Origin of the sequence: Methylobacterium sp. BE186 (assembly GCF_031457035.1) — a bacterium.
GTDB lineage: Bacteria > Pseudomonadota > Alphaproteobacteria > Rhizobiales > Beijerinckiaceae > Methylobacterium > Methylobacterium segetis.
The window spans coordinates 1-55,253 of record NZ_JAVDVV010000025.1 but is presented as its reverse complement, the minus strand read 5'-3'; the positions used below and the strand labels follow the sequence as shown (position 1 = coordinate 55,253).

Below are 55,253 nucleotides of genomic sequence, written 5' to 3'. Positions count from 1 at the left end.
GATGTCGGGCACGCGGCTGAGGTCGAGGACGACGACGCGCGGCTTGTGCTCGGCGATCAGAGCCCGGATCCGCTCGCCGACGTTCTGGGCGTTGGCGAAGTACAGCCGTCCCTCGGGCCGGAGGATCAGGAGACCCTCGAACGTCTCGTCGTCGGGGTGCTCGGGCGACAGGGGGCGCAGGACGTCGGCCCCGCGCTTGCGCGCGACGACGGAGACCGGCGGGTGAGCGGTCTGAAGGGCGAGGCCGACCAGGGAGAGAACGATGGCGACGACGATGCCCTGGAGCGTCCCGAAGACCAGAACCCCGACGGCTGCCACGGCCGCCCAGTGGAACTCCATGCGGCGCACCCGGTAGATGGCCTGGAATTCCGCCGGCCGGATGAGGCCCGCCGAGTAGACGATGACCACCGCCGCGAGGGTCGCCTGCGGCAGGAGGCTCAAGAGGGGGGCCAGGAGCAGCATCGTGGCAAGCGATGCCGCTGCCGTCACGAGCGAGGCTGCCTGCGTCCGGCCGCCGGCTGCCCGTACAACGCCGGTCTGCGATGTCCCGCCGCCCGCCGGCATGGCCCCGAGGAGGGCGCCGCCTAGGTTCGCCGCTCCGGTCGCGATCAACTCGCGGTTGGCGTCGACCGGTGGATCACCGGGTTTCACGAAAGCCCGCCCCGCGGCGATGCTCTCGGTAAAGCTCATCAGCGCGATGCCCATGGCGCCTGGCAGGAGCGCCTGGATCAGGGCGAGATCCGGCAGGGTCAGGGAGGGAAGGCCCTGCGGGATCGTCCCGACGGTCGATACGCCGACGGCGCCAAGGCCCAGCAGCCACGAGGCGGCGATGGCGGCCGCCACCGTGACGAGAGGGGCCGGCGAGTGCGGCTTGAGCCACTCCATGCCGACGAGCAGGACTAGCGTGGTCCCCGCGACGGTCAGCGTCGACAGGGAAGTTTCGGGCAGGTGCTGCACGAGGCTCGCCAAGTCCGCGAAGAAGGATTGCTTCGTGACGTGCAGGCCGAGCAGCTTGGGAGCTTGGTCCAGCAGGATGACGACCCCGATCCCGGCCTTGAAGCCCGTCATTACGGGCACGGAGATGAAGCTCGCCACGAAGCCGAGCTTCATCAGCCTCGCCGCGAGGAGCAGAGCGCCGACGAGGGCCGTCAGGGTTGCCGTCGCGGCAGCGAGCTTCGCCGGGTCGCCGTCGGATGCCACGCTGCCGAGTTCAGCCCCCGTCAGGATGGCCAAGGTCGTCGTCGAGCTGACGCTGAGGACGCGCGACGAGCCCAGAAGCCCGTAGATGACCGCCGGAACGAAGGCGGTGTAGAGGCCGACCGCCACCGGCAATCCGGCTACGGTGGCGAAGGCCATCGCCTTGGGCAGGACGACGGCGGCGGCGGTGAGGCCCGCCACGACGTCGAAGCGTAGCTCTGACGGCGCGCCGTGCCGGAGGGCCTGCACCGTCGATCCGAGGCCCGTCATGTGCGTTACTCCGCAACCGGCCTGGGTAGAGGGGACGACCATACCACGGTGAGCGTGGAGAATGCCCACTGCGTCAGACCCTTGTCCTACCACGACGTCCGCTATAGTCCGGATTCACCCCTCGCGAACTTCCCTGATGGCCCCTTCCCCGCTGAGAAGAAGCGTGCGCAGGCGGCCTCGGCCGAGCACCCGGCCGAGTTCCCGGAACGCGAAATAGGGGATCAAGGCCACGGCCATGATGACGCTCGCCGACGCGAGCCCGCTGATCCCGCCCCCGCCGATAGCCGGTACGCTGTTGGCCAAGGTCTCGCCCCGCCAGAGCCCGAGCGCCACCTCTTCTACGGTGTAGGCGCCCACGAGAAGGGCTGCGAAGGCACAGGATCTGGCGAGGATCGGGTAGATGAGAGGGCGGCCCTGAAAATGCGGGCGAACGTCCAGGCTCTCGGCGACAAGCATGATCTTCGCGAGGATCCAGGCATTGATGAAGGCCAGACCGTAGAAGCTATATGTCACGCCATGGCGCGACAGAACGATGTGCTCGTGCAGAATCAGGAGTCCGAAGACGACCCAGAGATAGGCGAAGATGCCGAGGATGCGCTTGGCCTCCTCAAGGAGCCGATGTCCGATCCGCCGCATCCGGCTGTCGACTTCAGTCGTCGTTGCCGAAGTCGCGATGGACGAAGACGGGGGCGATTGCATTCGTGGATTGCTCATCGTCGCTATCCACTGCCGGTACACCCCGACGCAGCGCCGTCGCCCGACGTGACGATGCACATTGCTCTGGCGGGTGTCACTAGGGACAATCCAGTCTACCAGCTCACAAGGCTCAGAGCCTAGTGCACCGACGCGGACGAACGCGCCACGCGCCAGTCGGCTAACCTTCTGCGATTGCGGGAAGAATTTTTCTGCCCACTGTACGTTGTGTCGGCGTCAGTGCCCTAGGCACTGAACAGTCTACACCATCGAGACCGAGGCACAGGGATGCTGCATGTGCCTTCATCTTGCGCCTCAGGCGTCTCAAGCCCAACGCGACCGGTAGACGCTTACTGCTGGACGTTTCTCCCAAGCTTCAACGAGCGTCCCGGGACCAATCCTAAGGCGGACCACGACGTCTGCTTCGCCTAGTTGCCCGCCCACAAGTCGCCGTTCGGTTTTCGGCCAGCTTTGGACGACCGCTTCCCGCCCATCGCCGCCCTTCAGCCGCTCCAGACTACTTTTCCAAAGTGGCCGTTCGCCGGCTGGGCGTTAGGGAAGCCTCAGACCCGAAGGCGGACTCACCGCGCGTCTGGAAATTCCGCCGTGGAATGCCGAGGCACCGCAATGTCGCGGGGCTCGCCCACGCACCGGAGCAAATCCAGTGCAGGAAGCACAATCACGGAGTAAGACCATCAAGCCCCTGCCCGCTGGCGACCGGGTTCTGCTTCAGCCATCCGACGAGCAGCCCATGGTCGGTGGCCGGATGTACCGGTCCCGCGAACTGACCCAGAGTGACCAACTCTCTGAAATCGTCAAACGCACTGCTCGCGGTCGTGCACCTCTCCGCCGGCAAGGGGTCTTGGCGACCAGGCAAACATCGCCGGAGGTCTCCACTCGACGTCGATCCCTAATTTGGTGGCCGGAAGCCTGAAGAGCTCGGACCTCCGTAGAGCTGGCCATCCGGAGCGACGGCTCCCGCGAACGCTCTGCCGGCAGGCGCGTCGACGCAGGCAAGGCGTCCGTCCGCTGCCTCGCTCACGAGACAGGCGGACGTCGCGGCCGCAGCCCCCCGCACAAGGGTGAAGTCACCACGTTCGGGCGCTCGGAAGCCCGGATCGGCCATGCGCCCATGGCGCTCGAAATCGGCAATCTGCGCGAATGCCTGCGGGAACCCGTTGTTGCTGACGTCGTGATCGAACGCACTGCGAAGAGACGGGATATCCTGCCCGTTTTCGTCCATGGGCAGCCAGCGAAAGCAGTCGAAGAACGGGATATTCCCCTCGGCGCCAAAGTACCGACCGAGATCGTCGGACCTGACGAACTCTCGGCCGCAACGCGCCGCGTTGAACACCTCCGGCGTGGCCTTGCAGAGGCTTGGCTGATAGCCCGGCGTATCCGGTTCGCAAAACAGGATGGCATTGTTCCAATGGCGCAGGTTGGCGGCGGCGCCGATGCCGGTCACCGGCGAGCGCAGGTACCAGCTGTTGTTGAAGACGTAGATCGGCGCATGCGTCGCGTAGCGGAACGTATCCGGGGGCGCTCCTCTCGGCGACAGGGCCAGCTTGATCACACGCCCTGCAATGCTCGCGTCGCAGGCTAGCTCCAGCGGGTCCATCCACACGACGCGCCCCGAGGCTTCCACCTGTTCGACACCGACCGGGAGCCAGCGAGCCTTGAGATAGTCGAAGCGCCGGTCGAGCCTGGGATCGAACCCTTCCTCGGTTCCATTCCGTGGCACCGGTCTCCGCAGACAGGGCGCGTCACCGGGCGCCGACGGCGAACGGGCGACGGCCGGGATGTCGTCGAACCAGCCGCGGTTGCCATAGACGAAAACTGGGCCGCCCCCCATGTTGTCGAACGAGAACCACGCATGGGCGTTGTGAATGCGGTTCCCGAAGATGTGCACCTTCGTCGACCAAATCTCCAGCTCCACGGGATTGTCGCGCACGTAGGAGAACAGGTTCTCGTAGATCCACAGATTCGCGTTGTATGGACAAGTGGTCGGAGAAAGCTCGGATGCCGGCAGAGCATCGCAGCTGGCCGCCTTCAGGCGGATGCCGTTGAAGGCCGCGAGGATCGTGTTGCGGCGGAAGATGATCCCGCCCTTGAGATCGGTGCCACCGAGAAGCGCTCCGTTGAAGTGCTCGTAAGCGCCATGGTGGCTGGCGCCCCAGGGTATGCTCCGCCACATCACGCCCGGGCAGCCACGCTCCGTTGCGCGGCCATCTCGGCACCGGAATGGTCCATCACGGGTCAGCTTCGCCCGATCGAAGCCACTCGCGTCCTGCACCCAGGTCACGTCCTCCACGATGACTTGATCGGAGGGATGGTCGGCCTGCCCCCGCGCCGCCAATCCGTAACTGCCGCCAATGATGAGCGAGCGGCGAAACGCGATGCGCCGGCTGCCGATGGCGCGAATTGCCGTCATCCAGCAATCCTCGAATGTCAGATCCTCGACCACTACGCTGTCGACCCGGTCGAGATCGAGGCAGGCTGCGTCGGCGAGGCGGCCCGCCCTTCCGATGGGGATCGCGAGACGTGATCGCGCCGATCGCGGTCCCTCTTCTATCTCGGAGTCGGGCGAGGCCACCAAGGCCGTGAGCAGGTCGGGCTTCCGCGGCGAAGACAGGAAGGCGTACAGGTCACCGCATGATCGCTCGGCGTCGTCCTCCGGCATCGGGCAGTCGCGGACCTGATCGACGCTCTTGCCGACGATCCGGGTCCGTGCTCCGAGCCCTCTGATCACAACAGGTGCTCGTTCTCCGCTCCGCTTCTGGGATAGGACCACGCGTTCGCGATAGAGCGTGGCGGCGGCATCCGGAGTGTCCAGCAGCAATTGCACGATGTCGCCGGGCAGGACGGCTCGCATCGTTGCTGACGAAAATGCCTCGGTCTGCGCGGCAGCCAGACTGCCGTCGGCGGCGTAGCCGGGCCCTCCTCCATTCGGCGTCACGAAGATCGTCTTCGCAGTCGCACTTTGCGCAGACAGGACGGCGAGGAGGAGGATGATCGGGAGACGGCGCACGATCCCGCTCAGGGGGGCGCTGCACCGGTTGGTCGGTGCGGTCTTGAGCCGGACATGCAGTCGCTTATCCGCAGATGCGTTGCTCGCAGGTAGGCGCGTGTGCCTCAGCCCGAGCAATTCCTGACTCGGACAGCCAAGCCAAAGCGAATTCCACAGCATCGTCCTATTCGCGCTTACGCGCGCCCGTCGTATTTGCAAATGCCCGGCGCAGAGCTTCTCCATTCCGCGGTCGTGCCCGCAGATGTGGCGAGATCAGTGCCGCAAATGCAAAACGAATCTGGTTGTATTCTTCCTCGCATTCCTTGGCCCGGTCGGCCGGGAGGTATCCTTTGTCGACGATGTAGGCGTAGCGTTGCTTGTCCGAACCATAAGCTAGGCAGGCCAGATTATAGAAGCGCTGCCAGGACAAGCCGTGCGCTCCGGCGAAGCTCTCCTTGTCGGTCGGCTCCCGCTGTCCCAGCGTTGCGAAGAAGTAGCCGCTGCCATTCACCACAATGCGCGCATCGGCTGGGGCGAGGTGCAGCAACACCAGTGCGGCCACCTGATCGGCCGCGTCTTCCTCGCGGCCGAGGATCGGGATGAGCAGGAGATGAAACAGAGCGTGGCTGCTCTCGTGGAAGAGGATCTGAAGGACGGGTCCGCGGATCGCATCCTGGCGAGAAACGCCGGCCGGCGAAGTCGTCGCCGGCGCCAGCCGCAAGATGCTGGCGACGAGTTCGTAGCAGACGGCGATGGTCCTCGTGCGCGGGTTATACCAAGCGTTCGGCTCGCCCGAACATTCCTTCAGGCGGTAGCTCAGGCGCTCTGGAAGGCGCACGAGATCGAGGGTGGCCGCAACCCGCTCCAGGACGCGCCGCGCCCGCATCGTATCGTAGATCTCTCGGTGAGCCTGTTCCTTCGGGACCTCATACCGGACGTCGGTGCGTCGTCTGCCCGAAAGTTCCATCTCGCGAGCTGCGGCTCTGTCCGGAGACGAGAGCGCCAACAGCGATGCCGAGAGTCCAGCAAGTGCTCCGACGCATCGGACAGGATTTCCCATTGCAGCAGACCCGATCGGAACCCGTTGGCGGCGTTGGTTCGGTACGCGGCGCCTTCTGGATCGAGCGCGCCACGTCGAACACTCTCCGCGGCCCCTGGCTGATCTCGCCGGCAACCCCGCGCATCCATTCATCGGCGGCGCGCCGGCTGGCTCCGCGGCCGTGCTCACCGACCTCTCGAGCTACAGCCAGACGTTTCCAGCCTGGATCGTGCAGGCCGAGTTTCCGGCATATACGCGCACAGCACCAGCATCCCGGGATTTGGGCCATGCGTGTGCTCGGCTCCGAGAGCCATCAGGTGGCTTAGCGCAGCGAACGGTGCGAAATCCCTGCGCAACCTTCCGGTGGATGAAGCCGGAAGGCAATGGCTGCGCCGGCCTGGGATCTGGGGCTGTGTCAGATGGCATCGGGCGCTCCAGCACGAGCAATTCGCTAGACGAGGACATGCGCGAATCCTCCCCTGGTTCGGGCGGTCTGGCACCCCTAATCCAGATAAATCAAGCAGAGCAATGCCATGTCTAGACCGTACGGTGTCTTACTTTTCTGCATGAAGCACATTGGTACGACAAGGAGCGAGCGACGCAGGCGCCTGCGCTTCCACGAGATGCCTTCCTCAAAGTCGGTGGGAGGCGATCGTTACTTCCAGCTGTCGGCGTCACTTCGTTTGAGATAAGCTTTTCCGCCCAACACCCATCGCAACGAGAGAAGTCACCCTGGCGGCATAGGCAACTCAAAGCGTGCTCAACATTCAGTGATTGGAGAAAGTCGAATGACCAGCTTCGACGATCCAGTGCGGATGTTCGTCCGCAACAAGCTCCTCGGCAAATGGGCCGCTGATAAAATAGGAATCCTAGGTCGGGAAGCCGATGAGTATTCAGATGCCCTGGCTCAGACGGTTTTCAATCCTGAGGGGAGCGACGTATTGAGCAAAATCCGCAAGGACTTCGATGCTGCCGGTGTCGCCCAAAGCGACGAGCAGATCCTGGAGGTCATGACCGAGTTCCTGATTAAAGCCGGAAAGGCCATGTCAGAAGCGCAAGGAGATAGTCTCCGCGGCGCAGAGGTGATGCTCGCGCGCAAACTCATGCTGCGATAGCCGCTCTGAATTCATTCTGATCATTAAGCGCAGGTGTCATCACGACGCGGTCCCCGGCTCGCCGCGGCAACAGCGCGCGAGGCCCTCGTCCAGCCAACGCCGGAAGGCATGGCTGAACGTGCCAACCTTTTGGAAGCGGAGCAGTAACCCGCTACGTGGGATCGATGCACGCTGTCTTCGAGATCACCGAATGAGGTGCAGCATAGCGAACGCTCAGGCATGCTTGCGGCGCCGCTTCCGCGGCTTGATCTCCTGCACTCCTATTGCGGCCCGGCAGGCTGGGCTTAACCTCTGTCCCTGGCTTAAGAGGCAAGCTTTCACTCGGCCAGCGTCGGGGATGTAGTCACCGCACAAACTCATGGCGTCCGGCGTGCAAGCCTGTCGCTGCTCCGGCGTTCCCTGGCCAAACGCGGAGGTCGAGGCTGCGAGCGCGGAAAGCCCCAAGTAGGCAAAGAAGGTCCTCACGCCCATGGATCGTCTCTCCCTCGCGACGCCGAAACCAGCTTAGCAGTGAGCACAGAGAGTTGAAGCGAGAGTTCTGAAACATTTGCGAAGACTCGCGTGGGTATGGAGGAGGTAGCTCACCTCGCTGACGCCGATACCACGGACTACCTTTGCCACGCTGTGGCCCTGCGAGATCAGCACGTCGGCCTGCCGTGGCTTCGCAACTTTCTCCTAAGGCCTGGGCCACTTCGCCATCTCGTCCGTCCTTCTGGCTTAGATCCATACACGGCTACAGGTACGGCTAGGGGTACGCCCGACCGCCTATTCCAACTACGATTCCCCTATGGGTATTACGGCTGCGGCTGGTGAACCAGAATGCCCGGCTGTGCGGGGAACCGGCGCCCGATCGACGAGCCCCTTAGGCTGAGCTGCAACTCTTCAGACGGACGGTGTCCCTGCCGATCAAGCACCACAGTGAGACGCCGTTAGGATGAGGCTGCTGGCTTCCGGGCTGCGGAAGGGCGCCCATGAGTGGCCGCCGGTATTGCCACTGTAAGTGTGGCGATGGTGACCTCAGACCTCGCAAATTCCGAAGGTCGGCCGAGGCCAGCAAACCGCGAAGCAGTTGAGCCGATCTTTCCTAAACTGACGGCTTAACTGAGTTCTCTCTCGCGTCGTGATCGGAGACCGGAACTGTTACCTCGCCGAACTCAGGCAGCGTCCATGGACATCCGCAAATGCTCCGCCGAGGCGATCGGCACCTTCTGGCTCACTTTCGCGGGCTGCGGCAGCGCCGTGGTCGCGGCCGCCTTCCCGCAGATCGGTATCGGCTTGCTCGGCGTCTCGCTCGCCTTCGGCCTCACCGTGGTCACCATGGCCTACGCGGTCGGTCACATCTCGGGCTGTCACCTCAACCCGGCCGTGACTTGCGGCCTCGCGGCCGGCGGGCGCTTCCCGACGAAGGATATCGCGCCCTACGTGATCTCACAGGTCATCGGCGGCATCATCGCCGCGGCGCTGCTCTACGCGATCGCGAGCGGATCGCCGAACTTCGATCCCGCCAACGGCTTTGCGGCCAATGGCTACGGCGCGCACTCGCCGGGCCATTATGGCCTCGTCTCATGCCTCGTCGCCGAGGTGGTGCTCACGATGATGTTCCTGTTCGTCATCATGGGAGCAACGCACGGCAAGGCGCCGGCCGGGTTCGCACCGCTGGCGATCGGACTCTGCCTGACACTCGTGCACCTCGTCGGCATCCCGATCACGAACCTGTCGGTCAACCCGGCCCGCAGCACCGGGCCAGCCTTGTTCGCGGGCGGTTGGGCTCTGGCGCAGCTCTGGCTGTTCTGGATCGCGCCGCTGCTCGGCGGCGTGCTGGGCGGGATCCTGTACCACTGGATCAGCGCGGAGCCGTCGGCACAGGTCACCGGCATCGCGCCGGCCACTCCAGCCGAGTGAAGTTGCGCGGAGTTGCCCGGGGCGGGGGGAAAGGAACGAGCTCGGTGTTTGCGAAGCCGGGCCGGCGACGGGGTGTTACATCCAGCGCGGATCTTTGGGGCGGGATTTCCCTGAAGCGGCCCGCCTGAGCGGGCGCTTCTCAGGAGGCGGTCATGGAGGTCACCAGACGGATCTTCGCCGCAGCCACCGCCGCGATCCCGTTCATCGGCCCGGGTCGGCCCTCTGCTTGGGCGCAGAGCATGGCCCAGGGCACGCCGGTCGTCGGCAACCATGCGGCCGCGGTTCGCCCGGAGATGGCGGTGGACGCCAGCTTCTACGGCTGTCCGCTCGTCACTTTGGAGAGGTGCAGCCCATATCGACAGGCATATGGCTCCGGCGAATGCGGCCTCTGCGCGATTGTCGCCGTCGTGGACTCGGTCTGTCACTTCATCGATGAAGAGACCGCGGGTCCGTTCCTATCGGCCCTTGCGCAGGCGCTTCCGGCTGAGACGGCGGCCGATTTGGCGCACACCTTGTACGAGCAAGGGACAGACCGGCGTGAGATCGAACTCATGCTCGTGGCGGCTCAGGCGTGGACGCGCGCACGCGGCTGGTGTGCTTGGACGTGGGAAGGCGCGCATCCACAAGCGGGCGAGACCGCGGAGCACTTTTGGGATCGTCTGAGCGACGTTCTTGAGCGCCGCCATACGGCTGCCATGGTCGGCCTGGGTGAGGACACGCAACCTGACAGCCGCTACGGCGGTCATTGGACCTGCCCTGAACACGTCACCGCGCACGAGGTCTATCTGCGCGACAGCGACGTGTATCGCCGTATCCCACGTGCTGACACAGGGATCCGGCCCGAGCCCCGCTGGGCCATTGAGGACTGCTACGTTCTCAGCCGCATGAGCTGATTGCGGCCTGCTTTGAGCGGGGCTCAGTCCGCCCGGCGCAGCTCGGGCACGTCGCCGGACACTGGGTGCCCAACAAGGAAAGAAGGCCGGGGTTTCTTCTGCTTGGGACGCAGGCACGCTGTTGCCGATACCGGGCTTGGTAGATGACGTAGCGGGCGTACAGGGAAAGCAGGACAGCGGGAGGTGAGGCCAGTTGCATCGCCTACAGTCTGCCCGCCACTGGTTGGAACGTGCGCTCCTCGGATGGGCGCACACGTCGATAGATCGTGCAGGAAGCAGCCTTCCAGCCTGAACAATGGTCAAGGTTGGAGCGTTGTCTTAGTGGGCCTATCCTGAGGTCTCAGCCATGCTCCGCCTTGTTCTGCTTCTCGCGCTCCTTGCTGTGCCAGGAGCGGTCGCTGCACGTCCTGCTCAGGCTCCGAAGGTGGCTACAGCAGCAACCAAGGTCGCGCCGGCACCTGTCTGTGAGCGCGTGCGGAAGAAGTCCTTCCGTCAAACAGAGGGTTGGTCAGTCAAGACAGTCTCGCTCGCCTGCAAGACGGTCACAGCTGTCGTCAGCCGGCCTGGAGGCAAAAGCTTCACGAGCATGCGCGAGAAGGTCAGCACAAAAGTCAAACAGTGATTCTGTGCAAGTTAAAGCAACGGCCACAGGCTAGATGCCGGCGGTCGAGATGCCGCACCCGCTCAACTCTACTGATAGAAGCGCATCCGGATAGTGCCTCTGGACATGAACGTCAGCGCTCGTGCGGGCTCCTCCGTCTGCCCACGTCTCAATCATGGGGCAGGACCGACACGTAGTGAACTGCCGTTCGGAACTCACCGACTGTGAAGGAGACAGCACCCAGCGTACGGGCGAGCCCCAGCACTCCACGGGTGCTGGTCGGACGATCAAGCCATCGACAAGCTACAGGGTCGTAGCGAGAGATTGCTTGGGGTCACCTCGAGGCGTTCGCCCAGCCCGCAGCGAACGTCCACTTCCGCGATTCAGCTGCGGGAGGCGGACCGGCCGCTTAAGGCCAGACACGGAGAGAGGCGTGCCTGCCAAGAGCCATGAGGTGGATTTCGGGCGCTCGCCTGTGCGTCACTGACCTTTGCTCTTCACAAATTCGGGTGGCAGTGCGAGGAATCCTCAGGATCGGAAACGATGTCTTTCTTTTGTTTCCATTCTCACGCCATCTGCGTGGTGACAGAGTGCTCCCGCTCGGTGCGTCGCTTGCGAGGCAGGTAGCTCGCTCGCGATGGCCGCGACCGAAGTACAGGGAGGAACAGACATGAGCTGGCACAGCGCGGATGACCCGGTACCGGGCGACCGCTTCTCCTGCGACGCCATCCGGACCCTGATCGTCCCGCGCTCGCGCGATCTCGGCTCGTTCGCCGTGCGGCGGGCACTACCCTCGACCGAGTGCCGGATGGTCGGACCGTTCGTGTTCTTCGACCAGATGGGCCCGTCCGAGTTCCTGCTCGGCCAGGGCATGGATGTCCGCCCGCACCCGCATATCGGCCTGTCCACCGTCACCTACCTGTTCGACGGCGAGATCATGCACCGCGACAGCCTCGGCACAGAGCTACCGATTCGCCCGGGCGAGTTGAACTGGATGACGGCCGGCCGTGGCATCACGCATTCGGAGAGGACAGGCGCCGATCTCCGGCAGACCGGCTCGAAGCTGTTCGGGATCCAGAGCTGGGTCGCCCTCAGCGCGCGGGACGAGGAGACCCACCCGGCCTTCGAGCATTACGAGACCTCTGCGCTGCCGCTCCTCACGGGCGAGGGCAAGTCCGTGCGCCTGATCGCGGGTGAAGCCTTCGGAGCACGCTCGCCCGTGCGCACCTCGAGCCCGATGGTCTACGCCGACGTGATGCTCAAGGTTGGCGCGGTCCTGCCCCTCGATCCGACCTACGACGAGCGCGCGATCTACACGGTCGCCGGCGCGATCGAGATCGCGGGCGACGGCTTCGGGCCTGGGCAGTTGCTGGTCTTCCGCCCGGGCGACCGCATCAGCGTGCGCGCGACGCGGGACGCGCGCTTCATGGTGCTGGGCGGCGAGCCCATGGACGGGCCGCGCCATCTCTGGTGGAATTTCGTCTCCTCGCGACCCGAGCGGATCGAGCAGGCGAAGGAGGATTGGCGTCAGGCCCGCTTCGACAGCGTGCCGGGTGATGCCGAGTTCATACCCCTGCCCGAAGCCCCGCCGTCCGTCCGCTATCCCTGAACGCGATCCGCGACGGTTGGCAAGCCGGACCGCGCCGTCGGCCAAGCCCTCTCCCCGCGCCTGATCGGCAGGGTCCCCCTCCAGCGAGGTTTCAGCATCACATGGCCGTCGAAGCGTCCGGAGCGGCGAGCGAACTCGTCCAAGTCGTCGCTCTCCTCGCCGCGGGCGTCGTGGCGGTGCCGTTGTTCAAGCGGCTCGGTCTCGGTTCGGTTCTCGGCTATCTCGTGGCCGGGCTCGCGATCGGACCGTTCGGCCTCGGCCTGTTCACGGATCCCCACGCGATCCTGCATGTCGCCGAACTCGGCGTCGTGATGTTCCTCTTCATCATCGGGCTGGAGATGGAGCCGTCCCGGCTCTGGGGAATGCGGCGCGAGATCTTCGGGCTCGGCCTCGCCCAGGTCGGTACCTGCATCGGTGCCCTGACGCTGGTGGGCATCGCGCTCGGCTCCTCCGCAACCGTCGCCTTCGTGGCCGGCACCGGCTTCGTGCTGACCTCGACCGCGATCGTCATGCAACTCCTGGACGAGCGCGGGTCGCTCTCGACCCCGAAGGGGCAGCGCATTGTCGCGATCCTGCTCCTGGAGGATCTCGCCATCGTCCCGCTCCTCGCCATCGTCGCGGTGCTGACGCCCGGCGGCCCGGAGACGAGCGGCAGCGAGCGCGCCGTCGCCATCGCGATCGCGATCGGATCCCTCGCGGCGCTGGTGGCGGCCGGCCGCTGGCTGCTCAATCCCCTGTTCCGGCTGCTCGCCACCGCGAAGGCGCGCGAGGTGATGACCGCAGCGGCGCTGCTGGTGGTGCTCGGCTCCGCGCTCGCCATGCAACTCGGTGGCCTGTCCATGGCCATGGGCGCCTTCCTGGCGGGCGTCCTGCTCTCGGAATCGAGCTTCCGCCATCAGCTAGAGGCCGACGTCGAGCCCTTCCGCGGCATCCTGCTCGGCCTGTTCTTCCTCGGCGTCGGGATGTCCCTCGATCTCGCGGTGATCGGCGCGAACTGGGCCCTGATCCTGGCGAGCGTCGCCGCCTGCATGGTCGCGAAGAGCCTCGTCATCTACGGTGTGGCCCGAGCCCTGAGGGCCTCGCATCCCGAGGCGATGGAGCGGGCGGCCCTGATGGCTCAGGGCGGCGAGTTCGCCTTCGTGCTCTACGCCGCCGCGACGAGCGCCGGGATCATCGACGGCACGACCAACGCGATCCTGACGGCGACCGTCATCCTGTCGATGGCCATGACGCCCCTGATGGTGATCGCCCTTGACCGGTTCGGGCCGAGACCGTCCGTCTCGACGGAGGGCCTCGAGGTCCCGGAGAACCTGGTCGGCAGCGCGCTGATCATCGGGTTTGGCCGCTTCGGGCAGATCGTCAGTCAGCCGCTGATCTCACGCGGGTGCTCGGTCTCGATCATCGACACCAACGCCGAGAACATCCGCCTCGCGGAGGGGTTCGGCTTCAAGGTCTATTACGGAGACGGCACCCGGCTCGACATCCTGCATGCGGCGGGCGCCGCTGTGGCACGCGCAGTCCTGATCTGCGTCGACGATCCTGAGACCGCCAAGTGCATCGCTAAAATCGCGAGATCGGAGTTCCCGCTCGTGCCGGTCCTTGCCCGTGCGCGGGACCGGGCGCATGCGGTAGAGCTCATCCAAGCGGGCGTCACCTATCAGATCCGCGAGACGGTCGAGTCGGCGCTCGCCTTTGGCGAACAGGCGCTCCTGACGATTGGGGATGAGCCGGAGGCGGCGAGCGAAGTGATGACCGAGGTTCGCCGGCGCGACGGTGAGCGCCTTGCGCTGGAGACAGCCGGCGGCATCTACGCGGGGCGCGAACTGATCCGTGGCAACGCGGCGGCCGCGGCGCACGAGGTCGGTTAAGCGCTCATCTCGGTCATTTGGCCGAACCGATCGCCTCCTCCCTAGCGGTCATTCCCCAGCTGGGCGTTTTGAAGTAATCGCCCGTCCGGTGCCTCAAGATCGCGGGAAGGTGGCCAGGGCCTGCAGGATGAGCTTCCGGTGTTTCTGGCCGTCGGCAAGCGTGCGCTGCAGCGGCGCCAGCAGAGCGGCGCCGGCGCGAGTCGTCAAAGCGCGAGGCGAATTCCTCAATCGCCCGACGCACCCGGTCCCAACAACGTTTCGCCACCAGACGGCTTAAGCCACAGCTCGTCGAGGCGGCCGCAGGTCCTTGTGGGTGGTACTCAACCCGTACGGACGGGCCGCCCGCCGAGGTAGCATTTAACGTTTGCGATAGGCGAGGTACGCTCTCTCGGCCGCGAGACTGATCGGGACAGGCTTAGACGATGCAGAGCCTCGATACCCTGAGCCCGCCGTTTGATCGCCTGACCCACGACGAGGCGGAGATACTCAAACAACGAATTGACATCGCCTATTTTCGCCCGGGTGCCGTGATCGTGCGTCAGGGGCAGGCATCTGATTTCCTGCATGTCATCATCAAGGGTGCTGTCGAAGCTCGCCACGGCGCAACCCTTCACGATGTCCTCGGCGCAGGCGACATTTTCGACGCGCGCGCCGTCGTGCATAACGAAGCGGGCGAAGATTTCGTCGCCGCGGAGGAGACGCTGTGTTTCCTACTTCCACGGAGCAACATTCTCGACCTCGTTCATCGCAACGACGGGTTTGCCGCCTTCTTCTACGCTGAGCTCTCGCGCAAACTCGACGCGCTACCGACACAGCGCGACCTGAGAGGCATAGACTCGGTACTCGGTACCCGCATCCGCGATGCACGCTACAGTGAGGCCGTATTCATCAGGGGCTGCGCCTCTTTGGAGGCCGCGGCACACGCCATGCTGGAAGCCGACACCGACGCCGTGTTCGTCGACGATGGCGAACGGACCGGAGTGGTTACCGGCCTGAAGCTCACCCGCGCCTGTATGATCCGGCGCCTACCCGCCGAGACTCCGGTAAGAGAGATTGCGCAGTTTGAAGTGGTATCAATCAACGCCGACCAGCTCCTCGTCGACGCCTTGCTGATCATGACGCGGTCCAATAAGCGGCGGATCGCGGTGACCGAGGATGGACGCTATGTTGGCCTATTGCGCGACCTCGACATTCTCGGGCTTTTCGCCGGCAACTCCCAGCTGATTCCCGGTCGGATCGCGCGAGCGACCTCGGTCGCCGACCTGTCCGGTGCAGCCCATGATATCCAGGAGCAGGTCGAACGCCTTTATCGCCAGGGCGTGCGCGTTGAGGCCATCAATAACATCACAGCCGATCTCAACAGCCGGCTGCATGGCAAGCTCTTTGAGATCGTCGCTCCGCCTGCGATCCGTGAAGCTGGTTGTCTTTTCCTGATGGGGTCCGAGGGGCGCGGTGAGCAAAGCGTGCGCACAGACCAAGACAATGGCCTACTTCTCGCGCGGCCAGTTCATGAGGCCGATCTCGCGACATTCCAGGCCGACTTCACTCTGGCTCTGGAGAGCTTCGGCTTCCCGCCCTGCCCCGGCAACATCATGGTGCGCAACCCGCTCTGGTCGCAGCCCATCGATAAGTTTCTGGCGCAACTGCGAACCTGGGTCCATGCGGCCGACAGCGAGGCCGCCATGAACCTGTCGATCTTCGCCGACGCCGTTGCAGTAGCGGGCGATGCCCACGTGCTGGCGGGCGCCAAGGCGAGCCTGATTGAAATGGTCCGAGGAGAGACGCGGCTTCTCGCCGAGGTCGCCAAGTTGATCGACCTATTCTCGACAGACGATCTGGGCGTGCTCGGCACCGTATTCGCCACGATTGGCTTCCGGCGGAAAGACATTGACCTGAAGCGCGACGGTACCTTCCCTATCATCCACGGTGTGCGCGTTTTGTCTCTTGAGCATGATACCTTGGCCGGGTCGACGAGACAGCGCGCTGAGGCACTCGTTGCACGCGGGGCGCTGGATGCCCACTTCGCCGGAGAGATCCTCAGCGCGCTGACCATCTTCATGAATCTCAGGCTCTCAGCGCAGATTGATGCGAGGCATCGCGGCCGGACCGACGCCACGTCCGCCGTCAATGTCGGCGCTATGCCGACCGTGGAGCGGGACATGCTACGCGACGCGCTCCGCATCGTGCGTCGCTTTCGCGAGTTGATCCACGTGCGCTACAGCCTCACGGGACCCTGACATGCTCCGAAGCGTGCGGCGCACGATCGACCGAGCACGGATCTCCGATCCTCGCTACGCCTTCCTGTTCGGCGACGCTCCCCCCGACGAGGTCGTAGCCGTCGATTGCGAAACGACAGGGCTCAACCTGCGCAAGGACGAGATCATCACGATTGCCGCGATCCGCATCCGTGGCGATCGAATCTTGACGAGCGAGCGTTTCGAAGCATTGGCGAAAACCAATCGAAAGTCCGCCCCGGAGGCGATCAAGGTTCATCGCATCCTTGACCACGACCTGCAGCACGGGCGCCCAATGCGCGAGATCATGCCAGAATTATTGCATTTCGTAGGCAGTCGCCCCATCGTCGGCTACTACACGGACTTCGATGTGGGGATGATCGACCGCTATCTCTTGCGCTTTCTGAGAATTCATCTCCCTAACAAGCGAATTGATGTTTCATCGATGTATTATAAATGCAAGTACAGAGATGCTCCTGACCATTTGTTGATTGACCTAAGTTTTGATTCAATATTAAAAGACCTGAGTATTCCTGCCATTCCTCAGCATGACGCGAGCAACGATGCGTTGATGACTGCAATGATCTATCTACAACTGCGTGACATGCTGAAGCGAGGCGTTCGGATCCCACGCATGCGCGCTGGCGCTATCGCCGATCTCCGGATTGGCGCCTAATCGCGAAAAGCCAGAGCTTGACGGCTGAAATACACCCTCAAATAATCGAGGAATTGCAAGCCAGTGGCTAAGGGGCCCGCCACCAAACTAAATGGGGCGATTTGGGAGTAGTAAAGCACCCACGAGATACTAATTTTCTAAAGCCGGTAAATCTGAGGACATATTGCTGGTAGAAGCCGTGACTATTCTGTTAAATCCCTGCGCGGAGGGCGAATGCGTGCCTCTGCATGGGCGCGGCGGTTGTGAGAAGCGCGAGGAGAGCCTCGACAAAGTGGGTCATCGGCCGAGGCTCCGCGTGAGCTCGGCGGTCAGGGCGTCGTAGCGGCCGTTGGCGCGCACGACGTAGATGCCGGTGAGGATGAAGGCGAAGACGATGACGCCGACGCCGAGGAACAGGCCGAGCGACGCGGTGCCGCCGCCGACCTTGGTGGCGAGCAGCGCCTTGTCGAAGGCGATGAGACCGATGAAGCCGAAATAGACCACCAGCATCAGCCCGGTCAGGATCCAGCCGAAGCGCGTGCGCTCGTGGACGAGGGCCTGGAATATGGGATTGCGAGTGAGGTCTTCTGGTGCTCGCGCGCCTTCCGAACTCGTGCGTGACCCTGAACCGAGCGTCCCGGGGGCACTGGCCCCATTGGCGATTTTTTCGTCCAGCAATCCACTCATGCGGCAATCCTCCACAAATGGGGATTTCGCTTTGCGCGCATGGCTTCAGTCTACTGGGTTTTCTCGGGGTCGGCCATACGGGCTGCGAAACACCCCAGAGCCCGTCCGCTCGGACCGCATCCACGACGAGTTCTTCGGACCTGCCGTCGCGTTGCTGGCTGCCTGAGGAAGGCTCGCAGCCGGAATTTCCTTTGCGCAGAGAACGGCCGCTTCAGGTCACCGCGAGATGGCTGCCAGAGCCGCAACAGACGTTCGCCTCTGCGCCTGCGAGCACTGGGCTGTTCAACGGTTCGGGGCAGACTGCAAGATGGCCGGTGGCCGCTTCACGTACATCACTGGCGACGCCAAGCGCTCCTATCGCTGCGAGCCCGCTCCCACCAATCCAAGTAACACTTCGCTCAACCAAGGGCTTGCGCCGACGCCGCGGCCGCTGCTGTTTGGTCCCGCTGTGTGGTGGTACAACTGATGCCGCATGGAGGGACGCACTATGGGCCAGGTTCTCCACGGCAGCGCCACAACGACTGAGGCAGTCCGTCGGACAATCCAAGCTCGTCAAGAGAGCGTGAGAGCGGCGGCCAAGCGCTACGGCATCAGCCCCACGACGGTGCAGAAGTGGCGCTCACGCCAGACCAGCACGGATGCGCGGATGGGACCGAAGGAGCCCCGCTCCAGCGTGCTGAGCGTTGAGGATGAGGCAGTCGTCGTCGCCTTCCGGCGGCATACCCTGCTGCAGCTGGACGACTGCCTCTACGCACTGCAGCCCGCGATCCCGCATCTAACTCGCTCGTCGCTGCATCGCTGCCTGCAGCGTCACGGCATCAGCCGCCTGGCGGACGTAGACGGCGACAAGCCCAAGCGGTCGCGCTTCAAGGCCTACCCGATCGGCTACTTCCACATCGACATCGCACGGGTCAGCACGGAACAGGGCAAGCTGCACCTGTTCGTGGCCATCGACCGGACAAGCAAGTTCGCTTTCGTCCAGCTGCACGAGAAGGCAACTCAGCGGATCGCGGCAGCCTTTCTGCACGATCTCGTTGCCGCCGTGCCGTACACGATCCACACGGTGCTGACTGATAACGGCATTCAGTTCACCGACAACCACCCGGTGGACGAGGAGGCCGAGGCGAAAGCGGCAGCCTATTGGGCCGAGCGTGACGAGCCGCGCATCTACCGCTGGCATTCGTTCGCGTGGGCCTGCGAGCAGACCAAGATCGAGCATCGCCTGACCAGGCCGCGCTGCCCGTGGACGAACGGTCAAGTTGAGCGGATGAACCGCACCATCAAGGACGCCACGGTCAAGCGCTACCATTACACCGGCCATGACGAGCTGCGGCAGCACCTGCAGCTGTTCGTCGACGCCTACAACTACGGCCGCCGGCTCAAGACGCTGCGCGGCCTCACGCCCTTCGAGTTCATCTGCCAGACTTGGACGAAAGAGCCTGAACGCTTCAGGCTCGATCCGTCACACCACATGCCGGGACCGAACGGCTAGCTCGGTTCCGGGCACGCCCTTCAGCCGATGACCCCATTGTCCTCGCCAGGCAGGCTGCGCGCCGAACTGTCGTCCAGGCGCGTGAGGTTCGGGTCAACGAGCGGGAGATGGCTCGTCTTGCTGCCGAGGCTCAGCGCGAGACTGAGGCGCTTGCTGCGCGGGAGTGCGAGGCGGCAGAAGCTGCCCGTCAGGCTGCCGAGAAGGTGGAGCGACAAGCCGCGCTGGTCGCTGAGCAGAAGGCGGCCCGTGATGCGCGCTTTGTTGCCCGCAAGGCCAGAGCGTGGCGGTGAGGTGACCACGGACTGCGAAGTTGTAAGGTCCAGGAGAATTGCAGATGTCACACAAGTTCAAGATCGGCCAGCAGGTGCGGCAGGCCCAGCGGCACGGATCAGCTGATCGCGGCAGTGCTGCTAGCAGCATCTACGAGATCGTTCGGCTCATGCCAGAGGAGCGCTCGGGCGAGCCAGCGTACCGAGTAAGATCGGCTTTGGGCGAGCGCGCTGTGCTGGAAGGCGAACTTACCCTCGTCTCCTAAACGGGGACATCCCAGCTAGGAATGTCACGGAGGATCCCCCGATGACGTCCGACAGGAGAGAACTGTACGCCAGCCCCAACGGGGATCGCTGGTTCCTGGCCCGGAGTGCCACGACAGTACGCCCCGTGGTCTTGCACGTGCCGAACCAGCCGTCCGGTGGTCTACCGACCGAGATTGAGCTTGGCTCCTTCCTCGTCGCAGGTGGTGGTCCAGAGCAGCAGGAGCTTCTCCGCCTGATCGAGACGCTTATCGAGAGCGCATCCTTCTCGGACGCGCCTGCGGAACCATCACTCTAGGCTCCGACATGATGCTTGCTGCGCAGCCGCAGCAGGTATCTTGAGGGCGCTCTGCCTGCCATGATCCCATTCAGCCGCCGGTGATGCGGTCCACGGGCCGGGAGACAGGGCATGTCGGAATGGCAGTCAATCGAGACGGCCCCGCGTGATGATACGTGGATCCTGCTCAGTGGCGGCACAGTGGATTGGGCCGAATACGCCTTCGGGATCGCCTGTCCACCCGTCGTTGTGGCCTGTCGCAGGAGCGAGGAATGGATCGTCTCTCTGGCAGACAGTGGGTATATGCTGACGCGGTACAAGGACCCGACCCATTGGATGCCGCTCCCGGCACCTCCCTTCTCAGATGATGCGCCGACGCAGATCAGTGAGGAGGCGCTCACCGTGCCGGAGAGATCGAGGCCCTACGCGAAGCCCCGTCACCTTCGTCGGGGGCAGTAGCGTTCAGGCGGCTGTGAAGTGGACTGTTTCCCGCTTCCAGGCTGCAACCATCTCATCGAGCGCAGTCTTACCGGCTAAGCGAGCCTCCTCGAAGGTGGCGTAGGCAATCAGCGACTGCTTTCTCCCCATCCCCCCACGCTGCCGGACGGTCCACGAGAAGGTGCTGCGGAGAGGCTTGTCCGCCGCGACGGTTATCGTGAACGGGTGCGCGAGAGGTTTTTGCATGCTGGCGCTATAACACAGATCCGACCGGCCTTCAGCGCGACGCAACGATATTGTGCGCAGCGCACAAGGCTGGACCACAGAGGAGTCGGACCGGCCACAGGAACCCGCTATGCGCGTACCGGATCGCGGCGAGGCGACGCCCGATGGTCGAGGCTGCCCTCCCCTGCTCCCCCTCCTGAACGAGGAAGGCCGCTGCGGCTTCGGGGCGTGCGGATAGCGGCCGAAAGCCGAACCCCTGGCATCACGCCTCGAACGTCGCGGCGTCTGACTCATAAGCTCGCACGGTCGCCTCAGCCTTGCTCACGCGCTGGTACGTCTGGACGTGGGCCACCGTTTCAGCAGGCAGCTCAGCGGCGCTCGCCTCGATCAGGGACAATGCTTCAGACATCGTTCTCAGGGGCGAACAGCTCGCCCTTCCCCGCCTAACGCGCGTTGTCTTCGTTGGCCTGCTGTTCCTGCAAAGCGCGGTGTTCGGCGAGTAGCCGCCGCATGGTTCTGTCGGCGTCTGAGCAGTCAGCCGGCTCCGGGCTGTCGGCCGTGCACGCCTCGATCGTCTCGTTGGTCTGTCGATCAACCGCTGCGCGATCCTCACGGCTGAGCTCACCGAGATCCCCGAGCCCGAGTTCCTGCGCGACGTGAGCGGCGATCTCCTCCCGCTTCGCTCGCAGAGCCACGATATGCGCCGCTGCCCGAGCTTCCGTTTCGCGACCAACCTGCCGCGCGAGCGTGCGCCGCCAGCCAACCGGCAGCAACTCACCGCGCAGCCGCATCCGATCCGTAACGCTGGCTAGCACAAGCTGCCAGTGCTCTGGGCTTAGGGCAGCGAGGCTCTTGCCCAGGCCGAGGTTGTGAGCGGCAAGCTCTGCAGCTTCTATCCACTCCAACGGAAGGTCAGGCGCCTCGCTGGGAACAGGAACGATAGGCGCACCAGGCATGCTGAACCCCTTCGGCCAAACTCAGACGAGACAAACGCTACAGGTCGTAGAATCGGATCGTCGGCATTGCCGAACGAGCCAAAAGCCGGTTACTCGGCTCTCCGCTCGAAAAAATAGCTCGGGCTTCATGTCTTCACGTGCCTTTCAACCTCCCCCTCTCGAAAATTCCGAGAAGAGCGCGCTGCGCCTCCAGCTTGCCGAGGCGCAGGAGCAGTGCATCGAGATGGCGGTCGATGCTGGGGATCTGCAGGCCGAGATCAAGGCGTTGCGGGCCCAGCTCGCTGATGTCGAGCAGGAAAGTGATGAGTAGCGCCGTGCTGCAGGGCGGGCGGCCGCGTGAGCGCGTTTACGGCCTCGATGATGAACTTCCTGATCCAGAACTTGCGCCGCCTGTAACTGGCAGCGAACGGGCTTTATCGAGGAGCGTGATGGCGGCGTCGATGCAGTCCTTTAACGTTTCCCGGGGACCGCACCGGACATGGATCTTCGCATCCCCGATCTTCATGTGAAATGACGAGCCCCGCCGCGGAGCGCCATCTGAATAATCTCGCCTGTAATCGTAATCTCGATCTTCATCGCGGCGATATCTGCCGTCATCTTTCTTGTTATAGCTCCGATCGTATGATCCGCCTCTGTCATCATCCCTGGATGAGCTTTCAGCGAGTGCGGAGAGTGGCGAGAGAAAAAGACAAGTTGCAGTAACAATGCCGAGTGCAAACGAACGCATGATGCTGCTTCCCTCTGATTGCAAACCTTCGGTCACGTTGGGGTGCCCAGCAGTAGCTTGTGCGGTTGGTCGCTTTGAGAGCCGCCCGAACCGCCTCGTTCCTCTCAGAGGACCAGCGCGAGCAACAGGTCGGCCGCGACAGCGCCCACGACCGCAAGGCCGAGCAGGACGACGCTGCTGAGCTGATCGACCGTATTCACATCCTGGCCCTGGCGGTGGATCGGCTCGTTGGCCGGCTGGTTGCTGGCTGCGGTGGTGTTCACGTCGGGATAAACGCGCGCGGTCATGTCGCCTCCATGTTGAGAAGGGGAAACGCTTCTCCGCGCCAAATGGTGTCAGGTTGATGCCAACCGGCCCCTTAGAGTGATGCAGTTCGCCGACCGGGCGTTATGGGGCGTCGCCTGCCACGCCTTGCGCTGGGAAGGCGGCCAGCTTGCGTCTGATCCAGTCCCGCGCCTCATCGAGATCCGCGAACTTGGGTGGGTCTGGATCGTTCACAGGGCCGAAACCGACTTCCAGAAACCACATGCCAGCCTCGGCCTCATGCTCGTCCGAGAGGTGCACGAGAACCGCGACGAGATAGCGGTCCGCGAAGACGAGCTGGCTCTCAGTGTCGTCGCTGCCCGTTGCAACCTGCACTGGCTGGAGCCGAAGGTTCATGCCGCGGCCCGCTTCTCCAGATGCAGGTACGTGGCATCAAACTCCCCAGCGCGAGTTAGTTCGTCCCAAGCCTCGATCACGAGCGTGTTGCTGCGCAGCGTGATCAGGCCCTGGCCGCGCATGTCCTTCAGCTCACGGTTGACGTGCACGTTCGACAGCCCCAGCGCGTCGCCGAGATCGATCTGCGTGATCGGCAAGGGACAGCGATAGCTCCCAGCCAGTCCCATGGCTTGAAGCTCGAGGTACATCTCGCAGAAGAGGTGCGCGATCCGCCCGGAGGCTGACTTCCGGCCTATGCCGACCATCCACTCGCGGAAGATCGCCGCATCGACCAGCGTGTCGCGCCAGAAAGCGGCGCCGACACCGGGGAAACGCGCGATCAGTTCGCACATGCTCTCGTGCGGGATGCGGCGTCTTACGCCCGGATCAAAGCGGTCGTGGACTAATTTAATCCCCTGGCGGAGGGCTTGGCTGCACGTCAGGCCCGGCTGCCGCCAACCCTGATCTTGCACGGCGCCTCGGATCCGATTGTTCCTCTCGCGCACCCAGGCCAACCGCAGTCGGCCAACGTGCAGAAGTGCTGGAACTGGTTCAACGCGTCCGATCAGCAGCGCGATACCGGCGAGCCCTCGCTGATCGCGGGCATCGCCTGTGAGGTCATCCGCGAGTTCTCAGCCGATCCGACGCGGGTCTATGCCGCGGCGCTTTCAGCTGGCGGCGCGGCAGCGGCGACCTTGACGGCGACCTACCCCGATCTGTTCGCGGCGGTCGGCGTGCACTCGGAGCTTCCGGCCGGCGCGGCCAAGGATATGCCTACCGCCTTTGCGGTCATGAACGGGTGAGGCACGGGCCAGCCGAGAGGCACGCGACGCACGGTCCCGACCATTCTCTTTCACGGCGACGCTGACCGCACGGTCAACCCGGTCAACGGTGACCAGGTCATCGCGCAAGCAGCCTCCGGCGGGACGGTGGATACAACGGTCACTCGGGACACGTCCGAGGGCGGGATGAACTACACCTGCATGGTTCAGCGCGAGGGCGGCGAGCCGGTGCTATTGGAGCAGTGGATCCTAGATGGTGCCGGGCATGCCTGGTCAGGGGGCAGTGCGAGCGGGACTTACACCGACCCGCGCGGCCTCGACGCGAGCCGGGAGATGATGCGCTTCTTCCTGGCTCACGCGAGCACGCCTGCCCGGGCACGGCATTAAAGTCCGCAGGGCGCACGTGAGATCAGCAGGAAAGCAGATCTCGCGTCCTGCTTGGAGCACATCACAGGCGTGCTGAGCGGACGTCGAAAAAGGTCAGCTTAGACTCGGCAGGCGAAATCGGCTCACAATCGTTAGCACTCGTCCGCGACGAGTGCTAAGTTTTCCGCAGGAGGGGAGTTTGCCCCTCTCTCGCGGCAGCGCTGACAAGCTGCTCGCCGTTCAGGCAGGAATTCGGAGGCCCCATGAAGTTCCGTCCGTTGCACGACCGCGTCGTCGTCCGCCGCATCGAGGGCGAAGAGAAGACCAAGGGCGGCATCATCATCCCGGATACCGCCAAGGAGAAGCCGCAGGAGGGCGAGATCATTGCTGTTGGCCCTGGCGCCCGCGACGAGCAGGGTCGCGTCAACGCGCTCGACGTGAAGGCCGGTGACCGCGTCCTTTTCGGCAAGTGGTCCGGCACCGAGGTCAAGATCGACGGCCAGGATCTCCTGATCATGAAGGAATCCGACATCATGGGTGTCGTCGCCTGAGGCGCGGACTTCCCACAGCTTCGCGAATTTCGCCCTTTGAAGCCGCCCATCCGGGGCGCCTTGGGGCTGAAACCCAACAAAGAGGATCTACCCTATGGCTGCCAAGGACGTACGTTTTTCGTCGGACGCTCGCGAGAAGATGCTGCATGGTGTCGAGCTTCTCGCCAATGCCGTGAAGGTGACGCTCGGCCCCAAGGGCCGCAACGTCGTGATCGAGAAGAGCTTCGGCGCCCCCCGGATCACCAAGGACGGCGTCACCGTCGCCAAGGAGATCGAGCTCGCCGACAAGTTCGAGAACATGGGCGCCCAGATGGTGCGCGAGGTGGCCTCGAAATCGAGTGATCTGGCCGGTGACGGCACAACTACAGCCACCGTTCTGGCTGCTTCGATCGTCCGCGAGGGCGCCAAGTACGTCGCCGCCGGCATGAACCCGATGGACCTGAAGCGCGGCATCGACCTCGCCACCCAGGCCGCCGTGAAGGACATCACGAGCCGCGCCAAGAAGGTCGCCTCGTCGGAAGAGATCGCCCAGGTCGGCACGATCTCGTCGAACGGTGACACCGAGATCGGAGAGATGATCGCCCACGCCATGCAGAAGGTGGGCAACGAAGGCGTCATCACGGCGGAAGAAGCCAAGACCGCGGTAACTGAGCTCGACGTCGTCGAGGGCATGCAGTTCGACCGCGGCTACCTCTCCCCGTACTTCATCACGAACGCGGAGAAGATGATCGCGGATCTGGACGACCCCTACATCCTGATCCACGAGAAGAAGCTCTCCTCACTCCAAGCACTCCTCCCCATCCTCGAAGCCGTGGTTCAGACGGGCAAGCCGCTCCTCATCATCGCCGAGGACATCGAGGGCGAGGCGCTCGCCACCCTCGTCGTGAACAAGCTGCGCGGCGGCCTCAAGGTCGCGGCCGTCAAGGCTCCGGGCTTCGGTGACCGCCGCAAGGCCATGCTCGAGGACATCGCGGTCCTGACCAAGGGACAGACCATCTCGGAAGACCTCGGCATCAAGCTCGAGAACGTGACCCTCCCGATGCTCGGCCGGGCCAAGCGCGTGCGCATCGAGAAAGAGAACACCACGATCATCGACGGCGCCGGCGAGAAGGCCGACATCGAGGCCCGCGTCGGGCAGATCAAGGCGCAGATCGAGGAGACCACCTCGGACTACGACCGCGAGAAGCTGCAGGAGCGTCTGGCCAAGCTTGCCGGTGGTGTTGCGATCATTCGCGTTGGCGGCTCGACCGAGGTCGAGGTCAAGGAGAAGAAGGACCGGGTGGAGGATGCCCTGCATGCCACCCGCGCGGCGGTGGAAGAGGGCATCGTGCCGGGCGGCGGCACCGCGCTGCTGCGCGCCAAGAAGGCGGTCGCCGCCCTCAAGAGCGACAACGCGGACGTCTCGGCCGGCATCAAGATCGTCCTGAAGGCGCTTGAGGCCCCGCTGCGCCAGATCGCCCAGAACGCGGGCGTCGAGGGCTCGATCGTCGTCGGCAAGATCACCGACAACACGGGCTCCGAGACCTACGGCTTCAACGCCCAGACCGAAGAGTACGTGGACATGCTGCAGGCGGGCATCGTCGACCCGGCCAAGGTCGTGCGCACGGCACTGCAGGGGGCGGCCTCGGTCGCCGGCCTCCTCGTCACCACCGAGGCGATGGTCGCGGACGCCCCGAAGAAGGAGAGCGCGGCGCCCGCGATGCCGGGCGGCGGCATGGGTGGCATGGACTTCTGAAACCGACCAGCATCAAAGCAACCAGACCGGCCGCCGCGAGGCGGCCTGTCTACTTCCGACATCGACCCAGGCCGGTTTCCTCCCAGTGGCCGTCCGCTCCATTGGAGTCGACAGGCGCAACGAGCCAGACCGACAAGCCGCGCTCGCCGATCTCCACAAGGCTGACGAAGCTGCAATCCCACCGAGCCGTTCTGATTCGGCCGGCACGGTGGGATCATTCCCATGAGCCGCCCAGATCCGCCAGGATGATCCGTCCGATCAACTTCGCCGCGCAGGCACTGCTCGGGCGTGCCCGCAGGCCGTAATTGGCCTCTGGCAGAACCCCTACAACCGCGTGAGGCCGCACTCGTCCTTGGGCTATCGACCCCCCTCCGGGTCATTCCTCCCGGATCTCGCCCTCTGCCCAGAGGCACGGATTCGACACAGAGGGCTTTCATGGAGTCCTCCAGCTTTCTCACAGGCTGGCAACCGGCCCGAAGGCAGCAGCTTGCCGCTGGAGCGAAGCCCCTGCGGGCGGAGATCTACGGAACCGATGCTGCGGCCCAAGGTTTCCTGAAATCTACTCCCGAACGTCGTGAAAGAGCGCAGATGGGCTCCCCTGCTACGACTCTCTTTGCCGCGGGGGCTGCGTTCGCTGGCGGTGTTATAGCGACCGTCGCCTTCGTCGCCGTGAACACCGGCGATGCTCCTAGCGCACCACCGGTGCAGCCAGTGTCGAGAGTTGCCTCGTCGTCACCTGCCGATCAGCCTTGGGCCGATCCGGTGAAGACAGAAGGCGCATCTTCGCCAAGCCGTCAGGAACCGCGTTCACCGCTCACCTTTCACGTGGACGGAGCGCAGAAACAGCGACCAGCTGACCATTCCACGAAGGCTGAAGCCGCAGCATCGAACGACGATCAGGCACGCCCGGATCGTCTCGACGGAGGAAAGGCGGACATAGCTCGGCAGGCGGTCAGATCTGGCCGAGATGGAGCAGTCGCGACTCGATCCGAGCCGGCGAAGACGGATGGAGCGCGGGCTCCCCAGATTCAGGCTGAGATTCTGAAGGCCGATCGGAAACGGGCAGACCCGGCGGAGCTGGGGCAGGTAAGAAAGACGGAGTTCAGGGGTGTGCCCGAACGATCGCGAACGAACGAGGCCCGAGACAGGGTCGCTCGATCGCAGGTGCCGGACACAGTTGAGCAGCGTTTCAGCCGAGCTGCGTCGAGCATACATGGTGTCGCCGCATCCGAGAGCAGACGCGAGAGCATGGCAGCTTCCAAGCAGGCCCGTCGCATCGTAAGCCCGCCGGTTTCTCTTCATGCAGAAGCACCGCTTGATGACGAGTCATTTAAGTCCAGTACTGGTTTGCGCCGCCGAGTCCCGGAACGAGTAGTGCGAGAGCCGAGCCGGCGGATCACATCGGCAGATGCCGGTGGAGTGATGCGATGGCTCATGGAGCCCTGAGGGCACGACTAGAGATTTAGACCGCCCGGGTGAGCTGGAGGCAGATCTGCGCTCGCCTGGTTGCTTGCTAATGTAAGTGAGGAGCGTGTTGAATGAAACTGCCCTTCCTTCTGCTTCCGGGCGCGCTCGTGACAGCTGCAACTTCGGCTCAGGCGGTTGGGCTCACGGAAATGAAGCGGCGCACCGCGTTCATCGCCGAGCGGTATCTTCAGATCTGGTCGTCGAGCAACGTCAGCCCTGTTGCTGGGGTGCCGTACATGTACGGCCCGACCGTCACCTTCTACGGGCAGCGCTGCAGCCAAGAGCAGCTCATGGCTGAGAAGCGCAGAGCGATTCAGCAATGGCCCTCGCGGCGGTACGTTCATCGGCCAGGCACGATGCAGATCACCTGCAACGTGCCTGCCCAGAAGTGTGCAGCTCGCTCCACCATCGACTTTGAAGTCAGCAACTCGCGTCACGGTACGGCGAAGCAAGGTTCTGCCAAGTTCGACCTTGGCATAAGCTTCGCCGATCGCCAGCCCCGCATCCTCTACGAGGGCGGTAGCTTGAACAACAGACGAGCTGATCGGGACTTCTGATTCGAATGTCTCGAACGTGACAGAGGCATATGTGAATGGAGGCCTCTTCCATCACGACCGGTCTTTGCACAAGCTTGCCGGCAAGATCAACCTTAAGCAAGCGCGGATCTGGTTGTCCAGCTTTGCCTCGTGAGAGCTTCATCCACCGCGATCTCGGCGCAATCCCTAAAGGCGACGGGTTGTAATTTCAGGAATAGGGCTCGCTATTCTAAGAAGTGAACCGGCACTCCTCTCCGAATCATGGCACCAAACTTAGACCATCCCAGTTCGTCAGGCGGGCGCATCCGTGCGAGGCGGCTTGGCTCACCCCTTCCGCCTCCGGAGTGCCATGTATGCCGCAACTGCGGCGGTTCAGGGCAACCTAGACGAGACCCACGGGGTTGTTTGGCCCTGCTCCAATCTTGAACTTTCCTCGTGACTGCACCCCTTCGAACTTAAACCCCAGGCTGTACGCATCGCCAGGATTGGTGACTGTCTGGGCGACCCGCAGCGTGCCGCTTGGCGTGGGAGATTTCGGGCCGCCGACCGAGGCTGGGAAGAACGCGGCCAGCCTTCCATTTCGATCAAGAGTCTGTAGTCAAATCCCTTCTGATAGACACCGATGGAGGAATAAGCGCCAGATTGATCGCCTAGTGTGCCGAGCTTGACTGCTGTTTGCGCTGTTGCAGGGCCGGAAATGAAGATGCCGATCACGATTTTAGAAAAAAGCCGCTGCAACATGGCGTCCTCGCGCATCTATTTCGGGACTGCCTGCTCCGCCTGTCCTACACTGTCTAGACCATCACGGTCGAACCGACCGACAGCGAACACATCTCATCGCGTGCTGGTTGCGGCCCTCTCTGGATGGATGCTTCGCGCCCATTCCCGCCATACAGCGGCCACAGCCAATGGCTGGGAAGCGGACATCGTCTCAAGTCATGACCCGGGTCGCTTGGCGTCCCGGGTCGGCTCTCGTTCAGCGCCATCGGACGCCGGACCGATCCATGGGGACCGGTGCGACGGGAGGCGAGTGCCTCAGTTCCAAATGTGGAGCACGGTGCTCCAACCGTCGCCCCGCCGCTCCAAGACGTTCACCCAATTGCCGCCGTAGCTCTGCGTCGCGCCACCATCACCGGGCCCACTCAGCGACCAGCGGCCCGTGAGGATGAGGATATCGCCCTTCTCGACGGCATCCTGCACCGTGATCTTGTGGTCCTTGAAGCCCTTGGCCTGCAGGTCGGCAAAGAAGGCCGCGATGCCCTCGGCCCCCCGGACCGGGGAGCCGCCCGCGGGGATTACCTGTCCGTCCTCGCTGTAGAGCTTGCCCAATCCGGTGGTGTCGCCCTTGTTGAAGGTCCGATCCCAAAGGTCGGCGATCGCCTGGCCTTGCGTGCTCATCGTCTCTCCTTCCTGTTCTCGCGCGAGCCCGCGCCCGCGCCGGTAGCGTCCCCATGGCGGCCGCGGTTCGGAGACTGTTCCTCACGCTCGGCCAATGATGCGGGACGTTCGTCCAAGCTAGTCCTCGGTGCGCCGTCGAGACGCTCCAGCCGGCACAGGGCTGCCTTGCAGCCGCTCCCGGCGGCCAAGTCGTCCATTGGCATGACGCGATGGATACGCTGGTCAGCGGCCGAGCGGGGACGGCGCCTACGCTCGACCGACCCAGGCCCGCCAAGTGAAGGCAGCGAAGAACTGCTCGACCTCGCGGAAGCCGCCACCCCGCAGGATGGCTTCATCCTAGTCCGGATCGAGCGTGGGAAGATTGGCTTCCATGGCCGCCCGAGCCCGTGTCGCCTGCTCGGGGTCGGCCCCGATGCGACCGCGAATGCCTCGTAGCGCGCGAGCCAGCGCGAACGGATCCTATCCCGTTGCGGGAAACTACCGTGCGCCGCCACGAATGGAGCGCCCGGCTTGAGGCGCCGATGGATTCCGCGGACCGTGTCCTCCCGTGCCGCCGCGTCGAGGAAGTGCAGCGTCAGCAGGCAGGTCGCCGCATCGTAGCCTTCGACGAGGGTCACCCGGTCCATGAGCGGATCAAGCGTTCGCTCGGCCTGACGGAGCATCTCCCTCGCCGGATCGACGCCGACGAACGAAATACATCGTCAGAGCCTTTGCTTAACGAGTAGTTAGCGGCGCAAATCGTGTTCGCACTGTGGTTGAATTTGCTGCCCATGTTGCAGACGTAGATGTTGGTTCAGGAGCGCACGCCTGTTGTCCCTACGGCCGGTCGGGCGGCTGCCGCCCTCACGCAGTTGGAGCGCTGCAAGAGAAACCCCGCAACCCAGAGGCTGCGCGGTTCTAACCGTCTCACCATACGATGGCCCCCGGCAACGCTGCCGGTACGGCGATCCTCTTGATGGCCGCGCTCACGACCACCGGAACGGTCGCCCTCGTCCGCAGGGGCGGACACGCCGCTCCAAGCTCGAGCCGCACGCTTCGTTCCTGTGGGCCCTGATCGACGCGAAGGACGACATCACCCTGGAGGAGATGCGCGCCCGGCTGCTGGCAGAGCGCGGCCTCACGGTCGGACTGGCCACGCTGTGGAGCTTCCTCGACGCGCGCGGCCTGACCTACGACACAGACAGCTGACGCCACGGAGCAGGACCGGCGGTACATGAAGGCGGCGCGCGAGGCCTGGTTCGAGGGGCAGCCCGCCTCGTGTTCCTCGATGAGACCTGGACGGCCGCGTTTCCACAGGCAAAGCTTGCGCATCTTCACAGTCTCGCCGCGTTCCGGGCGCCTCATCCCAATCGATGACAGCCCCGCGCCTTTCGCGGGCTGCCCCCGTTAAATGAAAGTGTCCATTGATAAATTCTCTGGCCGCAGCCTTTACCGTTCTGGCCGTGCTCGCGATCACGGCTCTTCTCAAGCTACCACTTCTCCCCTTCCGAGCCGTCCGCAACCTGATGCGGCGACGGTCAGCACCCGCCTGAGGGCGGACTAAGGGCCAGACGCATGAGCCCGGGATCACACCCGCCTTGGTGAGCCGACGCGAGATAGGCGCAGCTGGGCTCGCCGCAGCGAGCCTCCTGGCGACGCGGTCAGCTTGGGGGATCAACGCATCCCGCCAGACCGTGGCAGACCAGCCGGTGCGCATCGCCATGCTGCTCTATCCGGGCATGACGGCCCTCGATGTGATCGGGCCGCAGGCACTTTTGGCGGGCCTCGCTCCGGATAGCCTCTACCTTGTGGCGCAGACGCCGGGGCCCGTTCCGAGCGATACGGGCGTCAGCCTGCTTGCCACGACGAGCTTTGCCGACTGTCCCACCGACCTCGATGTGCTGTTCGTGCCCGGTGGCGACGGCTCCCCTACCCAGATGCGCGATGCTACGACACTGGCCTTCCTGCGAGATCGGGCGAGTCGAGCGCGCTGGATCACGAGCGTTTGCACCGGATCGTTGATCCTCGGTGCCGCCGGGCTGCTGGTGGGTTACCGCGCCACCTCGCACTGGTGCGTGCGTGACACCGTGCTCCCCCTCCTTGGGGCAACGCCGGTCGATCAGCGCGTCGTGTTCGACCGAAACCGCGCCACATCGGCCGGCATCTCAGCGGGCATCGATTTCGCCCTCGCCCTGTCGGCTCAACTGCGAGGCGAAAATTACGCGCAAACAGCACAGCTGGTTGCGGAATATGCGCCGCACCCACCGTTTGAGGCAGGCAGTCCAGCCTTAGCTGGTCCGGCAATCACGCGCGAAGCCATGGCAATCCTCCGCGGCCTCGTTACCGAAGCCCGAGCGGCAGCCGAGACCACTCGCCTGCGGAAGTGATCCGGATCACCTCTCAACTGAACTCAAGCCGGTCACAATGGCTTCGATGTAGAAGTTGGTGATCTGACCGACCTGAGCGGAAACGGCACCACCATCTTTTCCAGACGCAGGCACCGCAGCCTCCCGCGCAATTTCAGGCCGCCTTTCAGGCGTCATCTCCGCCGCGCGGGCTCCACCACCCTTACGCTCTCTGGTCCACGACGTGAAGGAACGCCAAGAGTGTGGCCTTTTCGTCGGACCCCAGCGCTTCTTTGTCGAGCAGCGGCTCTATGGCATCGATGAGCAGAACACAGAACCGAGTTAGATCATCGGCCCTCCGTTCCGACTCTTCTGCTCGATGAACTGCCAAATTTGCCCGCTGTTCCACCTCTTCAAGCCTGTCCCAAGCCAGTGAAGCGTTCTCCTGCTCTCGAGCCAATGCCGACCGAAGATTTTTTATTTCACCTTGAAGGCGGGCTCGCTCAACCTGCGTGTGCCAGATCAACTTCTGAGCGCGTTCGGAAATGAGGTCAGCTTCATCTTCGACGAAACGACATCTCTCGATGGCCTCCTCAATGAGCTGCAACGTAGCGGCAGGACCGACCAGCGGTTGAGCGGCTCCGCAAGGTTCTCCGGCACCAAACGGGGTTGCCGAGATCTCTTCAATTACCATCGGCGGGTTCGGTGTACGCGAACTCATTTGGCACGGGACTTTGCGCGTCAGGAGACAGGCGGCCTTTCGCTCTCGGAAGGGTCTCGACCGTTGGTCTCGGGTCGCCGCGACGCCCCGCGCGATTTGCGCCCAAACCCATTCAGGACGGCGTCGTGCATGCGCACGAGCCAAGTCTCCGCCTCGCTCGCTCGTGCTTCCGCTGAACGCGCCCGTTCTTCGGCTTTGTGCGCACGCCGCTCAGCTGCTGCAACCTTAGCATTGAGTTGGCGGATCTCCTCGTTCGCGTTTGTGGTCACCTGCTGCAACTGCGCTTCCAGATCAGCGGCACGCTCCTCGCTGATGCTGATAGCCTCCGTCGCTTCCTGGATCAGATCGAGCGCGGACGACCAATCCCGGGCGGGGACGGGATTCGTTTGAGGTTCGGGCACGCTGCGAGGTTGCGTTGCGGACGCTGAGTTTGCGGCAGCCTCCTGGGTCACGGATTTCAATCCCTCGCCCATGAGGCCTCGCATCAGCAGGGTTGAGGCAACAGATGAGTTCGAATCCTTAAGAGCCTGATCTGCCATCCACCCCTCCATACGCATCATCTTCGAAAACTTCTGACTTCAGGCGCTAGCTTGTTCGTTCGGACGCCATAAATGGGCGAACATTGCTTTCTGCTTCTAAATCACTGCTGGACTTGGTGGCAGTGAATTGCGGAGCCGGCAGCGGCTCAACCTCTTCGATGTCACGGACATTTCGAGCATTCCGTTTGAGCGCTTCGCATTGCTTCTGCAGCGCGATCCGACTTTCACGGGCGATGTCGAGTGCTCCCTGCGCCAATGCTCGCTCGGAGCGCTCAGACTGCAGATCCTCCATAAGACGGCGGTTGGCGGTCTCAAGCTCATGGACCTCCGCTTCGCGACGCCGGCTATGCTGGTCGATGCGCTCGGACAGCATGGCAGCGCGCGACGTTGCCTGTTCAATCGCGCCGTCCTTGGCCGCCAGCGCCTTGGTGAGCATGTCGCAACGATTATCCAACTCGGACCGGAGCCGCTGTGCTTCGAGAAGCCGCTCGGTCTGACGGGTGAGATCAGCTTGCATCGCGTCAACCCGACGATCCGAGGTTGACCGCTCGATGGCTGCTTCCTTGGCGATCCGCTCCGCAACTCGGAGCGCCTCATCCTTCTCCCGGAGCTGGCCACGGAGCTGCGCAAGAAGCTGCTCTGTCGTCGCGGCCCGGTTCGCGGCCGCCTCGAGCTTCATCGTCAGGCTAGCGCGCTCCGTGCGCGAGGCACCGATCTCCGCCTCGTGCTGCGCATCGTCCTTCTGGCGGGCCGCGAGCTCAGAAGCGAGGTCCACTTCCAGAGCAAGCAGCCGCTCCCGCTCACTGTCTGCCTCCCCTCTCAGCGCGCCGTACCGCGCCGCCGTGTCGGCTAGGCGCGCCTCCTGTTCCTCACACAGCAGCTGAAGGCGACGATTGTCCTGGTCGGCGATTGCAAGACGCTCGCGGGCCTCGGCGAGATCATGCTCAGACCGCGACAGCGCCTGATCAACGGCCTGGGCTTCGAGCCGAAGAGCCTTGTTCTCTCCGGAGAGCGCCTTTGTCTGTTCCGCCTCGGCAGCGAGCTGGCGCTCGAAATTCTCCGCGGCGAGACCCTTGTCACGGGCGATAACGCGCAGTTGCTCGAGTTCGATGTCGCGGCTGTGGATGCCGGACTCTAGGCGAGCGACCTCTGTGGTCATCGCTGCAAGATCGCTTGTCAAAGCGGAGGTTTTTACGGTCAGGTCGCTCGCCTCGCGCCGCGCGGAAAGCGCACTTTGCTGCTCTTTGGCGAACAGGGCCTCGACCTCGGCCAATCGCATGGTCGCGCGCGGCAGCTCGTCCGAGATAGCAACGAGTGGTTCCAGTACGGCAGAGAAATCATCCTGAAGCGTCTTCAGGTCTTCGAGACGTTCGATCATCTCCCCGATTCGCATACGGACCACTTCGCCGCGCTGCCCAATCGCATCGAGCGGATCACGCGGCGCCGGAGCATTCATTTGAGCAGGCCTTTTGTCTGCGCTGCTCATCGGTGCTGCCTTCTGCTGCAGCCCCAGCACATGCGGCTGTTGGGAATCTATCTCGTTCCGCCCGCTGGCTCGGCTGCCAGAAAACAAGCCAGTTCGGAACGGCGACCAAGGCATCCAGCGTCTCCAAGCCGCTTGTTTCCATCGGCTTATGGTTTTCAACCGACGGTTATCATACGAGAAATTGTCAGCGAGTCCGTCCGGCTCGCGCATATTCATGTGGTCAACCGCAGAAAAAACTCCTCTGAGGCCCGTGTCAGATCTCTCGAGGCAAGATTCTGCTGATCTCAATAAATATAATAACAATTCTGGATAATTTTACATAACGGTCAATATCGTGCGCCGTTATATCGAAAGTATGTTGATCGCAGACCATTGAATAACACAAAAATAACTCTTATCCTGTGCAGCTAAATGTGGATGCGGATTGGCTGATCACGAGGCGTAGCATCGTTTGCGAGCGTCCGCTATCAATCCGTTCAATCTCAATCGTGCCTATGACTGATGATTGCTGGGAGCGGTTGATCTGAGCGGGATTTTAGACCGAATGGATAGAGAGGCTGTAGCTTTGGCAATGCGACGGCACCCCTAATTATCGCCCCGCAATTTTCGTGCGAACTCTGCAGGGTGATCTCTCCATGACCAGCGTTGGGAGGCGCAACCCAGCGAGGCTGTGCCAGCTGTTTGGGCCAGCCAGAGCATCGTAGGATGTCGCTGAGATGTGGCACACGCTGCTCGTGCTGCCTCCTGCAGCGCTCGCAGCAGCCTCCGGCACGTCGGAAGCGGACCGCTGCCGGGAGTTGGGCCCAGTCGATAGAATAGAAGAAGCAATGCTCGCGTCGGATGGGCAAAGAACGTCTGCTTCCGCGGTTCTGATGCAGAAAGCGGGCGGACTGCATACGGCCGAACCCAGCCGGCTGCTATGCGCCCATCTCGGCCATTCAGCGGCCTTTGCCAGCCTCTCGGAAGCGGACTTCGGCACAGATTGGACTACAAGCAGGAGGCAGAATTCGATTTGCAACGGGCCTTGCGCGCTATCGAAGACCTCCTGACCGAGCTTCGCGCAACGCCATCGGTGCTTTGAATTGATCGACTGGGTCTCTAGAGCTTGTTCACGCCAACAATGCAGAACCCATGCCCGAAAGGATCGCTGCAGAACGCAACGGGTGGAAAGCCCGGCACGCGGTGGACCTGTTCTGACCTTGCGCCGTTGGCCAAGGCGCGTTCGAGCGTCTCCTCGAAGTCATCGACACGAAAATCGACGTGAACGGGTGTCCAATGGCGCTCATACCGGCGAAGGTCGTTGCTTCCTGGCGCCGGTGATGATCCGGCAGGTTTCGCGAGAAGCCCGATCGTCACATCGCCCGAGGTCAACATGGCGTAGCCGGCATGAGGCCGGGATGTCTCGACGAAACCAAAGACACCGCCAAAAAACTTCAGGCCCTCTTCGATCGACGGGACGTCGATGGAAACAGTTACCTTCATCTCAGCTATTCCCTTCGCTTGTATGTTGACCGGTCTTTACGGGGCTGAACGCGCATAAGGCCGCGATCCGGCCAGAACCTCGCCTTCCAGCATACGTCGGCTTCCCACACCCACCCGGGCCTTCGCCGGCAGCGTGTGTTTCTAAATACCGTATCGGGGTCGGCTTCGGACGCTGAGGCCGTGCCGGGTTCGATTCCGGCAGTCAGCGCGTCAGCACGATGTGGGTCGCAAGCTCCGTTGGGACCGTTTCCGTCACCCGATAGCCGAGGCCCAGCAGATCGATACCCGCAAACAGGTGCTCGCCCCGGCCCAGAACAATGGGCGACACCGCCAAGTGCAATTCGTCGATCGCGCCCGCAAGCAGATACTGGCGAACCGTCGACACACCACCGCCGATCTTGACGTCCAGATCGCCGGCGGCGGCCTTGGCCTGGGCGAGCGCTGCTTCGATTCCCCCAGTGACGAAATGGAACGTCGTCCCGCCCTCCATCACGATGGGCGCCCGGGGGTGGTGGGTGAGGATGAAGGTCGGCGCATGATAGGGTGGATTGTCGCCCCACCAGCCCTTCCAGTCGGGCCCGCCCCAATCGTCGCCGGCCGGCCCGAACATGTTGCGGCCGAGGATGAAGGCGCCGTAGCCTTCCGCCGCGGCGCTGGCGAAGCGATCGTCGGTCCCCCCATCTTGCCCGATCATCGATCGAAAGATCCGGGTCGGGAACAGCCACTTGTGCAGCTCCCGGCCGCCCTTGCCCATCGGGTGCTCCAGGCTCTGATCCGGGCCGGCCCCGAAGCCGTCGATGGAGACCGCGAAACCTCTCGCGCGCACTTTGCCCATGGGCGTTAGACCTCTGCGTCCAGCATGACGATCAGGTCGTCCAGCTGCGCGAACTGCTCGCCCCACCCGCTCGTGCTTCCAGAGGCCAGGGCGTCGTCGAGCGCTTCTTTCGAGGGATAGAACTCGCGCACGACGACGTGTGTCGCGCCGTCCTTTTCCTCGAAGATCACCGTGGTGACGGGTCCGTCCTCACCCCCTTCGTCGTTGGTCCAGACGAGGCGGGCATGGGGCGTCACCTCGATGTACCGGCCGAAGAACGCCATGGGCTGCTCGGAGGACGGATGGCCCATCAGCAAACGGTACCTGCCGCCCGTGCGGATGTCGGCCTCGAACGAGATCAAAGAAACGCCGCAGGATTTGGGTGCCCACCATCGCTGGAAAAGCTCCGGCCTGGACCATGCGTCGAAGACGATCCGCGCTGGGCCGTTGACGGTTTGCGTGACGGCGAGCTCCCTGTCCGATCTCCTCTCCACCGTCGTGCGTGCCTTCCCGGCGGTGGCGTCACTCTGCCTACCTGCGTTCATCAGCTTCTCGCTCGTCATGGCGAGCCTCCCTTCACGCCGCTTGGCGCTGGCCGGCAAGGCCCAGCCGGTTGCCTGCCGAATCGGCGATGATGGCCGAGTAGCTGCCGCCGGGGATTGGATCCGGCCCCTGGAGCACCGTGCCGCCCTTCTCGCAGACCGTCGCGAGCGCGGCATCGATATCGGGCACATGGACGTACCAATTCCATCGGGCCGGCGCGCCGGTGGCTGCACTCGACATCACCGCGCCAGGGCGCAGGTCGCCCCGGCCGATGAAGGCGTACTCGCCCATCCCGCCCATCGGCATGGCCCCGAGCTTCTCCCAGCCGAAGAGTGCTCCGTAGAACGCGAAGGCAGCCTCGGGGTCGGGGGTTGCGAGCTCGATCCATACGCCGTGGCCAAGGGTTTGCTCCGTCCCAAGGGGCACCGGCCCAAATGCCCGGCTCTCGCCCGGGCTCGTCGCATCCATCAGGGCGAAGACCACGTCCTGCGGGTCGCTGACCATGGCGAAGCGGCCGACATGGGGGATGTCGACAGGCCCGAACCGGATCTGGCCGCCGAGATCCACCACCCGGGAGGCGGTGGCGTCGACGTCGCGGGTCGCAAGGTAGACCGCCCAGCCGGGAAAACCGGGAGCTTCCGGTATCGACCGCCGGATCCCCGCCACCGCCTTCGCGTCCGCCTCCGCGACTCGGTAGCCACCAAGCTCTGGCATCGGTGAAGGTGCGATGCGCCAGCCGGCGACAGTCTCGTAGAAGGCTTGTGCCGCGTCCGGGTCGGCCGCGTTCAACTCGAACCAGATGGGTTTACCCTCGACGATTGGCATCAGGCGCATTCCTCCGTGACAACAGGCGCGTTGGCCGCGTCGCAGCACCCCTTACGGCCCCGCTTTGCCTAAGCTGGCAGCCTCGGTTATACAAAGCAACCATGCAGTACGAAAAAATAACGATAGAGGCATCTGCGTCGCGAGAGCGTCGATACGACGACGCTTGCGGCACTGCGCTCGCCCTGGAGTTCATCGGCGAGCGATGGTCGCTGCTGATCATGCGCGAACTGGTTTTCGGCCCCCGCCGCTTCGGCGAGATTCGGGCAAACCTTCCAGGCATCAGCGCCAACGTTCTGACGCAGCGCCTGGAGAGCCTCGAGGAGGCTGGCATCGTCCGTCGCTTCCGGCTGCCGTCGCCGGCCAACGTACAGGTCTACGACTTGACGGAATGGGGCCGTGAGGCTGCGCCGTTGATGCGTGACCTGGGTCGCTGGGCGGCTCGCTCGCCGCGGCATGATCCGAGTCTGTTCATGTCGGCGGCTTCAGCCATGATGTCGCTCCAGGCCCTGATAGACCGAGAGCGCGCCGCGGAACTGGCCGTCTCAGTCGCCTTTCATTTCCCCGGCGAGAACTTTATTGCGACAGTGACGGGCGGTGATATCTGCGTGAGCCGTGGTGTCATGGAGGCACCCGACCTTGCCTTCACCGGAGATACGATGGCGATGCGCCGCACGATCTATGGCAAGGCGCCTCTGGCCAGAGACGGTGCGGGCGGAACGCTCGCCTACGCTGGCGAGGCCGAACTCGCACAGTCCTTCGTTGATCTCTTCGCCCTGCCCGCCAAAACAGGCTGAGGAGCGTGTTAGCGGCCGGGTCGGTATTCGGCGCCATTCCGGAGTGCCGGGCGAGGTGCGCGATCCCAGCCCAGATCGCACCGTCGCGGAAGTGTGCATGCCGCTTCCGTCTGCAAGGCCGAAAATTGTCGGCTTGCCGAATTCAGTTGTACAGTGTCCGTCAGCTTTTCTGGCGGACCTTCTCTGAAACGGACCTGCGGCTTTCCGCCAAACCCGGTCGGCAGCTATGCGCCCATTTCAGCCCTCCAGTTGCCCCCGATGATAATTTCGAAGCGATCAACTGCCGAGTGGGTGTTATGAAGCGCCGCCTGCGCTGCCGCGCTCCGAAGTGAGATGGGCTGCGAGTGCTACTCGTCGCCCATCTCCTTGTGCTCCGTCACCTCATCCTCATCGGCATCATCGCCGAGAAGATCATCGAGCTCGTCGATCAGATCTGCGATCTGCTGCTCGGTTGCAGAGACTTGGAAGGTCGCACCATCCTCCGCCTCCAGAGTGAGGCGGAACTCGCCATGAACCTCGTCGGTGAGAACACGGGCCAGCTTCTTGATCGGAGCCATGACGTGGTCACCTCCTCATGATACGAGCTGCGCGACAGGCACCCTCGTGCATCCCGCCAGCTTCCACCTCTCAGCAGGTGTCGCGCAACAGGGCCACTGCCTCTTGGAGAGCGGTCAATCCTTCGGTACGCGCCTCGTCTTCGCTGGTCAGCGAGTAGCAAGATTGCCGGACCACATGGTCGCGGTCGCGGATGGCCCAGCGAAAGCGGCCCGGATCGTTCTCGCAGGGTCCCACCTGCAGAACGAGGGGAGCCCCACTGTCCGCCGCCATCATCATCGTCTCCTGTGTGGCTGACTGGTCAGCCTCAGCGACGGGCGGGCAGTCCGGAAACGGCTGCCAGTCCGTGAAGGCATCGGTCGGATAGCTGTGCCGGCAGGAGGCAACATGCCAAGGGCGGGCATCGCCGAACCGCGCGGGGTCCCAGCGGATCACAGCGCGTGTGTCGGGCTCGTGCCGGTTGATGGCGACGATCCACCGGCCGTCCTGCGGCGCCCGCTCCATGGACCGCCAACTGGCCATGACACGCTCCTGCCCTGTCGTGCGCGACCGTCAGGAACGCTGAAGGGCCCAGGACCGTTTCGGGCCCTTCTCAGGCGCACCGCCTGCTGATGAGGCTCGCGCGCGAGGCGCCGACGAGGCCTAGTGCCCCATGACCCGCATCGCCCGTCTCATCGTCACACCGAAAGGGCTTCGCCGCATGTCGCTCACGAACCCATGGCTACCTCGGTCAGCCCACGCTCAGTCCCAGCATGAGCAGCAGCTTCATGCCCTAGCCCGGGTCATCGAGAGTACCTGCCCTCCACCGCCTGGCCGGCGCATGCCGTGCCAGCTTCGCACTGCTGTGAAGTGGCTGCAAGCGCATGACGTGGATGAGGAGTAGCCGCACGCTCCATAGCTTCCATGGGTAGGCGCTATGGAGCGCCGCCCGGCCCGCCATGCCGGATCAGAATGCTGCGACGCACGTTGATGTTGTTGGGATTAACATCACGAGGCGCATCATGGCCGCTTTAGAGGTCGATCCGACTGAGGTTGAGGCCCTGGCGCAGCTGGCCCGCGTCATGATCGAAAAAAGCCTTCAGCGCTCAGAGGGGGATGGAGCCGCCTTCTGGCATGCCGTGTCGTTGATCTACCAGCGTGGTTTGCCCGCCCCTGCTCCAGTGCCGGCCTCGGAACCCCTCGGCATCGCCGCATAGCCGGGCCAGAGCACGCTGCAGGCTTCCTCCGAGGAGCACGAGCGGACCTGAGCCAGCCAGCCCCTGCACAGGATCTGGGCGTCAGGAAGCTCCAGAGGCTGGGCTGAAGTCAGGCCCTAAGCGGAGGCCCGCACTGCCGGCATTCCGAACATGCTCGCCAGAAGCGAACGCGCACGGCTCACCCGGCTCTTCACGGTTCCGGTCTGACATCCCATCACCTCGGCCGCCGCCTCGTAGGTCAGGCCCTGCGCGCCCACGAGCAGCAGCGCCTCGCGCTGGGACGGCGGCAGCTTGGCGATCTGGCCCCAGATCGTGCGCAGATCCGAGCCGTGCTCCTGCGAGGCGGGCACGATCATCTGGGCGGCTATGGTGCCGTCCGCGTCCTCAACCTCGCGCTTGCGCTTGCGGCACTCGCTGTAGAACTGGTTGCGCAGGATGGTGAACAGCCACGCCTTCAGGTTCGTGCCCGGGATGAAGCGGCCCTGCGCCGCCCACGCCTTCAGTACGGTCTCCTGCACGAGGTCATCGGCGCGTGTCTCGTTCGCGACGAGTGACAGCGCGAACGTCCGCAGGCTGGGCAGCGCCTCGACCACACCATCGCGGAAGGCCTTCGCGTCCTCGCCCTTAACAGCAGGCACGCTGTCGAGCTGCGCGATCAGATCGAGCAGGCGCTGCGGGAGCTGAGCCTGCATCAGCGTGCCGTACGCCGCCTGCAGCTCAAAGCCGAGGTGATCCAGGATCGCGGCAGGTAGGGCGGCCGACGCAGTTGCGTCCTGCACCTCCGCCCGATCCACTCCGAGCCCGTCGGATACCAGCATGACCTTCAACCTGTGTCCCTTCGCAGAGCGAACCGCGCCAGGGTACGCTGCACACTCTGACTGTACAGTGAATGCATAACTCAAAAATGCGAGAGGATCGTTCCCTGAGGTGCGCGCGTTCCGCCCATCCTGTGCAGGGCGGCTCGGTTGGGGAATGGCGCGAACAGTGACCTACAGCATCGTCGACCACGCGGACGGGCGGTTCGCCGTCGTGGCCGCTTCGGCGTCCGGGTCCGTGTACTGGCGCTGCGGGTTCCTGACGCTTGCCGAGGCCGAGCGGTGCGTTGAGGACCTGCGCGCGACGATGGTGGTCTGTGGCGCTCCGCTGGTGCGGTGGGAAGCAGAGCTGCCCGACATGGACCTACGGGCGGTGCTCAGAGCACTCGGGCCACCATTCCGGTAGGGCCTTGTTCTGCCAGACCCGGGCCGCCACGTTTCGCTCCGGAAGCTGAGCACGTAGGTTGCACCTGCCAGAGCCCAAACCCATGGCCGTTGCGCGGACCTTCAACAAGCACGTCGACGTATTGGGCCATCCGCTTCTGCGCGGCAGCAAGCGTTCCGTAGGTCTCAGCGAAGACGATGTTCCGATTGGGGTTTAGGCAGACTGCTATCCAGGGAAGCCCAGCGGAGGTTTTCAGGGCCATGCGATGAGGGTATGCGGCTGGGCGTTTTGACGAACGCTGTTGCAGCGCAGACCCGATGTTTCAGGGAATCGGAGATGCCAGCCAATACGAGCAACCTCGCCTGGGTCTTCGCGGGTGGGAACGCCCTCGGCGCCTACCATGCGGGAGCCTACGAGGCTCTGCACAACCAAGGTCTTCGCCCCCACTGGGTCGTCGGCGCCTCCATCGGGGCGGTGACTGCCGCAATCGTCGCGGGCAACGCACCTGACGATCGGGTCGCCAAGCTCCGTCAGTTCTGGGACGAAGCGACCCAGTTCACCGGCCTAAGCCCGACCAAAATGCTGAAGCCCCGCCAGATCTACAACGGTCTGCACGCCTTCCTCGCGCTCGTCTGGGGACGGCCGAACATCTACCGGCACCGCTTGCCTGGCTTCTGGTCAGCCCTGCCGTGGGTGCCAAACGACGTGGCTCTGTTCGACAACGCGCCCCTTCTCGGCACCCTGAAGCGCCTCGTCGACTTCGAGCGACTGAACCGAGGTGATACGCGCCTCACGGTCTGCTGCGTCGATGTCGAGACCGGGGAGGAGGTCTACTTCGACACCGCTCGACAGACGATCCGGCCCGAGCACATCCTGGCCAGTACGGCCATCCTGCCCGCCTTCCCACCCGTCGAGTTGGATGGCCGCGTCTTCTGTGACGCCGGCTTCACGAACAATCTTCCCCTCGACGCCATTTTTGCCACGGAGCCGGAGCGGGATCTTCTCTGCATCGCTACGGACCTCTTCAGCCTGCAGGCACCGCGTCCGCGCTCACTCGATGCTGTGCTGGAGCGAGCCAACGATCTCATCTTCGCCAGCGCGGCACGCCGTTCGGTGGCGGGTCTCACCCGCGAATATGATCTGCGGCAGAAGCTCGATCCGGATGGTTCGACCGTGACACTTCTTCACCTCGTGTACCAAGCGGGCGCGCACGAACTCGCCGCCAAGAGTTTCGACTACTCACCGTCCTCCATCCGTGACCGTTGGGCAGCAGGCGCGCGCGACGCCGTCAGCGGTCTGGAGCGGCTGGAGGCTCAAGGCACCGACCGCCGGCGCTTCAACTACGTGGCCCTTCACGGGCCCAAGATTGCAGACCACCGTAGGTAAGGTGATCTGGCCGGGCTGCAGGAGCCCTGCGTGCCCGACACCGAAGGTGCCATTCAGCCCAAAGAACTTGCCGGCTACGCCTGGAGCGCGTGGAACAGGTAGTAGCCGGTGTGTCGCACGGCCTCGTCCGCAGCCTCAGGCTTGAAGCCTGGGGGTGCCTGCTCGCCCGTAACGGTGCCGCCAAAATCCCACGTCTCGCCGCTGACGAATGAGGGCACCGGGTGATCGAGCGGTACAGCGCAGCGAAGCGCTGGCTGCCGCTTGCGACAGAAGACGTTGTAGGCAAGCGCAGCGGTCTGCATCCCATCCTCGTGAGGCTGATCGGCCCGGCGATCGATGGAGCACGTCCGAGGAGGCAGATCACTCACGAATGCGAGGGCTCGGACGCGGCAGACAAACCGGGCGAGACGAACCCGCTACGACGCTGCAGGCGCAGTGAACCGTTTGGTTTGCTTCCGTGTTCCTAGGGCCTTGACGCGCAGGGGCCCGGCGCACCGATCCGGAGGAGTACCTCTATGAGTAAGCTTTCATTGGCCGCGGCTGCATTGGCCGCCCTCATCGCCATCCCTGGTACGAGCGTCGCTCAAGGTATCTCGATCGGTCCCGGAGGCGTGCGCGTGGACGATGGCCGCCGCGGCTACGAGGAGCGCCGCCGTGGACCCTCACGAGAGGTGTGCCGCGAGTTGCGCCGCGCCTGCATGCACAAAGAGGAGCTGGGTGAAGAGGGAGCGGGCAACTGCCGCCGCTACCGGCGCACCTGCACCTAGCTCCGACGATCGGTGCTGCCCGTTCGCCTCAGCCTCGCCCTCGTAGCCGGCCTGCTTACCGCCGCCCCAGTCTCGGCGGCGGACGAGTGCCCGACGCGGTTTCAGAAGTACGGCCTGTTTCTGCAGGCGAAGCAGTCCTGCGGGCGCGAGGCCGAGTACCCGTTGATGAAGGTCATGCGGGCCTGCGCCGAGCAGACACCGCAAGAGGCGGCGCTCAAGCTGATGGACGAGGGACGCCGGGAGTGGGCGCGGGGCGTGATGCGCAGCAGCCTCGGCAGCATGTGCGAGGAGGCCTTCGCTAAGCTGCCTGCCCCGGCGGAGAAGCGTGCACGCCGGCGCCCCGGAGAACCTTGATCCGCAGTCAGTCCTCAGGGGAGCGGCGCTTCGGCGGCTGGATCGTGACGAGCTTCCCGGTGGTCGGGTCGAGGATGACAATCGCCATGATGGAGGGCCTCGCGTGTGGCCTCCCTAGGCGGCGCTCGATGGGTTTATCAGAGCTTAACAGCGCCGGTCCACGCGCCCGATTATCCAACGCGCTGAGGCGTTCATCACAGGCAGAGCGTGGCCACCGGCCTCGATATCGTTTTGAGGGGCGAGACGTGCTTGCCGAAGCTACCGAGGCATCCAAATATGCTCGCCCGAGACAGCTAAGGTACCCACGATGAGCACTGGCACCGTGAAGTGGTTCAACGAAACGAAGGGGTACGGCTTCATCCAGCCGGACGACGGCGGCAAGGACGTGTTCGTGCACATCTCGGCCGTTGAGCGGGCCGGTCTGCGCACCCTCGCCGAAGGCCAGAAGGTCTCCTACGAGGTCGAGGCCGACCGGCGCTCCGGTAAGGAGAGCGCGGCGAACCTGAAGGTCGGGTAAGCGGCGCCCGTGTCCGCGGATCGCTGTGGGGAGCAGGATCCCCTGCCGGCCGGAGCAGATATGACCGGCAGGGGCGATCGCCGTGTTGAGGGGTGATGGCACGGCGAGCACCGATACGGTCGACCCGAGCGGTTAAGGGATCGTTACGCGCCGGGCAGCGTCACTGGCCCTGAGCAGGCGCCTTAGCCGACCGCAGATGAGCTGGGGTCGATTTCATTGCGTCCGTCGGGCAGGAGTATTGTTGCAACAGCAAGCCTGGAATGCGAAATACTTTGCGATGTACCTCATTTGGATGATGATGCGAACTGTTTCGCTCTACTAGGCTACTTGCTCCTCTCCAGCCAGGAGCGAATTCCATGCCCCGCGCTCGGCCACCCATTGTCTTCACCGCTCTTTGGGGCTTATTCGCAGCAGCAATGCTGCTTGGGCACGCAGAGATGAGGAGCCATGGCATGAAGCTGGCCAACCTCATTGATATCTCTGACCCAGAGATTATCCAGCTTGCTTCTCTCGACTGAGGAGGCGGAAAAATTCTCATTCCGTTGGCCTGCTGATTCTGCTTCAGGCCGGCTTCACGTTCGCGCTAACCTGAGAGGCGGGCGCTCATGAAACCGTGAGCGCCCACATACGCCAGATGAATGATGCACAGCCTCTCTGGCATATTGCATCTCCTCATCTGCACGTCTTGAGAGCGGCATTTCTCCAAAAGAACTTGGCGCGTCAGCAACGGCGCCCCTTTGGGTCTGCTTGTCCGATGCCTCTACCGCCCGTCCCCATCGTTGCACAGGCCGCCGCCTTCACGCTCGGCTGTGCCCTGATCCACACGTTCCGCCGCTATCCGGAACGGGTCACGCAGGTCTTGGCGGCTATCGCGTTCGTGCTCTTCCTGGTCCTTGCGGTTGCGCTCATTCCGGCAGAGGTCTTGGAGCAGGAGAGCGCCGGCGAGGCAGGCGCATCCATCGCCTCAGCCATGGAGTAGCCTTCACAGCACGGCCGCCGGACGCAGCGTCCGGCCCCGCTGAGCTTGACATCCGGGAACCGCCCCGGACGGTCCAAGATAGCCGGGATTGAGGCTGGCGCTGCAGAGCCACGCCACACGATCTCAACCCGGGCGCGGTATGCCTCGGAGCACGCCGGAGATCAGGAACCATGCTGGGCAAGGGCGCTCTTATTCGTGCCGGGCTCACTCTCTCAGGTGCGTCGGCTTTCCAGAAACCGCAGGTGCTCGTTGGCCAGCCCTGGCCTGGACCCTGCCGTCCGAGAAGGCCGGTTTGGGGAACTGGGCTTCCGCCCTGCGGACCCTGATCCAGGCCATCCGTCCGACCTTCGAGGAACACTCCCGGCGCACCAAGACGGTGCTCGACGAGTGCGACTTGGTCGATAAGGGCACCTTCCAGGTGGCCCTCCGATAGGGCTCCGCCAGTCCGCAGGGCGCTCGTAGAGCAGGGATCCACGCGGCTATGAAACAGCGAAAGCCCCGCCCTGACAGGGGAGGCTCAAGCTCACGGCTGATGCGAGGCGCCTGCGCTCAGCACCCGCTGCTGCGGCCTTTGCCGTTACCGGCCTGGGCCGGGGCGTGCGACAGGGCGAGGGTGCCGGTGCCCAGCACCGGGCGGGCGGGGCGGCCAGAAACAGGCGGGTCATCGCACTTCTCCTTAGTTGCAGCCGCCGTCGCAGGAAGCTTGTGCCGGTGTCGGAGCGGTGACGACCGCCATGCCCGCCCGAAGGAGGGCCAGCGTAAAGACGGACGCGATCAGGGAGCGGGTCATTGCGGCATCCTCTCAGGTTAGCCGCAGGAGCCGCAATCGGCTTGGGCGGGCGTGTGCGACAGGGTGAGGACGGCGGCGCCCAGGCCGAGCACAGCAAGGGTGAGCACGAAGGCGGTCAGGAAGCGAATCATGGCGCCGGCTCTCAGTTACAGCCACCGTCGCAGCCAGCCTGAGCCGGCGCGTGCGAGAGCGTGAGGGTCGCGGTGGCGCTCGCCCCGAGAAGCAGAACGGCGAGGAGGACGCTGCAGAGGAGGCTGATCGAGATTTCGGAGGTTCAGACCAAGCACTGATGCTTGCACACCGCCAAGAATGTAACTGTGTGCAGCCAAAGCGCCGTACCCCACCTGAGATACGAGAAATTATCGTGCTACGATTACGCTCGGAGCCCCTGCACGATGAACTTCTCTGCCTGGAATGACACCGTCGAGACTATCTACGCCGCCGCAGCGGCCCCCAGCCTCTGGCCGAACACTCTCCAGGCGATCGCCGAACTGCTCGACGCGCGCGGTGCCCTGCTCCTCTACCGGCACGACAACGGGCGTTTTGGCGCAATCGTCTCGCCCACTCTCGTCGTGATGGCGCAGGAATACGAACAACGCTGGCAGCACCTCGACGTGCGGGCTGAACGGGTCTTCCGCGCCATCGCAACTGGGCACCGTGACGTGCAGGCCGATCAGACGCTCTGCACCGAAGAGGAGATCGCCACCTTGCCGATCTACCAGCAGTTTTTGCTGCCGCATGGCCTCTGTTGGGGCATGACAGTCCCAGTGTCACCCTCGCCCGCTGTCCAGGTCATTCTCACTGTCCTGCGGGTGAAGGAGAAGCCCCCCTTCTGCGATGCGTTGCAGGAGCAGCTTCTGGCGCTCAGCCGCCACGCTGAGCGCTCCCTTGGCCTCTCGATCCGCCTGATGGATGCCGAGGCTGAGCGTGTGGGGCTGGCGGCGGCGCTCGACCGGATCGATTGCGGCGTCCTGGTGCTGGGGGCGGACCAGCGTGTGCTGCTTGCAAACCGCACGGCCGATCGGCTGCTCGGCTCAGGGCTTGCTGTATCGAGCGGCCGTTTGCGCATGAACGACAGAGCCACGCAGCAGGCCTTTCAGGCGCGGCTTGCGGCCGTGGAGAGCGGCACGGTGACAGGCTCCGGCGCGAATGAACCGCTGATCGTGCCGAACGGAGAGCGCGGCCTCATCGTGCAGATCCTGCCGCTGCCCTCATCGATCGACGTCCCTGCGCTGCAGACAGCCAGCGCCCTTGTACTGGTCGGGGACCCAGCCCGTGAGCGGCCCTTCGACCCGGCGGTGGTACGCGACGCCTTCAAGCTGACGCTCGGCGAGGCGCGGCTGGCAGTCCTCGTCGGTGCGGGAGTGGCTCCGGCTGACGCTGCGGAGACGCTCGGCATTGCACTGCCGACGGCGCGGACGGTGCTCAAGCGCGTGTTCGAGAAGACGGGCGTGTCGCGCCAGAGCGAGCTTGCGGCGCTCATGGGCAAGCTGTTCATTCTGCGCGAGCGCTAAACGCATGTGTTGTAGATTTGAATTTGTTGGAGCTGCGGGTGACCTGACCGGTATTTTGGGCTGGGCTGAGTAAGGGGCTACTGCATGGTAGTGGCCCTGGGTAGCCGGAAGGCTCAGTCTGGAGGGCTGACGGGCGAAGGCGGCCGGCAGCCCAAGGACGAGTGCGGCCGGACGCCGTTGTGGGTGTTCTGCCAGCGGCCGATCACGGCCTGCGCCTCATTGAGCAAGTCGAAGATCTCTTGGCGTAGGCACTCGTCGCATAGCTCTGCTCGCAGACGCCCGCCTCTGTGCACGCAACCGCGACGCTCTTGACTTGGGCTGTCTGCACCTCGATCTGGCGCAGCGTCAGCACGACCTGCTCCGAACTTGGCCTCTGTCCTCTCCTCATCACCGACCCCTCTGGTCCTGGCTGATCCTCGCAATCAGCCCGGTCCAAAGCCAGTCGGTCAGGTCACATCGGCCGCCGATAGCCTTTTGCGATGCTATGGCCCCTCCGTCTCTCGCGTTGAGGCAACAATGCGATCGCCATCCTCGCGCAGCAGCAATCGATCCGTGACGAGCGCGTCGACCGACTTTGCCACCGCCGCTACGTACGCGGCATGATCCGAATAACGCTCCTCGAGCGACAGGCGCGGATCCCCGCTCGCGTCACGCTCGGCCTTGCTGCGCGCGAGCGGGAGTTGACTGCCCTCACGGTCGCAGAGGGCGCCTGCCGGAAACGGCTCGGCATAGAGGTTCCACCCTGTAAACGTCGCACGCGGTGCTGCAACTGCTGGAAGCCGAATGCCCTCCACGTCGTGCCCGTCCGAGTCTACGCGCGGTACAAGAGGCCGGTATTGCTGCCCGGCTTCGGGATGGGGATCGACGTAGGTGGAAAAACGGACGATCGCATTCGGGGCTGTGGGCACCGGCACGCTCGGGATGTAGGGAAAACCTACCTTGGCTGCCTCAACAAGGGTTCCGTCACTCAGGCGCGGCACACGGCTGTTTGGCGGCGCGCGGCCGTCGATGACCCATTCCTCGAGCGCGACGAGAAGCGCACGAAGTGCAGGTGCTGGGTTGAAAGTGCTGCGCAGATTGGCGCATGGCCCTTTGGTCGAGGTCAGCCCGGCGCGACCGTAATGGAAGGCGCTGGAGATCAGGAAGGCCCGTGCGGTGTCGGGTAGGGACACGTTGGTTCGCCCGAGTGGATCCGTCGTCAGCATCGAGGCGCCCTTCTGCCAATACTCGGTGCCAGTGTTGACCTCAATCAGCAGTGGATCGTACCCGTCGCCGCGCAGGAGCGCGCCTGTTTGCCCCGTAACCGGGTCGTTCAGATGGGCCGACGAGAACGGGAAGGCGTTCTCCGGGTAGAGGTGGTCCTCGTGTTGCGTGTTCGTCCGTGAAGGCTGTCCAAAGCGAGCATTGAGGAAGACGCCTCCCACGCCTGCGATGTGTAGCAGCATGCCGTCGAACACGCGCCGGCCAGCCTCGTCGCGGTTGAAGCCCTGGCGGATGAAGTCGCGCAGGTAGCGTCCGCTCTGGGAGATGCCGAGCGCGACCGCATGCTGGATCACGCCACCTGCCGGATTGATCCCGCCGGCTGCGTCACCGCGAAGGTAGGCAACGACGTCACGTGTGGCCGCAAAACCGATGCCTAGCACCTTCGGCTCGGTGGCTCGGTAGGTGAACTCGTAGAGCGAACCGGGAAGCGGTTTGCTGCCGTTGGGCAGAAGTTCGATCTGGCGCGCGTTGGTGTAGTGCCAGACCTCTGCCGGTACGGGGCGAGGCGGATCCGACTCGCGGCGGCGTACGCTGAGTTGTGCTTCAGCCTTCGCGTCGCTGGCAGGCTTGAAGGTGAGGTTGAATGGCGCCTCGGGCGGCCCACGCGTCGCGCTGACCAGTTCGTCGCGCACCAGTTCCGTGATCGGCTTACCGTCGCGGCTCGCAACCGGCACGTCGATGGCCATGCCCCCCTGTTCGCGCAGGGCATCCGCTTCCCAGCCAGACCACACGATGGTGTCACCACGCCGAAGAACAAGCCCGGTTCCCGCGTCCGCTGCGCTGCGCGGGTCGTTGACGGCCTGCGCCGCCTGAGCTGGGGCGTCGAGCACCCAATTGAACAGGAACTTGCGGCCGCGGTTCAGCACTTCGAACAGCAGAGTACCGCTGCCGCGCGCTGGGTCGCTTGGGCGGAGGATGAACAGGTCGGTCTTGTATTCCACCATCCCGCGAGCGTTCCGAGGGGCCAGCGTGATGTCGATGATGCCGGCGTTCGCAGGGTCGGCCGGGTCGAGTTCGCCGCGAGCGGTGCCTATCACGCGCTCGTAGGCTCCGGCGTGGCCCCACTCGGCACCGCCAGCGAACGGCTCGACAGAGGTGATGTTGATGGCCGTGATGCGCGCGTTGGCGGAAGCAGGGATCAGCGTGCAGCCGAGTACGGCGACCAGAACTCGAACGGCCTGCATGCTGATCCCCCCATCCGGCTCGTGGTCATTGGCCGGTCACCTCAGCAAGCATGGCGACTGCGCTATGTCGATAGGGCTCTCTGCCGGCCGCTTTGCATTCGGCTTCGGCGATGCGCGGGTCTGAGCCAATGTCTCCAGCCTGTGCGTTTCATGCCTGTTCGATGTTGGCAGGGGCGGCCTCACATCATCTCGGAGCCTTGACCTAACAAACGACCGTGATGCGCCCATTCCGGTCGTTTAGCCGATCAAGGCAGCTTCTTTGAAGCGGCCATTCGCTGGCTAAGCATTATGGGGCGCGATCGGGACAACGATGTACCGAAGTGCCGTGCGGGGCGATGACGCGGGCCGCTGACAGGTCGGGCAAAATCGTCGTGGCAGAGGATGACGGTTCTGCCACGACGAAACACCGCGATGGCTTCGAGAAAGGCAGCCCAGTGCTTTTGGTGAAGCATGGTTTCTGGGCCGCATGTCCGAAGGGGCATGGGGAGCTTGCATCGGCTGAATGGCGCTGAGCCTCGGTCGGGCTGACGAGCCGCCCAGCTCTAACTGGGCGGCTCGTCCCGCACGTAGCGTCGGCTAGGACGCGCCGCTCCTAAGCCGCCTCGCTCTCATCGGCGTCGAGAATGGTTTCCAGGTCGCCTGTGAGTGCCTCCAACTGCTCCGCGGTGGCGACGATCTTGAACTTGGTCCCGTCCTCGGCCTCGACGGCGATCTCGACGTGATCGCCCACCTTGGCGGCCAGGGCTTGAGCGAGCTTGCAGGTCGTTGCCATGGGATCTCCTGTGTAAGGCTCCGGGCAACGTGACAGGTGCGGCTTGGTCGCGGCGACGGAAGCTCTCACCGCCGCAGGCGCAATCCGCATCGGGCTGCCCAGCAGCAGGCTCACTACCCAAGATGTCACCGCGGAGAAGCCGCAGCCGCCCACCTTCCCGAGAAGACCTGTGCGGCCTCTTACGCCTCAAACACGTTCAACTCGTACGTCGGCGATAGGCCAAGCGACCACATGGCGCGTTGCCCGTGCCTGCTCTCTTCTCGCGCCGGAAGGCAGGGAACGTTCATGGCTCACATCCTCGTCATCGGTGCGAGCCGAGGCATCGGTCTGGAGACGGTCAAGGCGGCTCTCGCGGCCGGGCACCGCGTACGCGCCTTCGCGCGGTCCGCCTCCAGCCTCGGCATTTCCGCACCGGAACTGGAGCGGTTTGCCGGAGACGCCCGGAACTCGGGCGATGTAGCGGCGGCCTTGGACGGCATCGACGCCGTGGTGCAGGCGCTCGGCGTGTCGGTCACAGAGCTGTTTGATCCGGTGCGCCTGTTCTCGGACGCGACCAACGTTCTCGTGCCCGCGATGGAGAAGGCCGGTGTCCGTCGTCTCCTGGCGATCACCGGTTTCGGGGCAGGCGACAGCCGCGACGCGATCAGCATCCTTCAGCGTGTCCCTTTCGAACGGTATTCGGCCGCATCTATGACGACAAGGACGCCCAGGAGATGCGCATCCGCCGAAGTGAGCTGGACTGGACGCTCGTCCGACCGGGCGTGCTCACGAGCGGCACCAAGACCGGCCGTTACCGGGTACTCGACGAGCCGTTCTCCTAGCGGGGTGGGTTGATCTCGCGCGCGGACGTCGCCGACTTCATCGTCGAGCACCTTGATGATGCGACCTACCTGCTCAGGGCGGTGGTTCTGGTCGCATAAGAGAGCCGTGTTCAGCCGAGACACCACGATTTCCGACGTAGCGGTCACGCTTCTTCGTCGGCATCGAGACAGCGACTAGGGCTGGACCATCTCAGCCATCGACCTCCTTGCAGAGCTCAGCCAAGAGGCCGCTCAGATCGCGCACGTCAGCGACAATCTAACCCCACGGGTTTGTTATCGGTTCGACCTAGGCCGTCGCTTCTGCCTCAAGCGCATGCGCGCAGGCCGCGGCACGCCCGAGACGACGAAGCCGACCTCGGCCTCATCCGGGGATTTGAAGAGTTGGTGCGGCCGAGAGGTGTGGCAGGTGGCCGAGTGTCATTGAGCCTGCTGAGGCCGCACCGAGGAAGTGCGGGTGCCGAGCTGGGTCGCGCCGAGAATGGTTCCGTCGGCCGCCTGCACAAGGATTGCGGCGTTCTCGCCCGCCGGGACGGGCGTCGTGAGCCTCAAAGCGGCACCGGAGTATTGAGCGACCTCGTGCAGGGAGCGAACGATATTGGCTTGCTCAATCGTGCGGCCGGCGTTCTCGCCGCGCGCGATTCGTGTCGTGTGGCTTGGATCGAACCCGACCAGCAGGATGGTTCCCGAGCCGCTGCCGGCGTCCACGCTCACTACCAGATTGCTACCCTGACGCCCGAGGTTGAGGCCGACCGCTGACCGCGCCGAGGTCAGCGCTCGGCCGATCGCTGCGCGAACAGCAACCTCATTCGAACCGACGACATCAGCGCGGCCGTCGATCACCGCCTGGGGTGTGTAGATCGAGCCACCGAGGCGGGCGGCATAGGCATTCTGCCGCGCGGTCGCCGCGGGTAATGAGTAGCCGTCACGCCAATTCAAGTGGTTCCAGTAGGTGACGTGGAAGGCGAGTGGCAGAACATTCGCACCCTCGCGGGCGAGTCGCCCGAGCAGCGCTTCTGCGGGAGGGCAGGAGGAGCAGCCCTGCGAGGTGAACAGTTCGACGACGACAGGCCGCTCCGCCGCTCCGGCAGAGCTGAGCCCGATCGCCAGCATTAGGGGACAGAGGCAGACTGCAGCGTGCCGCATGATTGAGGCTCCCGGAGAACAGCCGATGCGTAGGACGCACCTAGGTTGTTCGGTGAGACGCGAGTCACGGTTACGACAAGCTGCTGAGGAGGTTTGCCGCCCTCCGGTTGTTGAAGGCACACGCAGCCGGGAGGTCTCCGCGATTGACCGCCTTGCCCGGCTTCGCGCCATCGTGCGCATGGCCGAGCGGCCTTTCGGGAGAGCAAAAGACCGCCGGTTGGTCGGCGGTCTCTCGCAAATGAGTGCAGGTTCAGTAGCGCGGCAGGCCATTGGCCGGGCCACCCGCATGGCTGCCGGAATAGCGGTAAGCGGCGCCGTATCCTCGCTCGCCAACCGAGCCCGACTGCACGGCGGTGTAGGTGCTCTGAGGCGTGCTCAGAACCTCCGCTGCCCGCGATCCAGGCACGGAGAACTCGTGCCCCCAGGCGTTGAACGTCGCAGCCTGCGCAAGTGCAGGAGCCGCAATCGCACCGAAGCTCAGGGCAACGGCGGCAGCAAGGGAAGCAAAGCGGTTGGTCATAGCATCCATCCTTCAGTGACGGTCGCTCTCCGGAGGGAGGCTGTCTCGTCCCGTCTGATGGCTGGTTCGCCGGCGATTTCCCGATCGAGGTGCCGTTACGCACGCGAGGAGAGCCACCTCCTGCCGGCGATGAACCGCCTCAAGCCCCGCGTGGAAGGCCGTAAGCGACCTCCGGGGCTCACACGCAGGCAAAGCTCGCTCCTTTCACGGTGTCGCCGCGTTCGGGGCTCCTCTTCCATCCGATGGCGGTCCAGCGGCACAAGCGAGCTGCCACGCGATGCGAGGGCGTCCGTTGATAAATTCCATGATCGCGATCGTCACGGTGCGCGCCGTGCTGGCCATCACAGCTCTTCTGAAGCTGCCGCTCCTTCCCTTCCGTGTCGTCCGCAACCTGCTGCGGCGGCAGTCGGCACCTGCCTAAGGGCTTGCCGAGGGGCCGGTGGCATCGACACGGGGGCCCTGTTGCCGTGGTGAGCCGACGCGAGGTTGGGACGGCCGCGCTAGCCGCGGCGAGCCTCCTGGCAGCGCGGTCGGCCTGGGCGCTCAACGCACTGCTCTGCCGCCGCGCCTACCTTCAGGCCTCACGAGAGAAGCCATGACCAGTCTCATCGGCCCATGATGCCGGCCGGATCGCGGAGGTTGGTGTCAGTCGTCGGTAAGAGGCGATCTCGAGGCCGCCGCATTCAGCTGGCGAGTTTCTGCACTTCAGCGACGCCATCGCGCAGCACGTAGCCGCGGCCCCAGACCGTCTCGATGTAGTTCTTGCCCTGGCTGGCATTGGCGAGCTTCTTGCGCAGCTTGCAGATGAAGAC

At 64.2% G+C, this 55,253-nt stretch carries 54 protein-coding genes and 6 pseudogenes (1 of these 60 running past the window's edge); 31 read left to right on the top strand and 29 right to left on the bottom strand.

Features of this window, described 5'->3' with window-relative positions; translation table 11 throughout:
• The 4 genes from J2X36_RS21110 to J2X36_RS21095 all read right to left on the bottom strand — a co-directional run.
• Positions 1-1,467 carry the 5' portion of a SulP family inorganic anion transporter gene (locus J2X36_RS21110; protein ID WP_310353438.1) on the bottom strand. The gene continues 204 nt to the left of window position 1, outside the view, so the window shows 1,467 of its 1,671 coding nt (coding positions 1-1,467); it begins with the start codon at positions 1,465-1,467; the stop codon falls past the left edge of the window.
• 114 nt (positions 1,468-1,581) lie between these two features.
• Complete coding sequence (locus J2X36_RS21105) at positions 1,582-2,166, bottom strand: hypothetical protein (RefSeq protein WP_405029834.1); 585 nt, start codon at positions 2,164-2,166, stop codon at positions 1,582-1,584.
• A 904-nt stretch (positions 2,167-3,070) separates the two neighbouring features.
• Positions 3,071-5,347 (bottom strand): hypothetical protein, encoded by a 2,277-nt coding sequence (locus J2X36_RS21100; RefSeq protein WP_310353437.1) that lies wholly within the window; start codon positions 5,345-5,347, stop codon positions 3,071-3,073.
• A 4-nt stretch (positions 5,348-5,351) separates the two neighbouring features.
• Positions 5,352-6,134: a DUF4344 domain-containing metallopeptidase gene (locus tag J2X36_RS21095; RefSeq protein WP_310353434.1), complete on the bottom strand. Its 783-nt coding sequence runs from the start codon at positions 6,132-6,134 to the stop codon at positions 5,352-5,354.
• An 860-nt stretch (positions 6,135-6,994) separates the two neighbouring features.
• Here J2X36_RS21095 and J2X36_RS21090 point away from each other — a divergent pair.
• The 7 genes from J2X36_RS21090 (at position 6,995) to J2X36_RS21055 (ending at position 17,104) form a co-directional block, all read left to right on the top strand.
• Positions 6,995-7,321 (top strand): ATPase inhibitor subunit zeta, encoded by a 327-nt coding sequence (locus J2X36_RS21090; RefSeq protein ID WP_310353432.1) that lies wholly within the window; start codon positions 6,995-6,997, stop codon positions 7,319-7,321.
• A gap of 1,167 nt (positions 7,322-8,488) precedes the next feature.
• A complete protein-coding gene (gene aqpZ, locus J2X36_RS21080) occupies positions 8,489-9,223 on the top strand; it encodes an aquaporin Z (protein ID WP_132250917.1) in 735 nt (244 codons plus the stop codon).
• A 152-nt stretch (positions 9,224-9,375) separates the two neighbouring features.
• Positions 9,376-10,116 carry a hypothetical protein gene (locus J2X36_RS21075; RefSeq protein WP_310353429.1) on the top strand — a complete coding sequence of 247 codons (741 nt, stop codon included), beginning with the start codon at positions 9,376-9,378 and terminating at the stop codon, positions 10,114-10,116.
• Positions 10,117-11,387: 1,271 nt separating this feature from the next.
• Positions 11,388-12,326 (top strand): pirin family protein, encoded by a 939-nt coding sequence (locus J2X36_RS21070; RefSeq protein ID WP_310353426.1) that lies wholly within the window; start codon positions 11,388-11,390, stop codon positions 12,324-12,326.
• Between the two features lie 101 nt (positions 12,327-12,427).
• A complete protein-coding gene (locus J2X36_RS21065) occupies positions 12,428-14,194 on the top strand; it encodes a monovalent cation:proton antiporter-2 (CPA2) family protein (RefSeq protein ID WP_310353424.1) in 1,767 nt (588 codons plus the stop codon).
• Positions 14,195-14,616: 422 nt separating this feature from the next.
• The gene (locus tag J2X36_RS21060) at positions 14,617-16,431 is read left to right on the top strand and encodes a DUF294 nucleotidyltransferase-like domain-containing protein (RefSeq protein ID WP_310353422.1); all 1,815 of its coding nucleotides are present in this window, start codon (positions 14,617-14,619) and stop codon (positions 16,429-16,431) included.
• Between the two features lies 1 nt (position 16,432).
• Positions 16,433-17,104 (top strand): 3'-5' exonuclease, encoded by a 672-nt coding sequence (locus J2X36_RS21055; RefSeq protein ID WP_310353419.1) that lies wholly within the window; start codon positions 16,433-16,435, stop codon positions 17,102-17,104.
• Positions 17,105-17,380: 276 nt separating this feature from the next.
• Here J2X36_RS21055 and J2X36_RS21050 read toward each other — a convergent pair whose 3' ends face one another.
• Positions 17,381-17,770: a DUF485 domain-containing protein gene (locus J2X36_RS21050; protein WP_310353417.1), complete on the bottom strand. Its 390-nt coding sequence runs from the start codon at positions 17,768-17,770 to the stop codon at positions 17,381-17,383.
• Between the two features lie 487 nt (positions 17,771-18,257).
• On the opposite strand from J2X36_RS21050, the gene J2X36_RS21045 reads away from it, so the two are divergent.
• The 4 genes from J2X36_RS21045 to J2X36_RS26930 all read left to right on the top strand — a co-directional run bounded on the left by J2X36_RS21045 (position 18,258) and on the right by J2X36_RS26930 (position 20,531).
• Positions 18,258-19,262, top strand: coding sequence for an IS481 family transposase (locus J2X36_RS21045; protein ID WP_310353414.1), 1,005 nt, complete (start codon positions 18,258-18,260; stop codon positions 19,260-19,262).
• 35 nt (positions 19,263-19,297) lie between these two features.
• Complete coding sequence (locus tag J2X36_RS21040) at positions 19,298-19,552, top strand: DUF6481 family protein (RefSeq protein ID WP_310353481.1); 255 nt, start codon at positions 19,298-19,300, stop codon at positions 19,550-19,552.
• 44 nt (positions 19,553-19,596) lie between these two features.
• Positions 19,597-19,797 carry a hypothetical protein gene (locus J2X36_RS21035; protein WP_310353412.1) on the top strand — a complete coding sequence of 67 codons (201 nt, stop codon included), beginning with the start codon at positions 19,597-19,599 and terminating at the stop codon, positions 19,795-19,797.
• A 407-nt stretch (positions 19,798-20,204) separates the two neighbouring features.
• Positions 20,205-20,531 carry a DUF551 domain-containing protein gene (locus J2X36_RS26930; RefSeq protein ID WP_132250947.1) on the top strand — a complete coding sequence of 109 codons (327 nt, stop codon included), beginning with the start codon at positions 20,205-20,207 and terminating at the stop codon, positions 20,529-20,531.
• A 647-nt stretch (positions 20,532-21,178) separates the two neighbouring features.
• On the opposite strand, the gene J2X36_RS21030 is transcribed toward J2X36_RS26930, so the two are convergent.
• Positions 21,179-21,526: a hypothetical protein gene (locus J2X36_RS21030; RefSeq protein ID WP_310353409.1), complete on the bottom strand. Its 348-nt coding sequence runs from the start codon at positions 21,524-21,526 to the stop codon at positions 21,179-21,181.
• Between the two features lie 163 nt (positions 21,527-21,689).
• Between J2X36_RS21030 and J2X36_RS21025 the strand changes: the two genes are divergently transcribed.
• Positions 21,690-22,001, top strand: coding sequence for a hypothetical protein (locus J2X36_RS21025; RefSeq protein WP_310353404.1), 312 nt, complete (start codon positions 21,690-21,692; stop codon positions 21,999-22,001).
• 521 nt (positions 22,002-22,522) lie between these two features.
• Here the strand turns inward: J2X36_RS21025 and J2X36_RS21020 are convergent.
• The 3 genes from J2X36_RS21020 to J2X36_RS21010 all read right to left on the bottom strand — a co-directional run bounded on the left by J2X36_RS21020 (position 22,523) and on the right by J2X36_RS21010 (position 23,470).
• Positions 22,523-22,705 carry a hypothetical protein gene (locus J2X36_RS21020; protein WP_310353401.1) on the bottom strand — a complete coding sequence of 61 codons (183 nt, stop codon included), beginning with the start codon at positions 22,703-22,705 and terminating at the stop codon, positions 22,523-22,525.
• A gap of 100 nt (positions 22,706-22,805) precedes the next feature.
• A complete protein-coding gene (locus tag J2X36_RS21015; protein WP_310353399.1) occupies positions 22,806-23,078 on the bottom strand; it encodes a hypothetical protein in 273 nt (90 codons plus the stop codon).
• Entirely contained in the window at positions 23,075-23,470 is a 396-nt protein-coding gene (locus J2X36_RS21010; RefSeq protein ID WP_310353397.1) for a Crp/Fnr family transcriptional regulator, read from the bottom strand. The genes J2X36_RS21015 and J2X36_RS21010 overlap by 4 nt, the downstream gene beginning before the upstream one ends.
• 144 nt (positions 23,471-23,614) lie before the next feature.
• On the opposite strand from J2X36_RS21010, the pseudogene J2X36_RS21005 reads away from it, so the two are divergent.
• The 5 genes and pseudogenes from J2X36_RS21005 to J2X36_RS20985 all read left to right on the top strand — a co-directional run.
• Positions 23,615-24,286, top strand: a pseudogene (locus tag J2X36_RS21005) (alpha/beta hydrolase family esterase); the annotation flags it as partial.
• 242 nt (positions 24,287-24,528) lie between these two features.
• Positions 24,529-24,816, top strand: a complete 288-nt coding sequence (groES, locus tag J2X36_RS21000; RefSeq protein ID WP_132250957.1) for a co-chaperone GroES — start codon at positions 24,529-24,531, stop codon at positions 24,814-24,816.
• A gap of 94 nt (positions 24,817-24,910) precedes the next feature.
• Positions 24,911-26,551 (top strand): chaperonin GroEL, encoded by a 1,641-nt coding sequence (groL, locus tag J2X36_RS20995; protein WP_310353394.1) that lies wholly within the window; start codon positions 24,911-24,913, stop codon positions 26,549-26,551.
• A gap of 295 nt (positions 26,552-26,846) precedes the next feature.
• Positions 26,847-26,948, top strand: a pseudogene (locus tag J2X36_RS20990) (integrase core domain-containing protein); the annotation flags it as partial.
• A 1,141-nt stretch (positions 26,949-28,089) separates the two neighbouring features.
• On the top strand, positions 28,090-28,575 hold the full coding sequence (locus J2X36_RS20985) for a hypothetical protein (protein WP_310353392.1): 486 nt from the start codon (positions 28,090-28,092) through the stop codon (positions 28,573-28,575).
• 238 nt (positions 28,576-28,813) lie between these two features.
• On the opposite strand, the pseudogene J2X36_RS26925 reads toward J2X36_RS20985, so the two are convergent.
• Positions 28,814-29,131: pseudogene (locus tag J2X36_RS26925) on the bottom strand (L,D-transpeptidase); the annotation flags it as partial.
• Between the two features lie 458 nt (positions 29,132-29,589).
• Complete coding sequence (locus J2X36_RS20980; RefSeq protein WP_310353390.1) at positions 29,590-29,952, bottom strand: DUF4440 domain-containing protein; 363 nt, start codon at positions 29,950-29,952, stop codon at positions 29,590-29,592.
• Between the two features lie 482 nt (positions 29,953-30,434).
• Between J2X36_RS20980 and J2X36_RS20975 the strand changes: the two genes are divergently transcribed.
• The 3 genes and pseudogenes from J2X36_RS20975 (at position 30,435) to J2X36_RS20965 (ending at position 32,318) form a co-directional block, all read left to right on the top strand.
• Positions 30,435-30,677, top strand: a complete 243-nt coding sequence (locus J2X36_RS20975; protein WP_310353387.1) for a hypothetical protein — start codon at positions 30,435-30,437, stop codon at positions 30,675-30,677.
• A gap of 200 nt (positions 30,678-30,877) precedes the next feature.
• Positions 30,878-31,236: pseudogene (locus tag J2X36_RS20970) on the top strand (IS630 family transposase); the annotation flags it as partial.
• Between the two features lie 416 nt (positions 31,237-31,652).
• Complete coding sequence (locus J2X36_RS20965; protein WP_310353479.1) at positions 31,653-32,318, top strand: DJ-1/PfpI family protein; 666 nt, start codon at positions 31,653-31,655, stop codon at positions 32,316-32,318.
• Between the two features lie 181 nt (positions 32,319-32,499).
• On the opposite strand, the gene J2X36_RS20960 is transcribed toward J2X36_RS20965, so the two are convergent.
• The 7 genes from J2X36_RS20960 to J2X36_RS20930 form a co-directional block, all read right to left on the bottom strand.
• Complete coding sequence (locus J2X36_RS20960) at positions 32,500-32,970, bottom strand: hypothetical protein (protein WP_310353385.1); 471 nt, start codon at positions 32,968-32,970, stop codon at positions 32,500-32,502.
• A gap of 47 nt (positions 32,971-33,017) precedes the next feature.
• On the bottom strand, positions 33,018-33,557 hold the full coding sequence (locus J2X36_RS20955) for a hypothetical protein (RefSeq protein WP_310353382.1): 540 nt from the start codon (positions 33,555-33,557) through the stop codon (positions 33,018-33,020).
• A 25-nt stretch (positions 33,558-33,582) separates the two neighbouring features.
• Positions 33,583-35,022 carry a chromosome partitioning protein ParA gene (locus J2X36_RS20950; RefSeq protein ID WP_310353381.1) on the bottom strand — a complete coding sequence of 480 codons (1,440 nt, stop codon included), beginning with the start codon at positions 35,020-35,022 and terminating at the stop codon, positions 33,583-33,585.
• 1,098 nt (positions 35,023-36,120) lie between these two features.
• On the bottom strand, positions 36,121-36,504 hold the full coding sequence (locus J2X36_RS20945; RefSeq protein ID WP_310353378.1) for a VOC family protein: 384 nt from the start codon (positions 36,502-36,504) through the stop codon (positions 36,121-36,123).
• Positions 36,505-36,706: 202 nt separating this feature from the next.
• A complete protein-coding gene (locus tag J2X36_RS20940; RefSeq protein ID WP_310353376.1) occupies positions 36,707-37,339 on the bottom strand; it encodes a dihydrofolate reductase family protein in 633 nt (210 codons plus the stop codon).
• Between the two features lie 5 nt (positions 37,340-37,344).
• Complete coding sequence (locus tag J2X36_RS20935; RefSeq protein WP_132256957.1) at positions 37,345-37,881, bottom strand: SRPBCC domain-containing protein; 537 nt, start codon at positions 37,879-37,881, stop codon at positions 37,345-37,347.
• 13 nt (positions 37,882-37,894) lie between these two features.
• Positions 37,895-38,686, bottom strand: a complete 792-nt coding sequence (locus tag J2X36_RS20930) for a VOC family protein (protein WP_132256955.1) — start codon at positions 38,684-38,686, stop codon at positions 37,895-37,897.
• Positions 38,687-38,787: 101 nt separating this feature from the next.
• On the opposite strand from J2X36_RS20930, the gene J2X36_RS20925 reads away from it, so the two are divergent.
• A complete protein-coding gene (locus J2X36_RS20925; protein WP_132256953.1) occupies positions 38,788-39,480 on the top strand; it encodes a helix-turn-helix domain-containing protein in 693 nt (230 codons plus the stop codon).
• Between the two features lie 347 nt (positions 39,481-39,827).
• Here the strand turns inward: J2X36_RS20925 and J2X36_RS20920 are convergent, their stop codons facing one another.
• Together J2X36_RS20920 and J2X36_RS20915 are read right to left on the bottom strand one after the other, a co-directional pair.
• Positions 39,828-40,037 (bottom strand): hypothetical protein, encoded by a 210-nt coding sequence (locus J2X36_RS20920; protein WP_310353369.1) that lies wholly within the window; start codon positions 40,035-40,037, stop codon positions 39,828-39,830.
• Between the two features lie 70 nt (positions 40,038-40,107).
• Positions 40,108-40,557: a hypothetical protein gene (locus tag J2X36_RS20915; protein WP_310353366.1), complete on the bottom strand. Its 450-nt coding sequence runs from the start codon at positions 40,555-40,557 to the stop codon at positions 40,108-40,110.
• 479 nt (positions 40,558-41,036) lie between these two features.
• On the opposite strand from J2X36_RS20915, the gene J2X36_RS20910 reads away from it, so the two are divergent.
• A complete protein-coding gene (locus J2X36_RS20910) occupies positions 41,037-41,231 on the top strand; it encodes a hypothetical protein (RefSeq protein ID WP_310353364.1) in 195 nt (64 codons plus the stop codon).
• A 116-nt stretch (positions 41,232-41,347) separates the two neighbouring features.
• Here the strand turns inward: J2X36_RS20910 and J2X36_RS20905 are convergent, their stop codons facing one another.
• Positions 41,348-42,049 carry a sigma-70 family RNA polymerase sigma factor gene (locus J2X36_RS20905; RefSeq protein ID WP_310353361.1) on the bottom strand — a complete coding sequence of 234 codons (702 nt, stop codon included), beginning with the start codon at positions 42,047-42,049 and terminating at the stop codon, positions 41,348-41,350.
• 166 nt (positions 42,050-42,215) lie between these two features.
• Between J2X36_RS20905 and J2X36_RS20900 the strand changes: the two genes are divergently transcribed.
• On the top strand, positions 42,216-42,452 hold the full coding sequence (locus tag J2X36_RS20900; protein WP_310353359.1) for a hypothetical protein: 237 nt from the start codon (positions 42,216-42,218) through the stop codon (positions 42,450-42,452).
• Between the two features lie 315 nt (positions 42,453-42,767).
• Positions 42,768-43,817 (top strand): patatin-like phospholipase family protein, encoded by a 1,050-nt coding sequence (locus tag J2X36_RS20895; protein ID WP_310353356.1) that lies wholly within the window; start codon positions 42,768-42,770, stop codon positions 43,815-43,817.
• A gap of 74 nt (positions 43,818-43,891) precedes the next feature.
• Here the strand turns inward: J2X36_RS20895 and J2X36_RS20890 are convergent, their stop codons facing one another.
• Complete coding sequence (locus J2X36_RS20890) at positions 43,892-44,035, bottom strand: hypothetical protein (RefSeq protein WP_310353354.1); 144 nt, start codon at positions 44,033-44,035, stop codon at positions 43,892-43,894.
• Positions 44,036-44,596: 561 nt separating this feature from the next.
• Here J2X36_RS20890 and J2X36_RS20880 point away from each other — a divergent pair.
• The 5 genes from J2X36_RS20880 (at position 44,597) to J2X36_RS20860 (ending at position 48,738) form a co-directional block, all read left to right on the top strand.
• A complete protein-coding gene (locus J2X36_RS20880) occupies positions 44,597-44,938 on the top strand; it encodes a hypothetical protein (protein ID WP_310353349.1) in 342 nt (113 codons plus the stop codon).
• Between the two features lie 307 nt (positions 44,939-45,245).
• A complete protein-coding gene (locus J2X36_RS20875; protein ID WP_132256119.1) occupies positions 45,246-45,455 on the top strand; it encodes a cold-shock protein in 210 nt (69 codons plus the stop codon).
• A 754-nt stretch (positions 45,456-46,209) separates the two neighbouring features.
• The gene (locus J2X36_RS20870) at positions 46,210-46,434 is read left to right on the top strand and encodes a hypothetical protein (protein ID WP_310353347.1); all 225 of its coding nucleotides are present in this window, start codon (positions 46,210-46,212) and stop codon (positions 46,432-46,434) included.
• Positions 46,435-46,726: 292 nt separating this feature from the next.
• The gene (locus J2X36_RS20865) at positions 46,727-46,867 is read left to right on the top strand and encodes a hypothetical protein (RefSeq protein ID WP_310353344.1); all 141 of its coding nucleotides are present in this window, start codon (positions 46,727-46,729) and stop codon (positions 46,865-46,867) included.
• 752 nt (positions 46,868-47,619) lie between these two features.
• Positions 47,620-48,738, top strand: a complete 1,119-nt coding sequence (locus J2X36_RS20860) for a helix-turn-helix transcriptional regulator (RefSeq protein ID WP_310353342.1) — start codon at positions 47,620-47,622, stop codon at positions 48,736-48,738.
• Positions 48,739-48,851: 113 nt separating this feature from the next.
• Here J2X36_RS20860 and J2X36_RS20855 read toward each other — a convergent pair whose 3' ends face one another.
• From J2X36_RS20855 to J2X36_RS20845, 4 genes and pseudogenes are all read right to left on the bottom strand, one after another.
• Positions 48,852-49,031 carry an integrase core domain-containing protein gene (locus tag J2X36_RS20855; protein WP_405029833.1) on the bottom strand — a complete coding sequence of 60 codons (180 nt, stop codon included), beginning with the start codon at positions 49,029-49,031 and terminating at the stop codon, positions 48,852-48,854.
• Positions 48,998-49,126, bottom strand: a pseudogene (locus tag J2X36_RS26920) (IS3 family transposase); the annotation flags it as partial. The gene J2X36_RS20855 and the pseudogene J2X36_RS26920, both read right to left, overlap by 34 nt.
• Before the next feature lie 94 nt (positions 49,127-49,220).
• Positions 49,221-51,185, bottom strand: a complete 1,965-nt coding sequence (locus J2X36_RS20850) for an alpha/beta hydrolase domain-containing protein (protein WP_310353340.1) — start codon at positions 51,183-51,185, stop codon at positions 49,221-49,223.
• 592 nt (positions 51,186-51,777) lie between these two features.
• Positions 51,778-51,957, bottom strand: coding sequence for a hypothetical protein (locus tag J2X36_RS20845; RefSeq protein WP_310353337.1), 180 nt, complete (start codon positions 51,955-51,957; stop codon positions 51,778-51,780).
• 231 nt (positions 51,958-52,188) lie between these two features.
• On the opposite strand from J2X36_RS20845, the pseudogene J2X36_RS20840 reads away from it, so the two are divergent.
• Both J2X36_RS20840 and J2X36_RS20835 read left to right on the top strand, forming a co-directional pair.
• Positions 52,189-52,584 (top strand): annotated as a pseudogene (locus tag J2X36_RS20840) (NAD(P)-dependent oxidoreductase); the annotation flags it as partial.
• A gap of 86 nt (positions 52,585-52,670) precedes the next feature.
• The gene (locus J2X36_RS20835) at positions 52,671-52,778 is read left to right on the top strand and encodes an NAD(P)H-binding protein (protein WP_310353476.1); all 108 of its coding nucleotides are present in this window, start codon (positions 52,671-52,673) and stop codon (positions 52,776-52,778) included.
• A 417-nt stretch (positions 52,779-53,195) separates the two neighbouring features.
• On the opposite strand, the gene J2X36_RS20830 is transcribed toward J2X36_RS20835, so the two are convergent.
• The 3 genes from J2X36_RS20830 to J2X36_RS20820 form a co-directional block, all read right to left on the bottom strand.
• Positions 53,196-53,921: a DUF1223 domain-containing protein gene (locus J2X36_RS20830; RefSeq protein WP_310353334.1), complete on the bottom strand. Its 726-nt coding sequence runs from the start codon at positions 53,919-53,921 to the stop codon at positions 53,196-53,198.
• A gap of 250 nt (positions 53,922-54,171) precedes the next feature.
• Positions 54,172-54,441, bottom strand: a complete 270-nt coding sequence (locus J2X36_RS20825; protein WP_310353332.1) for a hypothetical protein — start codon at positions 54,439-54,441, stop codon at positions 54,172-54,174.
• 683 nt (positions 54,442-55,124) lie between these two features.
• Positions 55,125-55,253 (bottom strand): helix-turn-helix domain-containing protein (locus tag J2X36_RS20820; RefSeq protein WP_310353472.1); only part of this gene is annotated, 129 nt, incomplete at its 5' end.

Bases quoted from the DNA above. Each gene is read 5' to 3' on its own strand.
- J2X36_RS21105 (WP_405029834.1), bottom strand. From the start codon at position 2,166: ATGCAATCGCCCCCGTCTTCGTCCATCGCGACTTCGGCAACGACGACT.
- J2X36_RS21100 (WP_310353437.1), bottom strand. From the start codon at position 5,347: ATGCTGTGGAATTCGCTTTGGCTTGGCTGTCCGAGTCAGGAATTGCTC.
- J2X36_RS21095 (WP_310353434.1), bottom strand. From the start codon at position 6,134: ATGGAACTTTCGGGCAGACGACGCACCGACGTCCGGTATGAGGTCCCG.
- J2X36_RS21090 (WP_310353432.1), top strand. From the start codon at position 6,995: ATGACCAGCTTCGACGATCCAGTGCGGATGTTCGTCCGCAACAAGCTC.
- aqpZ (WP_132250917.1), top strand. From the start codon at position 8,489: ATGGACATCCGCAAATGCTCCGCCGAGGCGATCGGCACCTTCTGGCTC.
- J2X36_RS21075 (WP_310353429.1), top strand. From the start codon at position 9,376: ATGGAGGTCACCAGACGGATCTTCGCCGCAGCCACCGCCGCGATCCCG.
- J2X36_RS21070 (WP_310353426.1), top strand. From the start codon at position 11,388: ATGAGCTGGCACAGCGCGGATGACCCGGTACCGGGCGACCGCTTCTCC.
- J2X36_RS21065 (WP_310353424.1), top strand. From the start codon at position 12,428: ATGGCCGTCGAAGCGTCCGGAGCGGCGAGCGAACTCGTCCAAGTCGTC.
- J2X36_RS21060 (WP_310353422.1), top strand. From the start codon at position 14,617: ATGCAGAGCCTCGATACCCTGAGCCCGCCGTTTGATCGCCTGACCCAC.
- J2X36_RS21055 (WP_310353419.1), top strand. From the start codon at position 16,433: ATGCTCCGAAGCGTGCGGCGCACGATCGACCGAGCACGGATCTCCGAT.
- J2X36_RS21050 (WP_310353417.1), bottom strand. From the start codon at position 17,770: ATGAGTGGATTGCTGGACGAAAAAATCGCCAATGGGGCCAGTGCCCCC.
- J2X36_RS21045 (WP_310353414.1), top strand. From the start codon at position 18,258: ATGGGCCAGGTTCTCCACGGCAGCGCCACAACGACTGAGGCAGTCCGT.
- J2X36_RS21035 (WP_310353412.1), top strand. From the start codon at position 19,597: ATGTCACACAAGTTCAAGATCGGCCAGCAGGTGCGGCAGGCCCAGCGG.
- J2X36_RS26930 (WP_132250947.1), top strand. From the start codon at position 20,205: ATGTCGGAATGGCAGTCAATCGAGACGGCCCCGCGTGATGATACGTGG.
- J2X36_RS21030 (WP_310353409.1), bottom strand. From the start codon at position 21,526: ATGCGGCTGCGCGGTGAGTTGCTGCCGGTTGGCTGGCGGCGCACGCTC.
- J2X36_RS21025 (WP_310353404.1), top strand. From the start codon at position 21,690: ATGCTGAACCCCTTCGGCCAAACTCAGACGAGACAAACGCTACAGGTC.
- J2X36_RS21020 (WP_310353401.1), bottom strand. From the start codon at position 22,705: ATGACCGCGCGCGTTTATCCCGACGTGAACACCACCGCAGCCAGCAAC.
- J2X36_RS21015 (WP_310353399.1), bottom strand. From the start codon at position 23,078: ATGAACCTTCGGCTCCAGCCAGTGCAGGTTGCAACGGGCAGCGACGAC.
- J2X36_RS21010 (WP_310353397.1), bottom strand. From the start codon at position 23,470: ATGTGCGAACTGATCGCGCGTTTCCCCGGTGTCGGCGCCGCTTTCTGG.
- groES (WP_132250957.1), top strand. From the start codon at position 24,529: ATGAAGTTCCGTCCGTTGCACGACCGCGTCGTCGTCCGCCGCATCGAG.
- groL (WP_310353394.1), top strand. From the start codon at position 24,911: ATGGCTGCCAAGGACGTACGTTTTTCGTCGGACGCTCGCGAGAAGATG.
- J2X36_RS20985 (WP_310353392.1), top strand. From the start codon at position 28,090: ATGAAACTGCCCTTCCTTCTGCTTCCGGGCGCGCTCGTGACAGCTGCA.
- J2X36_RS20980 (WP_310353390.1), bottom strand. From the start codon at position 29,952: ATGAGCACGCAAGGCCAGGCGATCGCCGACCTTTGGGATCGGACCTTC.
- J2X36_RS20965 (WP_310353479.1), top strand. From the start codon at position 31,653: ATGCTGCTCTATCCGGGCATGACGGCCCTCGATGTGATCGGGCCGCAG.
- J2X36_RS20960 (WP_310353385.1), bottom strand. From the start codon at position 32,970: ATGGTAATTGAAGAGATCTCGGCAACCCCGTTTGGTGCCGGAGAACCT.
- J2X36_RS20955 (WP_310353382.1), bottom strand. From the start codon at position 33,557: ATGATGCGTATGGAGGGGTGGATGGCAGATCAGGCTCTTAAGGATTCG.
- J2X36_RS20950 (WP_310353381.1), bottom strand. From the start codon at position 35,022: ATGAGCAGCGCAGACAAAAGGCCTGCTCAAATGAATGCTCCGGCGCCG.
- J2X36_RS20945 (WP_310353378.1), bottom strand. From the start codon at position 36,504: ATGAAGGTAACTGTTTCCATCGACGTCCCGTCGATCGAAGAGGGCCTG.
- J2X36_RS20940 (WP_310353376.1), bottom strand. From the start codon at position 37,339: ATGGGCAAAGTGCGCGCGAGAGGTTTCGCGGTCTCCATCGACGGCTTC.
- J2X36_RS20935 (WP_132256957.1), bottom strand. From the start codon at position 37,881: ATGACGAGCGAGAAGCTGATGAACGCAGGTAGGCAGAGTGACGCCACC.
- J2X36_RS20930 (WP_132256955.1), bottom strand. From the start codon at position 38,686: ATGCCAATCGTCGAGGGTAAACCCATCTGGTTCGAGTTGAACGCGGCC.
- J2X36_RS20925 (WP_132256953.1), top strand. From the start codon at position 38,788: ATGCAGTACGAAAAAATAACGATAGAGGCATCTGCGTCGCGAGAGCGT.
- J2X36_RS20920 (WP_310353369.1), bottom strand. From the start codon at position 40,037: ATGGCTCCGATCAAGAAGCTGGCCCGTGTTCTCACCGACGAGGTTCAT.
- J2X36_RS20915 (WP_310353366.1), bottom strand. From the start codon at position 40,557: ATGGCCAGTTGGCGGTCCATGGAGCGGGCGCCGCAGGACGGCCGGTGG.
- J2X36_RS20910 (WP_310353364.1), top strand. From the start codon at position 41,037: ATGGCCGCTTTAGAGGTCGATCCGACTGAGGTTGAGGCCCTGGCGCAG.
- J2X36_RS20905 (WP_310353361.1), bottom strand. From the start codon at position 42,049: ATGCTGGTATCCGACGGGCTCGGAGTGGATCGGGCGGAGGTGCAGGAC.
- J2X36_RS20895 (WP_310353356.1), top strand. From the start codon at position 42,768: ATGCCAGCCAATACGAGCAACCTCGCCTGGGTCTTCGCGGGTGGGAAC.
- J2X36_RS20875 (WP_132256119.1), top strand. From the start codon at position 45,246: ATGAGCACTGGCACCGTGAAGTGGTTCAACGAAACGAAGGGGTACGGC.
- J2X36_RS20870 (WP_310353347.1), top strand. From the start codon at position 46,210: ATGCCTCTACCGCCCGTCCCCATCGTTGCACAGGCCGCCGCCTTCACG.
- J2X36_RS20860 (WP_310353342.1), top strand. From the start codon at position 47,620: ATGAACTTCTCTGCCTGGAATGACACCGTCGAGACTATCTACGCCGCC.
- J2X36_RS20850 (WP_310353340.1), bottom strand. From the start codon at position 51,185: ATGCAGGCCGTTCGAGTTCTGGTCGCCGTACTCGGCTGCACGCTGATC.
- J2X36_RS20845 (WP_310353337.1), bottom strand. From the start codon at position 51,957: ATGGCAACGACCTGCAAGCTCGCTCAAGCCCTGGCCGCCAAGGTGGGC.
- J2X36_RS20835 (WP_310353476.1), top strand. From the start codon at position 52,671: ATGCGCATCCGCCGAAGTGAGCTGGACTGGACGCTCGTCCGACCGGGC.
- J2X36_RS20830 (WP_310353334.1), bottom strand. From the start codon at position 53,921: ATGCGGCACGCTGCAGTCTGCCTCTGTCCCCTAATGCTGGCGATCGGG.
- J2X36_RS20825 (WP_310353332.1), bottom strand. From the start codon at position 54,441: ATGACCAACCGCTTTGCTTCCCTTGCTGCCGCCGTTGCCCTGAGCTTC.